This is a genomic window from Vibrio sp. EA2 (genome assembly GCF_033042495.1).
Taxonomy (GTDB): domain Bacteria; phylum Pseudomonadota; class Gammaproteobacteria; order Enterobacterales; family Vibrionaceae; genus Vibrio.
The window spans coordinates 735742-792764 of the sequence record NZ_JAWLID010000002.1 but is presented as its reverse complement, the minus strand read 5'-3'; the positions used below and the strand labels follow the sequence as shown (position 1 = coordinate 792764).

The following is a 57023-nucleotide window of genomic DNA, read 5'->3' as shown; positions in this document are numbered from 1 at the left end:
ACAATTGCTCCTTCTTTCATCAAGCAGATCGCATCAATTAATGAGCTATCGTTGCTTTGTAAATGATTGGCAATGATGTCTCGGACTTCTTTTTTATGCTGCCCACAAAAGCGGGCGACTTCGCTATTTAAATCACTAAACTCGGCAGAAGTGTTGATAAAAAAACAGCCTCTGAATTTACCTAACGCTGGTTCTTGACTGCTGAACCAACTCGCCAGCGCAGAAAATAACTTATCTATCACTTCTTTGTCTGATTTGGCCCCAGACAGTTTTTGATCCAGCCAGAAGGAAAACGTCTCGTGTCTTTGTTGCAAAGCGGCTAACACCAACGCTTCTTTACTTGCAAAGTGGCTGTAAAGTGTACGTTTGGCGACACCGGATACATTCACTATTTCATTGATTCCAATCGAGTTAATCCCGTTGGTATAAAAAAGGGCTAACGCGGTATCGATAAGTAACTGACGTTTTTTGCTCATAAGAGGCTCCTCCGTGAAAAGTAGTTTGACAAAAGTAGACCGATTTGTCTATTTTATGTTGGTAGACAGATTGGTCTACTTTTTGGGAGGTTAGAATGAAAAATATTGGATTGTCTATTATCGCGGGAATGGGAGCATCTCTTGCGATTGGCATGTTGTCTTTTTTTGATGCAACGATGAGTGATGTCGCATTGCTTATGGCTCCGTTTGGTGCCACAACCGTTCTTGTCTTTGGTGTGCCAGATAGCCCTTTGGCTCAGCCTAAAAACGTTATTCTCGGACACTTGATTACGGCTTCTGTTGGGGTGCTGTTCACGCAGTATATTGGTGTTTCACCGCTGACACTGGCGCTCGCGACGGGTCTAGCCGTGAGTCTAATGCTTATTACCAAAACGACGCATCCACCAGCTGGCGCAAATCCGTTGTTGATTATGCTGTCAGGGCAGGGGTGGGCTTTCCTTATCACACCAGTTTTGGTCGGTGCGGTTCTCATTGTTGTAGTGGGGAAAAGTATGCAAGGGTTGCTCAGGCAGTGGGTAAAAAGCTAAAGTTCTAATAATAGGTTATGTGCATGGAGGCATAAATGAATATTGGAATATATATCTATGATGACGCCGAGGTATTGGATTTTTCCGGACCCTTCGAAGTTTTTAGCACAGCTAAGCGGCTAGAAACAATCGACTGGAACGTGTTCTTTGTAGCAGAAACTAAAAACGCCGTTTCCGCGAGAGGTGGATTCAATGTCTTGCCTCACTATTCCATTGACGACCACCCCGGTATTGATTTGTTGGTCGTTGTGGGAGGTGTGCACACTGAGGAAATGACCAAAGCAACGGTATTGAACTGGATAAAATCGGTCGATCAAAGTGCCAGTCAGGTGGTATCGATATGTACTGGGGCCTTTTTACTAGCCAGTGCCGGGGTGCTCAAGGGCTTAGCGGTGACGACACACTGGGAGGACATCCCCGATTTGAGACATCGATTTCCAGATCTAATGGTGATTGATGATCAACGCTGGGTTACGTCAGGGAAATACACAACTTCTGGAGGCATCTCAGCAGGTATCGACATGAGTTTATATCTTGTCTCACACTTACATAGTCGTGATCTTGCTAAAATGGTCGCGCGTCAAATGGAGTATAACTGGCAGGAATGTCCATAACTGAGCGCTCTATCGCTAAAATAAGGGAAGGTAAATGAAGACGATTGGATTGTTAGGTGGGATGAGTTGGGAGTCAACCGCCAGTTATTATAAGGCACTGAATAAAGGCGTTAAGTCTCAGCTTGGCGGCTTACATTCCGCGAAGATCTGTCTATACAGTGTCGACTTTGACGAAATAGAAAAACTCCAGCATCAAGATAAATGGTCGGAAACCGCTTTGATCCTTGCGGAAGCAGCCAAGTCGGTAGAACGTGGTGGCGCAGATTTCTTAATGATTTGCACAAACACCATGCATAAAGTTGTGCCAGAGATTGAGTCACACATATCGATTCCAATTTTGCATATTGCAGATGCAACGGCAGAAAGTCTGGTTCGAGACGGAGTTACGAAAGTTGGTCTGCTGGGTACGCGATTTACAATGGAGCAAGACTTTTATAAGGGCAGGATCTCAGAGAAATTTGGAATAGAGGTGGTTGTTCCTACTGCTGATGAACAAACCGTCGTTCACGATATTATTTATCAAGAGCTTTGCCTGGGTGAAATAAAAAGCGAATCCCGAGACAGGTACTTGAAAATCATTGCCAATTTGCATGCTCAGGGTGCCCAAGCGGTGATTCTGGGATGTACTGAAATCGCATTATTAGTGAAGCAAAGTGACACGACGGTCCCTTTGTATGACACCACGGAAATTCATGCAGCGCATGGCGTTGAATGGGCATTAGGAAATTAAGGGTCTTTGGCATGGAAATTATTACGGGGAACAGCCCAGAGATCATTCAAGAAGTTCAAGCTATTCGTTATCAGGTGTTCACCGTTGAGCAGCAGATACCGAGAGAATTAGATCTGGATGGATTAGATGGCTGCTCTGTTCATGCGCTAGTTACGGAAAAGGATTCTTCCGTCGCGACAGCCCGATTAACAATAAATGACGACGGTTCTTCCGTTATGGCCAGAGTTGCAGTTACCGAACCTTATCGAGGAATGGGAATCGCGTCGAAAGTTGTCCAGGCTTTAATGGATTACGCTCGGAATGATGGGGTAAGCTCTATCGAAATTCATGCTCATGGATACTTACAACGTTACTATGAGAAGTTTGGTTTTGAGTTTATTCGAGAAGTTGAAATCGTCGGAGAACATCAGTTAATCGAAATGCAGTATCACATCGAAGCGAAAGAGTAGCAGCCTAAACATGATTTTCCACTCATGGCGTGTTGTGGCATCGATTTGAACTGTGATTAGTCGTGAGCGTTCAACTTCACTTAAGGCGGTTTCAACGCTGGGAGGGTATGTTGTCTGATTTGATTAAAAAAGTGGTGCTCATCAATATGGTTGCCGCTTTAACTGTTTTTGTTTTATCGAAGTTAGTGCCTTTCTTTGCCACAACACAGCTCGTCGATTTTTTATTTTTTGTTGTCATCGTTATTTGGGTTTTGGCAAAGCTTATGTGGGAAGGTGGTGTACATAGTAAAGTATCCAGACTCGACAACCCTAGAACAAACAAAGTCTACAAAATGGTAAAAGGCCATGATTTTGACAAAGAGCAACAGGAACAACGTCGGCTTAATTATCAAACTGGGTTAGTGTTCTTTATCGCGGGCATACCAGCATTTGTGGCTTGCCTGGTGCTACAGTTTTTTGAGAGTGGAACGTGTATTTAGCTTTAGCTGAACAAAAGCTCGGTAAAAAACGAGTAATTTCTGCTCTGTTTAAATATACATTACAAAAAATAATTGCGTAAGTTGTTATGAACGCGGTTCTGTTTGAAACTGCGATGCAGTGTGAGGCGGATTTGAAGAGGTTTGGGTTAACGTTTTAAGTGACGGGGAGTTAAATTGAGTCTTTGAGATACGTTAAAATACACATGGACACATAAGACTAAATCACAAGGAACTCTAGTGATCGATCATTTTGAAATTAAAGTCGTTGATTTTGAAAACTGCCGCGACTTCTACCAACATGCACTGTCTCCACTTGGCATTGAATTAAAGTGGACAGATGACGCTGCAGCAGGCTTTGGCTCAACAACGGAGCCTAACGTCAGGTTCCTGATCGAAAAGAGTGATAGTAGTACTAAAAGCCATATCGCGTTTTCGGCTGCTAACAAAATTCAAGTCTCTAAATTTCATCAAGCAGGGTTAAGTTGTGGCGCAATCTGCAATGGGAAACCAGGTTTGAGAGAAGAATATGCCCCTAACTATTATGCTGCTTTCTTGTTCGATCCAGATGGTAATAATGTTGAAGCGTTGGTTTACCTTTAGTCACTGGTTTTAGTCACCAAAGCGTGTTTTTGTATTCGAAGTTGAAAGTGTTTAGTATGGCGTTATTTGCTATCTAAGGAGATAATATGTCAGGAGAAATTATTAAATCGTCCGCTGCTACGATACAAGTTGGTGTGGCAAGAGCGGATGGAAAGCTGTCTCTGACAGACACAGAATTCATTTTTGAACCGTATAACCAGAAACTTGCACTTGGCCCATATATATTGAAACGCAAGGAAATCATTTCGGTCGAGAAGTGCATAGGCAAAGGGGCAGGCCTGATGCCTGTTACGAGTGAAGCAATACGGATTACGCTATCAGACAAACGCGCATACGAGTTTATTATTGCAGAGCCCAATCAGTGGGTACAAGCGTTTGGAGTGTAAATGGGTGTGAGTGCTAACGCTAAGGGAGCGTTGTGTCTGTAGAATTGTTTTTAGGGTTCATTTCGATGATCACCTCCGCCATTGCCGGTATGATTGGTTTTGGTGGAGGGATGCTACTGATCGCAATTTTACCCAACTTCGTTAGCCCTAGCTTAATCATCCCAGTACATGGTGTGACACAGTTAGCTAGTAACTCATCGCGAATGTTTTTCTCGCTTGATCATGTGAAATGGTCGTTACTACCCAAGTTTTTGATTGGTTCACTAATCGGCATGCTGCTGTTTGGTTTCTTCCTCTCGAATATTTCTTTTGACTATGTTCCTGCTGCAATCGGCACCTATATCTTATTGAACCTTTGGAGCAAGCGATTTGCGCATTTTATACGCCGCTATGAAAGCTATTATCTAATTGGATTCCTACAAACTGGATTGGGGCTTATCGTCGGGGCAGTCGGGCCGCTGTCACTATCGGTTCTTACTAAACAGTTGAAATCGAATAATGAAGTCATTGCGACCAGCTCAATGTTTTTGACCATCAGTCACCTGGCTAAGATCCCTGTTTACGCCGCAGTGACGAGTGACCTGCTTTCAAACTTAAATCTCATTATCTATATGGTTATTGGATCTATCCTGGGCTCATTTATTGGTACTAAGGCTAGGTTTAAGGCGGGTAATGACAAAGTCATATGGATAATCAAAGTATTACTGACTTTGTTAGCAATCAGAATGCTCATAACGGTTTTGGGATAACATTTAGGTATTACGTGCAATTTCAGCGTTAGGTATTAACATATGTGGCAAATTTCAATTAATAAGAGTTAGCTATGTCTTTCCCTCCTTGCCCAAACTGTCAATCCGAATATGTTTACCAAGATCAGAATAACCTAATCTGCCCTGAGTGCGGTCATGAATGGAACCCTTCAGAAGTTGAAGAAACTTTTAGCGTTAGTGATGCAAATGGCACGCTATTAGCGGAGGGGGATAAAGTAACTCTAGCCAAAGATCTTAAAGTGAAAGGCAGTTCCCTTGTTTTAAAAATTGGCACTAAAGCCGTCATCAGACGCATCGTCGAAGGTAAAGATCATCAACTGGATTGCAAAGTGGATGGTGCTGGTGAAATGATGGTCACCGCTAAATTCGTCAAGAAGGCGTAAACCTCTCCACTTCTTAAATATTACACCTTTGTAAACAATGAGAATGTGCCCTACAACCGAAGTACACCGTAGGGCACATGTTGTGGAGCTGGAGTTCTAGGAAATATATCTGCGCAGTTCGTGCGGGTACACTCTCACGCCGTTTAGGGTGTTTTCATAAACGGACTGCTCTTGGATGTATGACCAGATGTTGGCGTCGGTGCCTGTTTGTGCTGCGAGTTGGGAGATCACCGTATCGACATCGTGACCGACATAATCTTTCGGATGAATCAACATTTCCTTGATAGCTGATAACATGACAATTCCCTTTAATGTAATTAAATTACCAAACGGTACTATTTAAACGTAGTTTGGTTTTCCAATGTGATCAAGGTTAAATAAATTTTATAAGTTAAAATTCATTTGTGTAAATTATTAACATTTATGGACGCAGAGCTATTTGAGGCAGTTATAAGCAATTGATTTAGTACGGGGAGCATCTGTTTCTGTGTGGAGGAGGATAATTGTTTCATAAAAGAAAAACGGCACCTATCTAGCGCCGTTTTGAGGAAAGAGCTCGTTGAGTTCTTTTTAGTCTAATCGATATTGAGTTTAGACGAGTTGGCCTGCTTTGTATGTTTTTAACACTCTTATCGTGTTGATTTTTTATTGCTCAACAATCAGTTGATGTAGCCACTGCCAATAGCACGAAAAGGCATGTCTAAGTTAAGTTCGGGGATTTGCTGACCCACCCAAGCAGGGAAGGTGTTGCTGTTTGGCCCCGGAAATAGCGTGTATTCATTCGCATAAGGGTACTGGTCTACAATGCGCTGAATTTTCGGAATCAGGTTCTGGGCTTTTTCACCTTGTATAGAAAGTACTTTCTCTGGACGAGCACCATACCAATATCGATCCGGCGTTGCGGTTTGATACGCATAAAGTGCAGGCTGGCCACGGCCGACTCGCCATCCTACAACTTCATAGACGGTATACTCATTGGCATTTTCTGGTTTTACGGCCACCCAGGTGTGTACAGCAAACCAGCCACGCCAACCAAAAGCATCGGCTGCATAAAATTCAATAACGGCCTGTTTAACATTAGAAGGATCAGGAGCAATACCTGCAGGCTCACGGCTGGCTGTACGCCAGTCACCTTGAGTGCAGGCACTTACCAGTACACAGAAAGTTAAGAGAATAGGCTTAAGCAACCGCTTTAAACTCAATCTATATGTCATGCTTTACTCCTAAAGTTCTTCTCATGTCGACTAATCGTTATAAATACTAATGACTACTTAGAGCCGTATCTTCAACATGTGGTCAACTATAAAACTATAACGGTCTGTACGTATTTGTCACTACCAGAGACCACATCGTTGTGCGTTGCTTGTGAGATTGTTTAGGTGCTGACGTAGTAATCAACCGGCATTTTTGGTTGTTTGGATCAAGAGGATAATAGGGGGGCGCAGGAATGAGAGCAGAATAAAGCCCTGCCATTAAAAGCAGGGCTTCTGATTTTCACAGTCAGCGATTATCCAATCATAAGGAAGAAAATGGCTGTCGCAATAATACCGATCAATGCGTAAGGGAACTGGGTTGTTGCGTGTTGCATTGAAGTACAGCCAGAACCTTGAGCAGAAAGTACGGTTGAGTCACTGAAGAAGCACGAGTGGCTACCAGCAGCAGAGGCAGAAAGCAAAGCCGCAACCGTTAGATGTAGTGGTACGCCAAGTTGCTCACCTAGTGGCAGAACGATTGGCATTGCTACTGCAAAGGTACCCCAAGAAGATGCTGTCGCGAACACAAGGCCACCCGTAATCAGGAAGATGATTGCAGGGAAGTAAGAAGCGCTCAGGTATGGGCTTACCGTCTCGATAACGTATTGTGTGACACCTAACGAGTCGTTGACATTTTTCAGCATGAAGCCGCCAATAACCGTTGCAAGTGGCAGTAGCATAACTTTAATGCCATCATAAACAGCTTCAAACATATCATTCATCGAGATAAGTCGTTGGAAGCCGTAGAAGCATACTGTGAAAATGATCGCGACAAATACACCCGCCAATAGATCGATACCGAAGTACCAGCTTGCCGCTACCAGGACAATCATCGGAAGTAGGAAGTTAACGAGACCCATTGTTGGATTAGTATGAGCCGCAACATCAGAACCAAAATCTACATCGGTTGCGCCGTCAGGGCGAACTTGGCCATTTTTCGCGCGTTGTTCTGCTTTTTTCATCGCACCGAGATCTGGGATCTTTTCCATCGCAACCAACAGAACGATGGCTAACGTTACCCAACCGTATGCCATGTATGGGATCGCCTCAATGTAGGTTTGAATCCCTTTGCCTGCCTCAGCAACGCCATTTGACTCAAGCAGTGAGCTAAAGAAGATAGCCCAAGTTGAAATTGGCACAAGAATACAGATTGGTGCCGCAGTTGAGTCAACCAGGTACGACAGTTTTTCACGAGAGATTTGGTAGCCGTCAGTCACCTTCTTCATTGATGACGAAATCGCTATGGCGTTTAAGTAATCGTCGATAAAGATAAGAATACCCAAGGCGAAAGTCATCACCATTGATTGTTTGCGGCTCTTAACTTTTGTTACCAGCATATCTGAGAAGCTTAAGATACTGCCGCCTTTCTCAAGAATCGCGATCAGGCCACCCATCAAGCCACAGACCAGAATGATCCAAGCAATGGTTTCATCCATCATGACCGTCATCGAGATATCAACGATTTGTTCTACCGCCTCAGTTGGGTTGAGGAGTAAAACCCCGGCAATCGCGCCGCTAAAAAGCGCTTCTACTGTACGGTGCGTTGTTAAAGCGAAGACCAAAACCAACGCGGTTGGCAGCAGACTCATCCATCCGTATGCTTGCCCTTCTTCGTGATTTAATCCGATCGTTGTAAAAAGTACGAATGTCGCAACACAAATTAACGAGATAATCATATGTTGCATATTGAATTTTAGCGGCGCTTCCATCGCCTTTGTTTGCGTAGTCATAAATTACATTTCCTTTGTTTATGCCGAGTGCAACATCCAGTCAATTTCCAGTGGCGTGATAGCGCGCTCAAATTCAGCGAGTTCACTGCGTTTGCAAGCTAAATACATATCGATAAAGTCCCTTGAAATGTACTGAGCCAGCTCACTGTGGTCCAACTGCTCTAGAGCTTCTGACATACGCACAGGTAAGTCAATCGCGTCGTCGCTTAAGGTTGATGGACATTGGTCTTTGCTATAGTTTTCGCTCGCTAATACCGCGGAAAGTACTACTGCAGCGAGAATGTAAGGGTTAACGTCAGCGCCTGCGATACGATGTTCTATGCGACGGTTTTTGCTATCGCTGATAGGAACACGTAACGCAACACCACGATGGTTTTCGCCCCAGTCCGCTTTTGTCGGAACGTAAGCACCAGGAACAAATCGGCGGAAAGAGTTTACATTAGGACAAATTAATCCCATGGCATCTGATGTTTGTTCAAGCATCGCCGCCATAGTTTGATAAAAGAGGGGACTTGCTTCGCCATCTTGTTGGCTAAAGTGGTTGTTGCCAGCGCTATCCATCAAACTTAAGTGGATGTGCATACCGTTACCAGCTTGATCGCCGAAAGGCTTAGCCATAAACGTTGCATCGAATCCGTGCTGGTGGGCCACCTGACGAATCAGACGCTTAGCGATAATGATCTCGTCACACGCACGAAGGACATCTTTTGAGTGGTTAAAGTTGATTTCAAATTGGCCCGGAGCAGATTCGGAAAGAGCGCCTGAGGTATTTAAGCCCTGTTCCAAGGCGATTTTGTTGAGATCAGATAAGAAGTCTGCATAGTCATCAAGCCCATCTAAGTCGTACACCTCGGTATCTTTTTCGCGTGTTTTCTTAGTAGGGTTGATGGCAGTTAAAGGTGTGCCATTCTCGCCGCGCTGTTTATCAATTAAGTAAAACTCCAGTTCCAGAGCAACACAAGGGTACTGATCTTTAGCCTTTAACTTTTCAAGCATCGAAGCGAGGATATTGCGAATGAACAAAGGATTTGGTCGTTTTCCTGAATCATCCATCATGCTCAGTAGTAATTGGCCGACTTGTTCTTTCGCGGTTGGCATCAATGTACCGCTAATAGGGAAACAAAGATTGTCAGGTTCGCCCAAGTCTTCGCCTAATCCTGCCGTTTCTACCACATTACCTTTCGTATCGAGAGTAATGGTTGAAAGAGGTAATGCGACACCTTTGTTAAGCTTTTCCAGAGCCTCTACCGGGATACGTTTGCCTCTTGGTGTTGCATTGATGTCGGTAAAGATCAGGTCGACGAACTCGATGTTGGGCCACTGTTGTTTAAAATTTTGAACTTCCTGTAGATACGATTCCATTTTTTCTCCAATAGCCAGATGAGTAGAAATTAGAGATAGCTAAATTAACAATTAAATTACAAAGCGTTAATTAATGTGCGTGTTAATTCAGTTATATTTAATTTAAACAACCACTTATCTTGTGTTCTGACTTTTTAATGGGTTATTTTTGCGCTTTGTTGTTAACTATTTTGTAACAGTCGTTTTTGTTTTGTTCAATATAATGAGCATAAATATTCAATTTAATGACCTAAAAAGTGCTCTGTGTCACATTGTGGCGATAATATCGAACGTCGATGTTGATAATTTTGTACACGGTTTGTAGTGTTGATGTTAAATAAATTGAACGCGGATATGTTATGACAACGACACGCAAACCCATCATTGGCGTTGTTAGCTGCACCAAGGAGTTAGGTGGTTACCAAATTCAGGCAGTCAATGATTTTTACCTACGCGCAGTGAAAGACTTTGGTGGTCTACCTGTTATGTTAGCGCCGGATATGTCGAGTGATGAAGTCGACTCAATCCTGGAGCTTTGTGACGGTTTCTTGTTCCCGGGCAGCCACTCAAATGTTGCGCCACATCGCTACAACGCTAGCCATACTGAGAATAAGAAAGATGAAGCACGCGATGAATTGGCACTGAACCTGATTCGACACGCAGTAGATAAAGACATCCCTTGTCTTGGTATTTGTCGCGGTTTCCAGGAGATGAACGTTGCATTAGGTGGCACCCTTAACCCTGCGGTTCACGATTCTGGTTTTAATGATCACCGCGAAGCACCTGTTGATGATTTCGAACAGAAATACGCACCTGCTCATGCAGTATTGGTTCAAAAAGAGAGCTTATTTGAACAATGGTTAGTTGAAAATCATTGGGAAAATACGACCTTCTTTGAAGTCAATACGCTGCACAATCAAGGTGTTGATCAGCTAGCGCCACAGCTTAAAGTTGAAGCGAAAGCACCCGATGGTTTGATAGAAGCTTTTAGCCTGGCTGGGCAAAAATATTTCGTTGGCGTGCAGTGGCACCCAGAATGGAAAGCAAAAACCAATCATTTCTCACAAATTTTATTCAAAGAATTTATTATGGCGGCTTCTCTTTAATTTTTGGAGCCACATGAATGGACAATCAAGAGATTGGTAGAAATATTGTTCAGTTAAGAAAAAAACATGGATTGTCACAACGAGAATTAGCCGAGCGAGCGGGCATTACTCACAGTGCTATTTCATCGATTGAAAATGGCAAAGTGAGCCCTTCGGTTAGCTCGTTGCAAAAAATAGTGAACGTATTTTCTTTATCTCTGTCGGAGTTTTTCATTTTTGAACAAACTCAGAATGATGAAGTGAAAGTTGTCGTTACGCCAGAAGAACTGGTCGAAATGGGCAGTGAAACCGTTTCGATGAAACTGGTGACTAACGGCACGAAAGAGCAGGTAATTGGATTCCTGATCGAAGAATATGCACCACACGGAACAACTGGTTCAGCTGAAATAAAACACGAAGGCGAAGAAATTGGCACGGTACTAGAGGGTGAAATCACTCTGGAATACAAAGGCCGTTCGTTCGTCATCAAAGAAGGTGAGTCGTACGTGATTGATACGACGCAGCCACACAGATTTACGAATCACACAGACAAGGCTTGTCGAATGATAAGCGCGCATACGCCAACCACATTCTAAGTGGTGCTTGCCTTGTGTGATAACAAGGAGAGCGTATGAAAACTCAAGAACAATGGATTGAACTTAAGAACAATCTAAACATCGAAAACAGGGCGTACATCAACGGTGAATACAGCGCAGCATTAAGTGGAAAAACGATCCCTGTCGTTAATCCAGCAACAGACGAAATATTTACCGAAATTGCTCGTTGTGAAAGTGAAGATGTCGATCTTGCGGTGTCATACGCTCGTAAAGCATTTCAATCAGGTCAGTGGAGTGAAAGCAGCCCTGCACATCGTAAAGCGATTCTAAAACAGTTCGCTGATCTGATAGACAAAAACCGTGAAGAGTTGGCTCTGCTTGAAACTCTGGATACCGGTAAACCTATTTCTCACAGCTTCTCTACAGATATCCCAGGCGCAGCTTCATCATTACGCTGGTACGCAGAAGCGATCGATAAAGTCTATGGCAAAGTCGCGCCAACAGAAAAAGATGTTCACGCGTTTATTTCTCACCAAGCGATTGGTGTTGTCGCGGCAGTTGTTCCATGGAACTTCCCACTTTGGCTAGCTTGCTGGAAGCTTGGTCCAGCTCTTGCGGCAGGCAACAGCGTGATCCTTAAGCCGTCAGAAAAGTCCTCACTCACTGCTATCTTCTTAGGTCAACTTGCAGAACAAGCTGGTTTGCCAAAGGGAGTGTTCCAGGTCATCACAGGTTTTGGTCATGAAGCGGGTGACGCGCTGGCAACACACGACGACGTGGATTGTATCGCTTTCACTGGTTCTACGCGCATCGCTGGCCAGCTGATGGTTCGTTCTGGCGAAAGCAACCTGAAACGTGTCTTTGCAGAAGCAGGTGGTAAGAACGCCAACATCGTATTCGAAGATTGTGACGATTTAGACCGCGCGGCGGCTGAAACGGCAGCGGGTTGTTTCTATAACCAGGGTGAAGTGTGTGTGGCAGCAACGCGTCTGCTGATTCATGAAAGCATTAAAGAGCAGTTCATTGAAAAAGTGATCGAAGCGGCTAAAGCTTTTGCACCAAAAGATCCAATGGATCCTAGTTCTTCTATGGGTGCGCTTATCGACCAGGACCACAAATCAAAAGTGTTGGAATACATTACTTTAGGCCAGTCTGAAGGCGCCGTTTTGCGCTGTGGTGGCAATGTTGAAGGTCAAGGTGCGTTCGTCGAGCCAACTATTTTGGATAACGTGGATAATCAATACCGCGTTGCTCAAGAGGAAATCTTCGGACCAGTACTCTGTGTAATTCCATTCAAGGATGAAGCACAAGCTATCGAAATTGCCAACGACTCTAAGTACGGCCTGGGCGCGGCACTTTGGAGCAGCAACATCAACCGTGTTCACCGAGTCGCTAAACGACTGCAAGCCGGCTCGGTATGGGTGAACAACTACAACGAAGGTGACATGACGGTTCCATTCGGTGGGTTCAAAATGAGCGGAAATGGGCGAGATAAATCGCTGCACGCTATTGAGAAATTCACGGAGACCAAGACCACTTGGATTCGCCTTCACGCCTAAAAAGGCACACGTTCTAACCCAGCTGACGATTAATAAAGGAATATCACTATGAACAAGCATACGGATTCGTTCTACGCGCACTCTGTGCCAAATATGCCGGACTACCCACAACTTCAAGACAACATCGAGTGTGATGTGTGTGTGGTTGGCGCCGGCTTCTCTGGTCTTTCTTCTGCACTGCATCTTGCAGAAAAGGGTTTCAAAGTCGTTGTGCTGGAAAGTGCAAAAGTAGGTTTTGGAGCAACTGGTCGTAACGGTGGCCAGATCGTCAACAGTTACAGCCGAGATGTTGACGTCATTGAAAGCCGTTACGACCAACGCCAGGCAAAAGCATTGTGCGACATGATCTTTGAAGGTGGCGACATCATCCGTGGTCTGGTTGATAAATACGACATTGAATGTGATTTAAAACAAGGTGGCTTGTTCACGGCATTGAATAAGAAGCAGCTTAAAGGTCTTGAAGAGCATAAGAAAAACTGGGAACGCTACGGCAACGATCAGCTCACTTTGCTGGATGCAGGTGAAGTTGAAAAGGCCGTAGGTACTAAAGTTTATACTGGCGGTCTGCTGGACATGCGTGGTGGCCACATCCACCCGCTTAAACTGGCGTTAGGCGAAGCGGCGGCATTTGTTTCTCTGGGTGGCCAAATTTTTGAACAGTCTGCTGTGCTATCGATTGATAAAGGTATTAATCCAGTAGTGAAAACGGCGCAAGGCAGCGTTAAGAGCAAATACGTTGTACTGGCAGGTAACGCGTACCTGGGCGGCCTGGCACCGAATATAAGTAATAAAGCGATTCCTTGTGGAACACAGGTTATTGCTACGGAACCACTGAATGAAGAGCAGCTAAAGCAAGTACTGACCAGTGACTACTGTGTTGAAGACTGTAACTACCTGCTGGACTACTTCCGCTTAACAGCAGACAAGCGAATGCTTTTCGGAGGCGGCGTCGTTTACGGTGCGCGTGACCCAGAAAACGTAGAGTCGTTGATTCGTCCAAAACTAGAAAAAGTCTTCCCACAGTTGAAGGGCATTAAGATTGATTATGCGTGGACAGGAAACTTCCTGCTGACTTATTCACGCATGCCTCAGTTCGGCTCATTTGCAGACAACATTTACTACCTACAAGGCTACAGTGGCCACGGCGTTACGTGTACACACCTTGCAGGTAAGCTTCTAGCTGAAGCTTTAACCGGACACGCGGAACGCTTTGATGCGTTTGCAGCACTAAAACACTACTCCTTCCCGGGTGGCCGTCACTTCCAAATTCCATTTACAGCAATGGGTGCGGCTTACTACAACTTACGTGACAAACTAGCGATTTAAGAGATAAGGAATATCCAATGAGCAAAGTCGTTAAATTTGCAGCTCTTCAACTGACTAAGAGCTGGGATCTGGAAGATAACCTAGAAAAAGCAAAAAAGGCGATTCGTGAAGCGGCACAAAATGGTGCGAATGTGATTCTTCCTCAGGAACTATTCGCAGCGCCTTACTTCTGCAAAAAACAAGAAGCGAAATACTTTGAATTAGCGGAAGAAACAGAGAATTGTCGCCTTATCAAAGAGATGAGTGCTTTGGCTAAAGAGCTGGGTGTGGTTATTCCTGTTAGCTATTTTGAAAAAGCGGGTAATACCTTTTTTAACTCGCTAGTGATGATCGATGCTGACGGCACGGTACTGGAAAACTACCGTAAATCTCACATCCCTGACGGCCCTGGCTACAGCGAAAAGTACTACTTTAGCCCTGGTGACACTGGCTTCAAAGTATGGCAAACCAAGTTTGGTAAATTTGGTGCGGGCATTTGCTGGGATCAATGGTTCCCAGAGCTAGCACGTAGTCTGGCTTTGCATGGTGCAGAAGCGATTTTCTACCCAACGGCAATCGGCTCTGAACCACAAGATCCAACTTTGGACTCTCGTGACCACTGGCAGCGTACGATGCAAGGTCACTCTGCGGCAAACTTAGTGCCGGTAATCGCTTCAAACCGAGTCGGTACAGAAGTGGATGACGGCATTGAAACCACGTTTTACGGCTCTTCTTTCATTACTGACCACACGGGTGCAAAAATTGCGGAAGCGCCACGTGAAGGCGAGACGATCATTTACGCAGAGATCGATCTAGAAGCAACAGCAAAAGCTCGTCACGCTTGGGGTCTGTTCCGCGACCGTCGTCCAGAGCTATACACAAGCGTTGGAAAACTGGCTGTTTAAAGAGGCGTTACTATGAAGTTATCTACAACACCAGCACAAGATGGCTTCTATTTTCCGGCTGAATTTCAGCCGGTAAGTGAAGTCTGGCTAGCTTGGCCCGAAAGACGTGATAACTGGCGTGACGGTGCGGTTCCTGCACAGGAGACGTTTGCCAGAATTGCCAACGCAATTGTCGACGTGACCAAAGTCAGTGTTGCAGTGTGTTCTCACAACTTTGACCGTGCGCGAAAGTTGCTTCATCCCGACGTTCGTTTGGTAGAAATTCCATTTAACGATGCGTGGATGCGAGATATTGGCCCAACGGTTGTTGTGAATCAAACGGGTGATCGCCGTGGTATTAGCTGGAAGTTCAATGCTTGGGGCGGAGAATACAACGGCTTGTATGAAAACTGGCAGCAAGATGATTTAGTTGCAGGCTCAGTGTGCGACATCATCGGTATTGATTACTACCGTGCCCCGTTTGTACTTGAAGGTGGCTCGATTCATACCGATGGAGAAGGGACGCTTTACACGACAGAAGAGTGCCTGCTTAGTCCGGGTCGTAACCCTCACTTGAGCAAAACGGAAATTGAAGAGCAGTTAAAAGTTTACCTAGGCATCGAAAAAGTCATTTGGGTTCCAAATGGTTTATTCAATGACGAAACGGATGGTCACGTGGATAACCTGCTGCATGTGATTGCACCGGGTAAAGTCGTGTTGAGTTGGACTGACGATCCTAGCGATCCGCAGTACGAGCTTTCCAGACAAGCTGAAAAAGCGCTGAAGTCACAGCAAGACGCAAAGGGACGCGATATCGAGATTGTCCGTCTACCAATACCAGGGCCACTGCACTACAGTGAAGCTGAAGCCAATGGCATTGATGCGAGTGCAGGAATGAGCAGACAAGCAGGTGAGCGCCTCAGTGCGTCATACGCGAACTTCCTCATTGTGAACGAACATGTATTTTTGCCGATGCTCGACGAAGAAACGGATGCGATCGCAATCGAAATTTTGCAAAACGCGATGCCAGAGCATCAAATCATTGCTATACCGTCAAGAGAAGTGCTGCTTGGCGGTGGAAATATTCACTGCATTACACAGCAGATCCCAGCTTAAAAAGCGAAATACATCGCCACGATTTGCTTCGTTAGTGTGGCGCTGTTGAAAAGCGGTTAAAAGGAATAACCATGGAACAGATTAAAAACAAAAGCCTTCTTTCGTTCATGGTGGCGAGTGAAGTGCAAGGTACAGCGGTAACCAACCCAGCCACGGGCGAAGTGCTTGGCTACGCGCCAGTGACGACTGAATCCGACATTCTGGACGGTATTGAACGCGCTAGCGTTGCACAAAAAGAATGGGCGGCGCTGCCAGCGAAAACTCGCTCTGGCTTGCTGAATCGTTGGTACCAACTTCTGTTAGAAAATAAAGAAGATCTTGGCCGCCTGATGACACTAGAGCAAGGCAAGCCGTTGGCTGAAGCTCAAGGCGAAGTTCTTTACGGTGCAAGCTTTATCGAATGGTTTGCAGAAGAAGCGAAACGTACTTACGGTGACACCATTCCAGCACCAAGTGCAGACAAGCGTTTGGTGACCATTAAACAGCCAATTGGTGTAGCGTGTGCCATTACGCCGTGGAACTTCCCAATTGCAATGATCACCCGTAAAGCGGGTCCGGCATTAGCGGCAGGTTGTACTTTTATCGTGAAACCGTCAGAAGCCACACCATTTTCTGCATTTGCAGTGGCTGAACTCGCTTATCAAGCGGGTATTCCAAGAGACGTACTTCAAGTTGTTCTTGGGGAAAGCTCTCGTCAGATTGGTGCAATTTTCACGTCACACCCACTAATTCGTAAGCTTTCGTTTACCGGTTCTACTCAAGTCGGCAGTGTGCTGATGCAGCAATGTGCGGGTGACGTAAAACGCACGTCCATGGAGCTGGGTGGCAATGCACCATTCATCGTATTTGATGATGCAGATATCGATGCCGCAGTAACTGGTGCGATGGCGTCTAAATTCCGCAATACTGGCCAAACGTGTGTTTGTGCGAACCGTTTCTACGTACACAGCAAAGTGTATGACGAGTTTGTCACTAAGTTTGATGCCGCCGTTCAGCAGCTTAAAGTTGGCAATGGCCTGGAAGAGGGCGTGAATATCGGCCCGGTGATCAGCGAGTCAGCGAAGCAGGGCATCCAAGCGTTAATTGATGGTGCTATCGAGCAAGGTGCGAAGCCAGTCACTGAGCTTAAAGAGCTTGATGGCTTGTTCATGCAGCCAGTGGTGCTAAAAGATGTGACTCACGACATGAAGATTGTCTCTGAAGAAATCTTCGGCCCTGTCGCGCCAGTGATTCGCTTTGATACTGATGAACAGCTTATCGAAATGGCGAACGATACGATTTACGGCTTAGCATCATACTTCTATAGCCAGAACATTCACCGTGTTTGGAAGATCGCAGAAGCGCTTGAATACGGCATGGTGGGTATTAACGAAGGCATGATCTCTACTGAAGTGGCTCCTTTCGGTGGTGTTAAACAGTCCGGCATCGGACGTGAAGGAGCAAAACAAGGTATCGATGAATACATGGACGTGAAATATCTCTGCTTTGGCGGTAACTAAGGATAAAAACAATGACTAACCAACAACTACACGAAAGAAGAAACCAGGTAATTGCTCAAGGTATGGGTGCGTTATACCCGCTTTACGTAGAGAAAGCAGAAAACGCGCATGTTTGGGATATTGAAGGTAACAAGTACATCGATTTCGCGGCGGGCATTGCGGTGACTAATACTGGTCATTCTCATAAGCGCATCAGCGAAGCGGTAAAAGCTCAGCTCGATAACTTCTCACACACTTGTGCAATGGTGACGCCTTACGCATCATTCGTCGAGCTGGCGGAAAAATTAACTGAACTTGCTCCGGGTGAGACTAAGAAGAAAGCCATCTTCCTGACAACAGGTGCAGAAGCGGTTGAAAACGCCGTGAAAGTAGCACGTGCTCACACTGGCCGTAGCGGCGTGATTGCGTTTAAAGGTGGCTTCCATGGTCGTACTAACATGACAATGGGTCTAACGGGTAAAGTCGCGCCATACAAAGCAGGCTTTGGTCCTTTCCCAAATGAAATCTACCACGCACCATACCCAAATGCGTTCCACGGCATCAGTGTTGAGCAAAGCCTACAAGCGATCGATGATCTGTTTGCTTGTGATATCGAGCCTTCACGCGTTGCAGCGATCATTTTTGAACCTGTACAAGGCGAGGGTGGTTTCTACAAAGCGCCTGAAGCGTTTGCACAAGGCTTGCGTGAGTTGTGTGACAAGCACGGTATTATGCTGATTGCCGATGAAATCCAGACAGGCTTCGCCCGTACGGGTAAGATGTTTGCGACCGAATACCTAGGTATTGAACCAGATCTAATGACGATGGCGAAAGGCATTGCGGGTGGTTTCCCTATCTCAGCTGTGGTTGGTAAAGCAGATGTCATGGACTCTGCACTTCCAGGTGGCTTAGGCGGCACGTATGCTGGCTCTCCACTAGGTTGTGTTGCTGGTCTGGAAGTACTGAAAATCATCGAAGAAGAAGACTTGTGTGCGAAAGCGATGGGCATTGGCGAAGTGGTTAATGCACGTATGACTGAGCTACAAAAATCTGTACCTGCGATTGGTGAAATCCGTACCACTGGTGCAATGATGGCGATTGAATTTACTGATCCAGAAACTGGCAAGCCTCTGCAAGACATGACCAAAGCGGTCATTGCTAAAGCGCAAGAGAACGGTCTCATTTTGCTTTCTTGTGGGGTAAAAGCGAACGTTATTCGTCTGCTTCCACCGCTAACTATCGAGTCAGAAGTACTGAACGAAGGTTTAGACAAACTGGAAAAAATCATTCTTGAGCTGGCGTAGTACCCAGTAAACAAATCGAGCCTTAATTCAAAGAGGAAGTCAGCTGACTTCCTCTTTTTGATCAATCTGCTCCGTCCTAAAGAAGGTTGGTCATGCCTACTTGAAAAATTTCATCACCAGTTGTGGTAGTAGCGATACCAGGATCATACCCAACATCAAGCTATATTGAACAGGCGTGAAGCTTTCTCCAAGCAGTAACAAGCCAGATAAAATACCAGCAATCGGATTAATGATGTTGCCAAAGGTAAAATCAACCACAGACATTCTTTGCAGAAGCCAGACATACATGGTGTAGCTTAATGCGGTATTAAGAATAATCACCCAGAGCAGCCCCAGGATGTTAGTAAGCGACGTATGTCGTACCGCACTGAGATATGGCTCCGGATCGAGGCTAGCCATAACAGCGGAAACAATCGTCAGAATCACGCCACCAATGATCAACTGCCAAGTCAGGACCGTCCACCAATGCATTCTTGTACCGAGTGCTTTAGTAACGCTGCTGCCGATCACAATACACATAATGGCAGAAAGCATGGCAATCAAACCAACCGGATTCAGTGTGATGGTTGCCGGATTAAATAGCAGCCACGCGAGGGCAACCAAAGCAAGGCCTCGGCATACCTGTAACGCGTTAGGTCGGCGTTTATAGACCACCCAACTGTACAGCATCGCAAATACGGGTAATGAAACCATACCCACGCCTGAAATCGCCGCAGGCAGTGTGAGTGCCATGACAAAGACAAGGCAGAAGAACAGCGCGATGTTGATCGTGCCTAATACAAGCAGGGCTTTCCACTCGTGCTTTTTCGGCAATGTCGGCTTTATCGCGAGCAGCAGTAAGCCCGCAGGCAGCGCGCGCAAGACACCCAGCAGAATAGGAGGCCAATCTGGCACCGTATACTGCGTAACCGCGTAAGTCGTGCCCCAGAAAAACGCCGGGATCATGGCGAGTAAAATGTTCATGTCAAATATCTTTACGTTAAGATAATTAAGTGCAAAGATACGCCTTAGGTTACTTTTTGTAAAGTATCTTCATGTTAAAGTAATTAGACAAGCCGCGTTGCTTTGGAGAGAAGTAAGAAATGGACGCAATTGATAGACTGGTAGAGCAGTGGTTTAAAGAAAAGCCTGAGCTCGACACACAGCCGATGGCCATCATGGGGCGATTAATGAGAATTGCCAAACACATGGAGACTCGAGTCGCAGAGCTTCATAAACAGTATGACCTTAAAATGGGCGAATTTGATGTACTGGCGACGTTGCGTCGAGCAGGAGCGCCATACTGTTTGACGCCATCAGCCTTGATCGAGTCAATGATGCTCACGTCCGGAGCGATGACCAACCGATTAGATAAGTTGGAAACGAAAGGTTTAATTGTCAGAGAACATAGTAAGGAAGATAGACGCAGTGTCACGGTTGAATTGACGGCTAAGGGTTTGATGCTTATCGATAAGTTGATTGTTGAACATGTTGAGGTTCAACGAGGCTTTATGCATGGCTTGTCTGATGAAGAAAAGTTAAAGCTTAATGAGGCGTTAAAGAACTTGTTGCCACAGTTTGAATAAAATCAATTGCGGGGTGTGGGATGCAAATCAAAGTGTTAGAAACGTACCTTAATACGTTTATGTGCGCGGAAAGCGACTTTCCGTTTGGACCTGAAGCATTAGTCTTTAAGATCAAAGGGAAAATGTTCGCAATACTTGCCCAAAGAGAGGGTCGAGACTACGTCAGTGTAAAAGTAAAACCCGAGGATGGTGAAGTGCTGACTTCTCAGTTCACTGATATCACCCCCGGTTACCATTTGAATAAAAAACACTGGGTCACGGTGTATTTCAATGGAGATGTCGAGGATGGACTTATTCAGGATTTATGTGAACGTTCATACGAGCTTGTCATTGCTAAGTTGACAAAAGCACAGCGAGCTTCGTTAGGTTTCGCGTAGTTAGAGCACAGATAAATCAGAGTATTGGCAGGAGAAAGCGACGGATATCTCGCTCTTATCACCATGACCGAATTGAATTATTAGCTCGTGTTTCAGAAAAACTCGCGCCTTTATTAAGTACAGGCTATATAAAAAGTATAAGGGCAAAGAGGGAAATGCTATGCGAGCACTATCTGACTGGCTTAAAGCCTATGGGGAAAGTCATCAAAACCCAATCAATCGAAAAATTCACGCGATAGCCGTGCCCGGCATTTATCTTTCTGTCGTTGGGTTAATTTGGTCGATTCCTCAATTGTCTATCGTCGGTTATCAAATAAATTGGGTATGGTTAGCCGTCATTCCTGTTTGGATATTTTATTACCGGTTGTCTCTCAGTGTCTTCATGATGATGCTGGGCTATACATTGGCGTGTATTGGCTTAATCTGGTCATTGGAAGTGCTCCAACTTCCGGTTCTATATATCTCTTTACTTATTTTTGGTGTTCTCTGGATGTTGCAATTCATCGGGCACAAAATAGAAGGAACCAAGCCTTCATTTTACGAAGACTTACAATTTCTTCTCATTGGCCCTGTCTGGGTGTTTAGAAAGCAATAACCACATCGCATCTGGTTAACCCTGTATGAGCAAAGGCTTGGGTTACAACTTGTTTATTCACTAGCCTGCATCGCTTCATGCTCTCCATAACGCTGTCCAAAATATTTAGGCTGATCGGCTGGTTTGGACAGCAATGCCTTGTTATTCACACTATGCTTAAAGTGCTGTGGCGCACTGAAACCAAGTGGTTATGTGCTGAGTGACAATGTCACGTATGGAGGGGAGATGTATAACCGCGAGCACAAATATAGTTACTGGAAAGAGGAACGTAAAAAAGGCAAATGGCACTACATCTTAAAGTCGTTTTTTATGATTTGTTGTGCGTTGCTGGTCGGTAAAGTAATTGGTTTATTCATTTTTGGCGACTTGCACTCCTTTATGGATATCATTGAACAGTTGCCAGCGGATTTATTTATCATGATGCTGGTGGGATTCCCTATTAGCGTATTAGGTTGGTATCACGAAGAGTCGAAATTTTTTAGAGCGTTAAGGCGCAAAGATAAGCAACTCAAAATGAAGCAGAAAAGTGCAGATCAACATAAAAACTAGCAACAATGTAAATGAAGTCGTACCTCGTCTAACTCAATAGTTAAATACTTTGACTGAACAGCAAAAGAGGTGTGATATTACTCCAAGTCTCCATCCATACAGAAATCATGGATTTCTAATCCGGTTCAGTTAATCGATGACATTTGCTCGAGTTGTGTTCTGTACCTTTGTTCTAGAGCCTCATTTCCAGCTAGACGTTCAAGTTCTACCATGAGTTGTAATGATGGTTTCTTTACGCCATACATTTGATTGAAGCGCATTAACCTGATTCTTGCGTCGGTAAACTCACCGGCATCAATTTCCAGTTTTGCGAGTTGCAGTATGGATTTTGGTCGGTGAGGATCGTGGTCGATAGCACGAGTAAAGTAATATTTCGCTTTGTCTCTGTCTTGTGATTTAAGCGCACAGAAAGCCGCGTTTTCGTAACTTGCGGGGATTAAATAGTAGTAGGGTTGCTCAATGGCTCGTGTAAACATGAGATCGGCCTTTTTATGTTCGCCGCGTTTACACAAAAATGTTCCGTAGTTATTGAGCACGTTACCGTTTTTGGGATGTTGACGAAGGGCTCGTTGATACATCTCTTTCGCTTTTGATTCTTCACCAACGATCTCATAATAGTGTGCCAGGGAAAGCTGTGCGCGGTAGTAGTTGGGGGCATGGGTAAGAGCTTGCTGCAAATTGTCATGAGCACGAATAGTGCTGCTACTTTTCAGATAACCCAAACCGAGAGCGATACGCGACTCTGCCATCGCTAACGGATCAGGTTTAACGATCGGAGAGCCGTCTTGTTTGACGGTAACGCATCCCAGTAGTGAAAATTGAGTCACCAGCAAAAGTACACCCAGCTTAATCGTTTTCATTTCCCGTCCCTACATCCCTAAATCTCAAAGCATGATAAGAACTGCGAGATAAAAACCTATTAGCGAAAAATTACTATGCGATCGGGTTTGCAAACTGATATGAAAAAGCCGCCATAAGGCGGCTTGGTTCTCAAAGTTAACCCTTTGATTTAATCGTCTTTAGTGAAAGCAGACTCACTGAAATGATCAAGATCGTACGGTGTCTGTTGGTAAACACAGTAGTTAAGCCAGTTTGCGAACAGTAAATGTCCATGGCTTCGCCAGCTTGCTGTCGGCGGGTTGTCCGGGTTGTTGTTCGGGTAGTAATTGACCGGAATGGCGGGCTCCATTCCTTCACCCAAATCACGAATGTACTCATTGTGGAGAGTATGAGAGTCATACTCAGGGTGACCGGTTACAAATACATTTCGTTTATCTTTTGTGGTCGCTAGGTAAACGCCAGCCACGTCAGATGTCGCTAATATCTCCAGGTCGGTATGTTCCTCAAGGAAGTGAGGTGAAAAGTCTGCATAGCGAGAGTGTGGCGCCAAAAACGTGTCATCAAAGCCGCGCAAAATTGGGTGGAATTGATTATGAATTTGGTGGTGATAAACACCTGAAAGCTTCTCTTTACGCGTTTTTTTCGGCAAGTCGTAAAGCAATTTCAACCCGGCTTGTGCTGCCCAACAAACATAAAGGGTAGAAGTCACATGATCTTTCGCCCACTCCATGATCGTTTTTAAATGGTCCCAGTAAAGTACATCTTCAAATTGGACTAGGCCGAGTGGGGCTCCCGTAATAATTAAGCCATCAAAATTTTTATTTTTGACCATCTCGAATTGACGATAAAAATTATCGAGGTGTTCGGTTGGCGTGTTTTTACTCGGACGGTCATCAATTCGTAGTAACTCGACATTGACTTGAAGAGGACTGTTCGAGAGCAAACGTAAAAACTGTGTTTCCGTTTCGATCTTCTTAGGCATCAAATTCAGAATCAGTACTCGCAACGGACGAATCTCCTGACTTGCCGCTCGAGTCTCGCTCATCACGAAGATGTTTTCTGTCCTTAGTATGTCAGTTGCAGGTAATTGATCTGGAATTCTAATTGGCACGACTATCTCTCCCTAATTCTAGTCATCTAGACGTCTATACATCTAAAGCTAACTCAAATCGATTTAGATGTCGATACGAAATGTGACTTTAAACAAGTTTAATGCCTGCTCAAGGATATGGACAATAAATACCTTCTCGCGTTTTAGCGCCTGAAATATGCTCATTGCTGGCTAATTGTGACTGAATCAGAATTTTTGATGAGACATCGTTGCAACACATCTAACTTCATTTGAAGGTCATTATGTGATCACGCTAATATGGCTTTAATGACAGAGTAGAAAAATTCGAGTCATGTAAAACTTATCCATCTCCAAACGACACGGTGATATGCCGTTTGAGATGAATCGTCATTGGAGGACACTATGTTCGGTATTTTTAAGCGAAAAACGAAAATTCAGAGCATCGCTCAAGAAGTTCCCAGTATATTGCTTAGTAAGTTTGGCGATAAAAGCACGTACGCTCCCGATGAAATTGATTTTGCATTACTACAACTTGGTTACGATAAACAAAAAGATCTTAACGATCACCAGTATGCTTACGGCATGTTTAGCAGTGAATCGAGCTATCAGCAATTAGGTTTAACCGACGCGCTTGGTGATTATAGACACTTTCAACGTGAAGTTGGGAAGATGCTACTTAACACGCCAGAGCCTATTGATATGCATATCTACTTTGTTATTTCTGAAGAGCACCATAAGGCGGATAAAACGCTGCATTAAACACCTAACTTTGACGTTGCCGTCGCCCCTTCTGTGAGCGCGGCATCGTTTCCTACTATTGTTCCAACCCTTCATTTCCAGACTTCAATTCTATTGACCTTGTCCCAAGGGGAGGGTCTACAGTTGTCCTATATCAGTCGTTGAATCCAAAGGAGATTGCCGTGGGATGTTGTAATAATGCGCCTAATGGAGGCTCTGGAAAAATATCTTATTTGTTGAAACTGATAGCGATAATGTTTGTTGCGATTTTCCTGCTTGCCGCATTTTTGGGGTAGGAAAGTTCTGTTTGTGCAAAAGTTCTGAAAAGTCAGTAGATTAATTGCTCTATTCAATGTTAACGTGCCTTATCGCCATTAGCGCGTTCACATACCCTTCCTAATTCTGTAATGGTTTTACTGTGTAGTGTGTCGAAGAACCATAAAATACGCGTGCTGGAATTTTGTAGTACGCGTAATCAATGATAAATGTACATGCAATTATCTTCGAATTTTTAATCACTTATAGATGGATACATCTGATGATATTCTCATGATCAAACAACAAAAGCCTAAATTTGAGGCTAAATTTCTTCTGCCTCGCTATTGGGGAACCTTACTTACCATCGGGCTAATGTATTTACTGAGCCTTCTTCCATTTAAACTTCAACTGGTTTTAGGGCGTAATATAGGTCGCTTAGCGATGCGAATCATGAAAAAGCGCCAAATCACCATTAAACGAAATCTTGAACTCTGCTTTCCATCCATGCAGGAAAGTGAACGCGAGGCAATTTTTAACGCAAATATCGATAACTCTGGTATCGCCCTGTTTGAGACAGCAATGGCTTGGTTTTGGTCAGACAAGAGAGTTAATAAGCATGTCACAATACAAGGAATGGAACACCTAGAAGCGTTAGAACAGGAGGGGAAAGGGGTATTAATGCTTGCTGTCCACTCTATGAATTTAGAGCTAGGTGCACGTGCGTTTGGTATTAAAAAATCAGGCACAGGTGTTTATCGGCCGAATAACAATCCATGTTTTGACTATTTTCAATACAAAGGACGCTCTCGCTCTAACCGTACTTTGATTGGTCGTAAAAACGTCAGGGGTATGCTGGAAGCTCTGAACTCAGGGCATCGAGTGTGGTATGCACCAGACCATGATTATGGAACCAGAAGATCGACCTTTGCACCTTTGTTTGCGGTAAAAAACGCGTGTACAACAACAGGGACAAGTTTGCTGGTGGATGCAACAGATTGTGCCATCGTACCGTTTACTATGGTAAGAGGGGATGATGGACACTACACGTTAACCATCAGAGAGCCAGTTGACGGATTCCCCAAAGGCGACACTAACAATGCGGCGATTTTTATCAATAAAATTGTTGAAGAGTCTATAATGGCCAGCCCTAGTCAATACATGTGGTTGCATCGTCGTTTTAAAACCAGGCCACAAGGTGAAGCGTGTTTGTATAACCCTCAATTAATCCCGGCAATGAGCTAGTGAGTTACTTCGAGCGTTGAAATCTACCTTGGTTGTTATTTCTGAGTCGTGGATTACCATTATGCACGTTTGGTAGCCTTTGCATCTGAGCTGATTTTTGCATCTGTGCTGATTGTAGTTGGTGAAATTGCGGGTCGCATTGGTTTCTACGACCTTTGGGCCATTGGCATTTAATAGAGTCGAGTTTCATCGACGGCTATTGTCTAAAACGGTGCTGCGAGCATTCTCAGCACCACCCCTACCAACAAAAAGGCGAGCTAGCTGAACCCTCTTATTTTTGACTGTCTAGGTTTACGGTACAGGCTACAGATGTGGTCTGAACTACTCTTATTAACCGGGTTTTAAGCTTTCCACACTAATAAAAAGTTATTCGCTGGCATTGGGACTTTTTCTATCAACGTTAGGTTGTCAGCCCAGCTAGCTAAGTCATTGATATCCTGAATTCCTCCGAAACCATTCTGCTTTAATTGGCGATCAAATTCCTGATTACTGCTGCTGGTAAATTTGCCGTCTACTTTCATCGGCCCATATTGGCAAAAAATGCCATTTTCTGGAAGATTAAAAGAAATGAGCTTCATCATTTGTTTTGCTTCTTCAGGCTGCATAATGTGCGTGGTATTCGCGGTAAATACGGCATCAATAGTGAGTTTTGGCCAGGGATCTTCGCCAATAGTGAATTCCAATGGCGGGACGATATTGGGCAGGGATGTATGATGAAGCCAGTTGTGTATACCTGCATGGTTTTCCGGCATTTCACTGGTGTACCAGGTAAGGTGTGGGAGGTGTTCTGCAAAAAATACCGCATGCTGGCCGTTTCCTGATCCAATTTCCAGTACATGTTGTGATGACTTAAAGTGCACCAAAAGCTGTTCAAGAATAGGGTGCTTATTTCTTTCACAGTGTGGAAGTGTAAGTTGAGTCATTTAGCATCCTTTGTTAGTTTATTTAACTATCCCGGCGTCAGTTCCAGTTTCACCAGAGCGAACCCGATCATAGCACCTATGATCACGACGGCGACAGAAAGTTCGTTGTTAAAGCCAGTGATCGCTAACCTGTTTAATTAGTTATGTTTTTCACTTTCATTGGCTTGTATAGTAAATAGACTAAACTTTTCTAACAAACTGTTTTAATCAAGCCAACACCAAAAAGTTGAGAACCATGCCCTATGTTTGACGAGTTATCTTTCGCCGGGCTTCTGTTTAGCCCGTTGGTGGTTTTTATGCCTCTTGCTTTTTTACTGTCATGGAGTACGCGTTTTGTGCTGCATAAATCAGGTTTATACGCAAAGTTGTGGAAGGCACCTTGGTTTGAAGTCAGCTTGTATGTCTGTTATCTCGCGTTAGTTATTTATCTATTTGGGAGCTAATCATCTATGGGAAAATTCTTTCGTATCTCCCTCACACTGGCGACTTTGGCTGTTGCCGTTGTTCTTGGCCATTGGATTTGGCAACACTATTTATATTCTCCGTGGACCCGCGATGGACGAATAAGGGCGCATGTAATAACGATTGCTCCGGATGTTTCTGGTTGGGTCAATGACATTGAGGTCAGTGATAATCAGGAGGTCAAAAAAGGCGATGTTATTTTTACTGTCGACGATACTCGTTATAAAGCGACGATTGCGGAACTCGAAGCGCAAGTTGAAAATAAGAAATTTGCCTGGGAATTAGCAAAGCATCAGTACGCTCGCCGTAAGACGTTAACCAATCAACAGATGGTGAGTGAGGAAACGGCGGAAAGTGCACGAATCACGACAGAGTTGGCTAAATCGAACTACAAACTGGCTCAGGCCCAGCTTGCCAGTGCACAGATCAACCTGGATCGTACCATTATAAAAGCCCCTGCAGATGGCAACATCATCAATTTGAGTCTTCGGGAGGGTAACTATGTCAGTCAGGGTAAATCCGTACTTTCCTTAGTGAAAGCCAACTCGTTTTACGTTACCGGTTACTTTGAAGAAACTAAAATCCCACTGATTAAGCTTGGCCAAAAGGCAAGAGTTACCTTAATGAGCGGTGGTAAAGCACTAACCGGAACCGTGACGAGTATTGGTGAAGCGATTGCTGATAGTAACACGAGTAGTAACAGCCAACTTCTACCTCAGATTCAGCAAACCTTTAACTGGGTTCGCTTAGCGCAACGAATCCCGGTAGATATCCAATTGGATGATTATCCTGACGATCTTAATCTGAGTGCCGGGATGACCGTGTCTATTCATTTAGATGAGAACGCTCAGTAACCATGCAAGCACTGTTTAATAGTCTATTTTTCCCTGATAAACAGGCGATAAAGTTTGCTATCAAAGGCGTGATTGCGATGGCTTTGTCTCTGTACATCGCCATGTTCCTCAATCTAGACCGACCGTATTGGGCATTAATTGGTGCGATATTTCTGCAAATTCGTCCTCAAGGCGGTCTGGTTGTCGAGAAAGGCATGTACCAGATTATTGGTACTCTGGTCGGCGGCATTGTTGGTATCACCATTCTTCAATGGTTTGCCCCTTACCCTGAAATAGCACTCGGCTTGTTGGCGCTTTGGTTAGGCATTAACTCAGGGCTATCAGCCATGGTGCGCCGGCAAAACCTAGTATATGCCTTTGCGATGGCAGGAATGACAGCATGCTTAGTCTGCTTATTAGTGATGATACAGCCGGAGTTGGCCAGCAGTCAGCGTGTTTTTGCTATTGCACAGGCCCGAATCAGTGAAATTGTTATTGGTGTTATCTGTGCCACTCTGGTCAGTAAGTTGATCTGGCCCGTGAAAGTGAAAGATGGCTTAGTGGTAAATGCCAAGAACGTGATTAACCAGACGTTAGGTTATTTAACCATTGAGCTGGATAAAAATGGTTCGCATGAGGAACGCCATAAAAAGATTGATAGCATACTTGAATCCGTCACCGCTCTTAGCGATGACTCAAGCGCTGTGAGTTTTGAAGGGCCGGAAGGTTTAGGCCAAAGCAAGGCAGCCAATGCTATAGCTAACAGTGTGCTATCCCTGTTGGCTTTGGTGCAAATTTTTGGCCGTTTGCAACGTCGACATCCGGAGCTTGTCGGAGAGGTTCTAGAGCCAGTGCTGGATAAGATGCGCGAGAGTTTTACCAAAATGGCAACCTCGCGAGATTACGACGAGTGCTATGTGATTGCCCAGTCATTACGCCGGGAGCAGATGGAATATGCGAATCAGGTGAGTGAAAAAACACCGTTGCAAAAACGTCTACTCAAGATCTCTCTCGAGTTAAGCGCTGAGTTAATACTGGTTCTCAAAGGCTATGCCAAGCTCTCCAGCAAAGAGACGACCAATTTGAATGCGCCTAGTTTTCAAAGCCATCGTGATCCTTTGGTCGGCATTACTACCGGGCTTCGTAGCGTGTTGCTCTTTTTGGTTGGCGCTGGGCTTTGGGTGGGGACGGGGTCATCCTCCGTCATTATGATCATGATACTGCCTGTCGTGTTTTCTATCATGATGGCTCGCTTACCTATGGCTATTCTTACCACAGTGTTGAAGCGGCTATTGGTGGGTATCGTTATCGCCTTACCTTTGGCAATTTTTTATGCGTTACCTTTAGTAGCGGCAAGCAGTAAAGATTTTGAATTGCTCGTGCTCATTTTGGCTGGCCCTTATTTCTTAGGTCTTCTGGCGTTAGCGAGTCGGGCGACCTTGCCATATGGCCTTGGGATCTGTATCCCGTTTACAATTTTCGTTATGCCCAGTACAGATATGACTCGCTCATTAACCGTCAGCACGACGATCAGTAATGGAATGGCTATCTTTGTTGGTGTAACGGTGCTGTACTGGATTTTCAAGTTAGTCACAGGCCCAAGCTTGCCACTTATGTTGACGCGACTAATGCGAACGACTCAGCGTGATCTTGTTGATATGGACAAACACTCCGCACCAGAGCAGTGGTTTAATGCGCGTATGGGGGATCGGTTATTAAGGATTTCGACTTACGATAAAGCACTATATTCAGAGCGAAACATTACCGATCTGGCATTAACGGGATTAAACCTTGGTCATGTATCCATGCGTTTGCATCGTATTGTACGAAGAGTGGCTGACCGGGATTTGGATTCACATCTGACCTATTGGCAGGAGTCGCTGGCTAACGCGTACCTCAACGCTTTTCATGGCAAAGAAGACCCAGTATTCCAGCTTGCGAATGCGTCACTGTTATCGAGATTAGATGAATTTGATTTTTTACCGGAACAGAAAGACATCTTGGCGGGTATGTGTGAACGCATTCAACTGACGCTTGATCGAAGTGCGAAAGCCATTGCTGAACAAAGAGCCTAAACGGATAAGAGAAAAGGACATCATCTAATGTCCTTTTCTAACTAGTGGGAGTTCTGGCCGCGCATGTGTTTTCAATATGAGGCCGAATGTTAGCGACAGAGTTGTATGGGCTTTATTGCTAGTTCATCGGCGTTGATCAGTAACCTGTAAATCAGTTCCGTCGTTTCTGCGGGCTGACTGATTTTTCGGCAATATTCAATCACAGGGCCACAAATTTCGTTGACTTCCAAACTACGGCCACGTTCCATGTCGACTTGCATGGACGTTTTGATGTCTCCAAAATTGCTGATCAAGTCAAACATTTCTTCTACATCACGGGCAGATATTTTTACGCCAGCCACATTTGCCGCTCTGGCTGTCTCTTCCATCATCGCACGAACTGTACGACTTAAAATCGGATCGGTGGTGATTAGGCCGGTTTTTTGCGCGGTCAATGCGGTCAGAGGATTGACACCATTATTCAAAACGAGTTTGCGCCATAGCGCATAACGAACATCATCGTAAAGACGAGTCTGTATACCGGCATCAATAAAAACAGTCTCTAATGTATGACAAAACTCAGCCATTGTCGGATTACTTTCCATATTCGGCCAGGCGCCAAATTCAATTTGTCCTGCTCCTTGCACTTTAATATGGCCCGGGCTTTCGATATGACCACTGATATAATTTCCCAGCCCACCAATTGTTCGTTCCCGGCCAATCTGTCGTTCAATGAATTCCTCATTGGTGACACCATTTTGAATCGACAAAACTGGCGTATTTCCTTGTGCTAACCAAGCTTTCATTTCATCGAGCATTGAGGCTGTTGCACCACTTTTTGCTCCTAGGATTAATAAATCAAAACTGTCACAAGCATATTCCTGACATAACCCCGCAACGTCGGTGCTTTCAACTGAGCCATGATACTGAAAATCAGGATGCTCAAGGCTCAACCCATTGCTTTGTAATGCATCTAAGTGCTCACCCCTCGCGACTAATACACATTCATGGCCGGCAGCAATCAGTCGGGCTGCAAAATAACAACCGATGCCTCCCGCACCTAACATTGCAAATTTCATGGGATTCCTTATTTTACTGACGCTTTTGTAATCATAATTTCAATTTGAATAAACGACACTTTGTTATTGTTTCTAGGTTAGGTGCCCAGTAGGACACCTAATTATTTATTTTTTATAGATAGCGATGGATAAGATGCTGTTTGAAATGGGCTGGATTTAGCGCTTCACCTGTCGCTTGCTTCACTAACTCTTCAGTGGTCAAGAGACTACCTTTACTCCAAATATTATCTGACAGCCAGTTGAAGATAGGCGTAAGATCGCCACTCTGTATCGCGCCATCAACGTCTACTGTTTTCTTCATCGCCGCCATATACTGAGCCGCATACATAGCGCCCAATGTGTAACTCGGGAAGTAACCAAATGCGCCGTCTGTCCAATGGATGTCCTGCATACAACCGTTTTTAAAGTTGTCTTTGGTCGACAAGCCCAGGTAGGTTTGCATTTTCTGATCCCATAACTCCGGTACATCAGTATGCTTGATGGCACCATTCATTAAGTCTCGTTCTATCTCATAGCGCAGAATCACATGAGCAGGGTAGGTAAGCTCATCGGCATCCACGCGGATAAAGTCTTTCTTTACACGCGTATAGAGCTTTTGGAAATTTTCTTGTGAGAATAGCTTAGGGTCGTGACCAGCGAAGTGTTGACCAGCCAGAAGAGACAAGTGTTCAATAAATGCATTACTGCGACCAATCTGCATCTCAAAGAATAGAGATTGAGATTCGTGGATGCCCATTGAGCGCGCCTGACCAGACGGTAAACCCGCGAGAGATTTCGGTAAGCCTTGCTCATAGCGAGCATGACCTGTCTCGTGAACAATACCCATCAGAGATTGAACAAATTCGCTTTCATCATAGCGTGTGGTGATACGAACATCCGTGGGAACCCCACCACAAAATGGGTGGACACTTTCGTCGAGTCGGCCATGTTCAAAATCGAATTGAAGCAGCTTCATGATATCCAAACCAAGCGCTTTTTGTGTCTCGCTCGAGAAGGTACCTTTTGGCTCAATGAATTTTTCCGCAGATTGATTCTCAATCGCTTGATTGATCGTTTCTGGTAACCAAGTTTTGACGTCGCTGAACAACACATCTAATGATGCAGTGGTTGTGCCCGGTTCATAGATATCAAGCATCGCATCATAGGCAGACAGCCCAGTGACTTCAGCACGAATTTGAGCTTCTTCCTGAGACAGTTTTACGACTTCGGCCCAGTTCCTTTCAAATCCTTGCCAATCGTTTTCACCTCGCTGTGTACGCCAGGCATGTTCACATTTTGAACCCGCAAGCGATTTTGCCTGAACCAGATCTTCGGGCAGAACATTTGCTTGCTGCCAGTTACGTTTTAGCTCTCGCAGTGTCGCGCTATCCTGCGTGTTTAGTGACTCTTGCTCAGCCTGCGCAAACCAGTCGCTGAGTTGCGGTTGAGTTTGTAAGTTGTGCATGTGTACATACAACTCTGCCATGGCTTCTGAGCGAGCCTGGCTACCACCATTAGGCATGACCGCCGCTTGGTCCCAGCCGCAAATTGCCGCGAGATGTTGAAAGTGTGAGATTTTTAGTGAGTGTTTTTTGAGTTTTTCGAATGCGCTCATGTGTCGCCTTCCATGACTATAGAGAAAACAAAAGTTTACCAACCCTATACGGGCTTACCAAGTTATTCGCGCAGAAAGTTAGATTCATTCCAATCTGTTTTATAAACAATTGTGATAGGAATTTTCGGGTGAGTCATCAAAATTCATTGAAATAACAGCGCAAATATGACAATAAGGGAGAAGTTTTTCTCTTTGCTTGGTGGATGTAAGCTTGATACACAATTTTGAAGCGTTTTTAATCGCTATAACTATACTGACGCTCACTCCGGGATTGGATACTGCGTTAGTTATTCGTAACTCATCGCGTAGTGGTTTTACTGATGGGGCCGTAACGAGTCTCGGCATTTGCCTGGGGCTGTTTGTTCACGCAACATTTTCCGCGATCGGTATTTCTGCGATCCTTGCTCAGTCAGCAGAGCTATTCCATCTGGTTAAGATGGTCGGTGCGGCTTACCTTATCTACTTAGGCTTTACGACGCTTAAAGGCTTATGGAACAACACGGCAGCACCACAAGATGCTTCTAGGGGGATTACCCGTCACGAGTTCAGTTTCACTCGTTCCTTGAGGGAGGGCTTCTTGTCAAATGTGTTAAACCCGAAAACCGCCGTTTTTTATCTCGCGTTTTTACCGCAATTTATCAACCCAGAAGGCTCGGCATTTTTACAGTCGACCTTTATGGCGGCAGTCCATTTCGTTATCGCAATGGTTTGGCAATGTGGTTTAGCGGGGGCGTTAACCTCAGCGAAGAACTTACTTAAGAGTGCGCGCTTTATGAACTGGATGGAAGGCACGACCGGTGTTGTGCTGGTGGGTCTTGGCGTGAAGCTGATGTTAGAAGACAAATAGTTTCTACATAGGTAAGTAAAAGAGCGGCTGGATAGCCGCTCTTTTTGATTCTGGCTACTGTATTTTTTCGGCTCTAAGTTCAGCGAGCAATTCATAAGATCGTAGCTTCTTCTCATGATCAAAGATAATCGAATGGGCTATGATTTCATCCGCTTGAGTACGTTCTAGCAGTGAGTTTATCTTGTCTGATACGAGCGCTTTATCGCCGTGAATTGATTCTCTTAGCTGATGAGTCACTTGGTGCTTTTCATGAGGTTGCCAGAGCTGCTCCATGTCGGCAACAGGAGCAGGAATTTTACCTTGACCACCGCGAATGAGTTGCAAGAATTTTTGATATTCCGTTGTCGCTAAATAATTTGCCTCTTCAGTGCTCTCGGCAACGACCACGTTAACGCCAATCATGACGTAAGGTTTATCAAGTTGCTCGGATGGTTGGAAATTCGTTCGATAAATCTCCAGTGCGCGCATCATAGCGTCAGGCGCGAAGTGAGCAGCAAAGGCAAAAGGCAACCCTTTTACAGCGGCAAGATGTGCACTGTAGGTACTTGAGCCCAGCAACCAAATTGGAACCGAAGAATTTGCGCCAGGGCAGGCTTTTACTGGCTGTGCTTTAGAAACTGGCCCCATAAAGAACTGCAGTTCCTCGAGCAATTCAGTAAAGTCCGGGTCCATTCTTTCTGGATCTCGACGCAGCGCATGCATAGTCGGGTAGTCGGTACCCGGTGCTCGCCCGAGTCCGAGATCAATTCGCCCCGGGTACAGGGCTTCTAATGTGCCAAACTGTTCTGCAATAACCAGAGGAGCATGGTTTGGAAGCATAACACCACCAGAACCGAGGCGGATGGATTGAGTATGAGCGCCAATGTGACTAATCAGCACAGAAGTCGCTGCGCTGGCTATGTCTGGCATGTTGTGATGCTCTGCAAGCCAAAAGCGGTGGTACCCCAGTTTTTCTGCATGTTGGGCAAGGGAAACCGACTTTTGATAGGTTTCTGAATAGTTGGAGCCTTCTGCTACGGGGGCTAGATCTAAGATGGAGATTCGTGGGAACGGCATATGACCTCAGAGTTTCTGTCTTCGTTCATATAAAGTGGAGCCTATGTGGTACGAAATAAACCCCTTATTCATCAATGAAACGAATCCAAGTTATCAATAAGGGATATGCTTAAAAGAAAAACGCAGCGCAATCAAACCGATCCGATTAGGAAGAATTTGTAACGAGTTCAACTTTCGCTAGCCAATGGAGAAGGTGGTGTGCAAGTGCGTGTGGTTTTTCCAATGGTAAGTCGTGCGCATCACAATCAAAACGTACTATTTCGATTTGCCAGGCTTTAGCGATTGCCTCACCACAACGGCTATCAACGAGTTTGTCTGCTGTACTGACGATAATTTGGGATGGGCAAGCTGGTGGAGAACGTTGGCCTTTAAATTGCGCTGCCGCACAAAGCTGGCGAATGGCATTACAGACACTGACCGGATGTTGTCGAGCGAGATTGATATGATGTTCCAACACTTCGGGTTGATGAAGACTTGTTGGGCTGGTCCATCGAATAATCGACTCTTGAAAGGCATCGTTCCCTCTTAAGCGAGAAACCCCAATGCTTAACAGCGCATAAATGTTGATTCTGTGCCAAAACGGACTGTAACGAGAAAAACTCGGATTGATCAGGGTTAAGCTGGCAACTTGATCGGGTAGGGTATGTGCCCAGTGGCTGGCAAGCATTGATCCCATTGAAATGGCCACCAGGTGATAGCGATGACAATTTTTAGGGAGTTGCTCGAGCATAGATGGGAGCATCTGTTCAATATTAAGCGGACTTAATTCACGATATTTTTCTCCATTACCCGGTACGTTAGGCGTGATCAGAACAAGCTCTGGCGATGTTTGTGTCAGTGCATCGATCATACTCTGCCAATGACCGCTCTCTCTTAATAACCCTCTCAGTAACACTATCGGTACCATAGCTTTTTTGCCTTATCGGTATATTTCTTTTCGACACTCGAATCCATGTTGGCGATCAAGTCATTATTAAGCACTTGAATTAAATAGCTTAAAAAAGTGCTGTGGCGGCGTTGGACTCGTTTAATTCGATGGGACTTTGTTGGGTGAAACAATTGACTAAATCGCAGCATTTGAATCGGATTTTTCTTCACCCATAGCCATGATCCTAATTCTAGGGTGAGCGGCAAGAAATGATGTTCTGATTGTGCTTGATGTTGGATCAGCATCCAATCCCAGAAATCACCGTGCGTCGTGTATTGATGCCACTGCGGCTCAAACTGATAGAGCTCATAATGCGGATAGCTTTTGCGAAATAGCCTGTACAGTAAATAATATTGAGCGAGATTACTGGGTGGGTTGATTTGATGAGCATAAGGAAACCACAGCCGATCGCGAGTACCAAACCCGCTATGCAGATCCAAAACAATGGTGGTGCGAGATTGCTTAGCGTAATTGAGAACGTAGCGCGACAATACCTGTAGCTCTTGCTCCATCTGGTTTGGGTTTCCTCGATACCAAGGTAAGCATGAGCTAAAACTTTGTCCGGCATAAACGTGGTAGATTGGGTTGTCACTATTGATAGGTGAATTGCGCATTAAATCCACGCCATTGTGATTTGCACGTTTTTTTAGAGCGACTCCCCAGGGGTTAACCAACGGCACCGCGATGATACGCAAGTTATCGAGAGACTGTTTCAGTTGTCGATCCCATTCCAGTTGTCTTAGCAAACTCTTTAGAAAGGCGAGAATTATCTGACTACCGATACGTTCAACACCATGAATCGCACCAGTAAAAATCAGACATGGCGCATCGCTCTCCGTTGAGCCTAATTCAAGCGCATAAATAGGTAGCGATTTACCTTTGTGATAAATGTCATCAAGAAGGTGTCGGCGTATGTTTTGAGGGTAATGCTCCGCGAGTTGATCTATGTGTTGTATTTCACGAGGAATGTGTCCAGTCATCTTGATACTCAGGTAGGGGTTGAGATTGTCTCATTCAAAATAAGAACTTACTCTTATTGATCTCTAAACCATCTATTTATCCAGGCTGACCTAAGTTTAGAACGGATTGAATGGTAGTAAGGTGAAGTATTTGTTTCAGTTTGAAGCAAAAAAATGCGAAGCTGAGACGCTTCGCATTGAATGGTTAATGTTTCTCGAATAAAGAATTATGCCGTCACTTTATCGCCCTGAGACGATGTTACTTGCGCAAAGAATCTTTTGGTTTCCTCTACCACAACATGGCGCAGAGCAATTAAACCAATCAGGTTCGGAATTGCCATCAGGCCATTTACGATGTCAGCCAGAATCCAGATCATATCCAGATGCAGGAACGCGCCTGAAGCGACTAAACCAACGAAAATCAGCTTGTATGGCAGTACTGCTTTAGTGCCGAACAAGAATACAACACAACGTTCACCGTAGTAGTTCCAACCAAGAATGGTGGTAAAGGCGAAGAACATCAGGCCGATCGATACCAGCATTGGACCAAATGTTTCTGCATTCAGACCAACGGCAAACGCATGAGTCGTCATTGCTGCACCTGAGAAGTCACTTTGCCATGCACCTGTTAGGATAAGAGCCAGGCCTGTCATGGTACAGATGATGATGGTATCGAAGAAGGTACCCGTCATGGAAATCAGACCTTGTTTTACACAAGAATCCGTTTTCGCTGCCGCAGCCGCCATTGGTGCACTACCCAAACCAGATTCGTTTGAGAATACGCCACGTGCGATACCAGATTGGATAGCCAACATGATGCTTGCACCTAAGAAACCACCTGTTGCCGCCGTCGAAGTGAAGGCAGATACCAACACTAACTCAATGGCACTCAACAATTGGTCTCCATTCATGATGATGACACTCAGACACGCTAACACATAGAATACCGCCATGGTTGGTACGACTTTACCCGCGACTTTAGCGATCGATTTGATACCACCTAAAGTAACAAAAGCGACTAATAGAGTCAGGACAAAAGCAGACAGCTCACGGTCGGCCCCGAAAGAAATTTCTGTTGCGTCCAGAATCGCATTCACTTGAGGAAAAGTACCGATACCAAAACAAGCCACACCTAATGCAAAGACCGCGAACATGATCGCCAGTGCTTTAGAGCCAACGCCATATTGTAGGTAATACATCGGGCCGCCAATCATTTGGCCTTTATCGTCAACTTGGCGGTATTTAACAGCAAGCAAGCACTCAGCGTATTTGGTTGCCATTCCGAATAGGGCAGCAAGCCACATCCAGAACAAGGCACCCGGGCCACCAAGTTTGATTGCTGTTGCAACACCAACGATGTTACCTGTACCGATAGTTGCAGAAAGAGCAGTACATAATGCTGCAAAGCTAGAAACGTCACCCTGTTTATCAGAGGACTTATCTTTACGGAACACCATCATTAACGCTGTCGGTAGATGTTTAAACTGGATCAAGCCTAAGCTAAAAGTGAAGTAAACACCGGTACCCACGAGCAAAAGCAAAAGTGGTGGGCCCCAGACAAAGTTATCAATGGTTTGCAGTAAAGATTGTAGGTCGTTCATGATTTCCCCTTAAAAAAACAACTAATAAGGAGAAGAGGGAAAGGACGAGATATAAGATCTCTTATAGAACTAAGCTATTTAAAAGACGGGAACGTCAAATAGTCAGGTTACAACTTTCCACTCCTCTGTCCTTTTGCCTGAGAGTTTCACCCTGTGTATGACACAGAACTTGCTCCTTCGGCGACCGATCAAACGGTTCTCTCCAGAGGTTCCTCCAACTACAGTCCCCGCTACCTAAGTAGCACCTGAAATAGTTAATTCTTCGGCAGGTTATGCTAATCAAATGTTAAAGTTTGATTGATAACCACTCTCCTGCAGTCTTCATTGGAACAATTACTCAATAATGTGAGTAAAGGTTAGTCAATGATGCTGGCCATCATTAACGTGTGAACTCTATCATGTTTTTTGACCATTTCAACACCCAATGCAGATTTATTTTTCAAATGATTATTAGCCAAGAGCGCTTCTAATCATCAGTAGCCAATCGTTTTGCTCTATTCATCGTATAAATTGCACTATTTTTTAAAGTAATGTCGGGAAGGTTTGTCATAGCGTTAGGGAATGAGTATTTTGTGTCATGAGTTAAGTCATTCAATTAAGACCACAAAATTGATCAAAACACCCGCACTCACTTTAAAATCTACGTTATGTTGACGTTGAGGAATAAATAAATAGGTTACAATAAACTTTTGTGGTTTTAGCCGTAGAGATAGACAAAACCACAATCGGACAAGGAGGCTGTATGACCAGATTGTTAGCCATAGCGGTTTTGATTGCGTTAGCGTTTGTGCTATTTCGTTATCGGACCAATGAAAAAGTCCAAAAAGCGACCATCATTATTCTGATAGGCGCATTCCTGATTTATACCGCATCGATAATGGTCGCGGAACTGATTCGCTAGCAAAATAACAAGATTCCTTGGAGTAATATACGGTGAGTTCTCAAAATAATAGTGAAGAACATGAAGACGTGGTTGTGATAGAACAGCGTGACAAGCGCACTCAGGTTTATATTGCCATTGCGGCGGTCTTAGGATTAGCTGTGGGTGGTTTAGTTGGCTCAATTTTAACCGCAGGCAAATGGGAATCGGCATACCAGGTTTTAGAAGATAAATATCAGGCACTGGCTCAGGATAAAACACAGCTGGTCTCGCAAGTGAAAGTCCGTGAAGAAGGCTTGGATAAAGAAGTCGAGGACAAAGTAACAGCACTTCTTGCAAAACAAGAAGCCGAGCATCAAAAAGAGTTGCAAGCGCTTCAATCGCAATTAACCGAAGTAGAGAAGGTTAACTTGTCACTTGAGTCACAGGTGCAGCAGCAGAGCGACAAGATCAACACGGCTAAATCTGAGAACGAAAAACTGACACGCCAGAGTGGCATGCAGGCGACAATGCTGGAGCGTTCGCGCGAAGTCTTTCAAAAAGAGCTTAAGGTTTCACAAGAGTTAGAATCTTTAGAGAAAGAACGTGAAACATTACTGCCTAAAATTAATAAGTTGAAAAAAGAGTGCGATGTGTACTTAGAAGGCAAATCTTGGGACGTAAAATCTGATGCGTGTAATAAACATGATGAGGCCACATCAAGATTAAGCCAGGTTGATCAGCTTATCGAAGTTCATAAAATGGACTTAAAGCAGATTAAAGAAATAAGTGAAGATATGGGATTATAAGCCAGTCTGACAACTCTATATCACTGAGAAAGGAGCACAAAGTGCTCCTTTTTTGATCCGGCTAAAATGTTAATTAAATACGTGACGCGTCGTAGCCTGAAGCAAGTAGTAGCTCTCTTTCACGTTTAATTAACTGCGCACGATCTTCAATTAATTCGTTTAGCGCCAGGGATGGTTTACTCGCAAAATTTTTGAACTCAGAGAAAGTTGTAGCCTTTTCAATCTCATCGATCATACTGCTGATGACGTTACGAGCCTCACAAGGATTATCGTCAGTTTTGAAGTATTCAACTTGTTGTGCGGCAGTTTTCATTTCTGTAAGCAGTTCAAGAGGGCTACTATCCTTCGCCACTGCCATGTAGTTATCAAGCACGCGTTTTGCGTACAGGAGTTCTGTTAGTGGGATATCTCGTCCGCTTTCGATTAGGGACTCGCTAAGGATCATACTTGAGCTCATTGCCATTCCTTTTTTGTCTTCTACACAGCTGTTGGTTTCACTTGAGTCTAATTTATTGAAGTCTCAATGGGAATGGCTGAATGGAAATTTAAATAATATTTTTAGTCTTTTATAGTGAATAATAATGCACTTTAGGTCTCGTACGTAAAAAATGTTGTTTTTCTGTACGCACTTTATTCGTCATGTCGAAAAACTTACTACATTTTAGATGCAAAAAGAGGAGCTACAACCGCTCCTCTTGAAACAATGTGCACAAGATACATCTATTATTGGGAAGCATACCAACCGTATTTATACGCTTTGGATGCAAATAGTGCATTGGCCTTTGCTCGTTCAACAATAGACGCTTCAATATCCATTGGCTTCATGGTTTGACTTTCAAAGTTATATGATAATGTGGTCACTTTTTCTCCAGGAGAGAACACGACGAGATTATCTCGTGTTAGGTACCCGAAGTTTTTATCGTACTGCATCATTGCTCGCTCATCCTCTCGTGCTAACGGCTTAGTCAGATCGCGCCCTATCATCGGGCTTTTTGCATCAACACCAATCAATGACAGCAGAGTGGGTGGCATGTCAATATTGTTGGATACACGGTCATCTTTGCGAGGCTCAATGCCTTTACCGATGATCAATGCGGGGATATGGAAGTGTTTTACAGGTACCAAGTTTGCGCCAGATACACGAGCATCATGATCGGCGATCACGATAAATACGGTATCGTCCCAATAAGTGGATTTCTTTGCCTTTTCAAAGAAGGTCCCCAGTGCGTAGTCTGAATACTTCACGGCATTGTTACGCGTCATGTAGTTCTCATCATACTGCTCAATTTTACCTTGAGGGTATTCGTACGGGCTATGGTTACTTGATGTGAACACTAAGCTGAAAAACGGTTTGTCGCCCTTAGATAAGCGTTCAAACTCTTCATCGGCTTTGTTGTATAGGTCTTCATCACTCACACCCCATGACCCCACGAAGCTTGGGTTTTGATAATCTTTTTCCTCGACTATTTGTTCAAAACCGTTACCAAAGAAAAAGGTTTTCATATTGTCGAAGTTTGCCTCACCACCGTAAATAAACTGGGTGTGGTAACCCTGATTTTTCAACAAATCAGCAATGGTAAAGAAGCCGGTTTGGCTTTTACTCAGTTTCACTACCGAACGAGAAGGGGAAGGAGGGAACCCCGTAGTTACCGCTTCAATGCCGCGCACTGATCGTGTACCCGTGGCGTACATTTGGGTAAATAACCAGCCTTCCTCTGTTAATTTGTCCAGATTTGGTGTCAATGGGAGGCCACCTAAAGCGCCCACAAACTGCGTACCCAAGCTTTCTTGCAACAGGATAACTAAATTTTTAGGTTTTCCTTTGTAAGTCGCAGAATTGTGATTCATTGTTGGCAATAGTTCAGGGTTAAAATCCGACTTTTTCGACGATCCACGAACAATCTCCAGCATTTTTTGGCTATCCATCTTGCCGTAAAACTGCTCAGCACTCTTTTCCGATTTCATGTTATTAACGGCAAACAACAGAGAGTATGAAGAGTTGAGGGTCAAGTCGTTTAATAAAGGGTCGCTAGAGAAGGCGACCATCGCTGGGTTAAGAGGACGGTGACCAAGAGAAGAGCGCGCGCCTGCGACACCAATCAGTACAACCAAAATAGCCAACAAAGGACGCCACTTCCAGTGGATCTGCTGTGCGGAATCTGTCAGTTTTTTACTCCATTTCCAACCCAAAATGAGCGTTAGCGCCGTACCAACAGCGCCAATGAACAGTTCTAGCTTATACCCTGTCCAGAGCATGCTCATGACTTCTTTAGGATAAATTAAGTACTCGATGAACAGGCGGTTAGGGCGTAAATCATACTCTTGAATGAACGGTGCCGTGGCCAACTCCATGTAGACCAAAACCCAAAGGCCTGCGACCATCCACAGGCGCAATATCCATTTCCAGCCGTGGCCTATTTTTCCGCTCAAAGGGAGCAGTGCAGAGAGCAGGGCGGGGAGAATAAATAACCAGCACAATGTGGCGACATCAACTCGTACGCCCTGGCCAAGAATATAGATTAAATCCTGAAACGATTCGACTCGGGCAGATTGCCAAAAAAGCAATAACACTCGTGAAATAGATAAAAAAGCGAGTGAAAACAAAGAAAAAACAGTAATTGGCTGTAGTGGCCCAAAAACGGGCCGATTAAATGTACTTCTCATATTTACTTATTTGATAGATTTAATAATTGTGCATTGCAGTTTTATCACGCGGGGCGTGAAATAAACGTGAAACATAATCTCTATCTATAGGTTTTGGGAGAAGTGTTTTAGCTTTTGCTAGGTTATGCGACGGGCCTCACTGATAGTAAGGTCAATAACCGCGCAATCTATACGCGGTTGATAACGGTTAAGTAATAAGGAAAGAGATCACAAACGTATTCATTCCATTTTTCCGGGGCGTAATCTCAATCGTGGCATTGTGTAAAGAGGCAATGTCTTTACAAATTGACATCCCGAGACCAGCTCCATCGCCTGTTTCAGAATGACCACGATAAAATTGCTCGAAAATCCTTTCACGAGTTTCTTGTGGGATCTCTGGACCTGTATCGGATACTGATACTTTAATGGCATTCCGGTTCTGAGAAACTTGCACCTGGATTTCACTCGTCGCGCCAGAATATCGAATAGCGTTGTCGACCAGGTTACGGAATAGGACACCGAGTAACATCGGATCGCCTGACACCTGAACATCTAAAGAGGACAGGCTGATGTCTTGCTCTTGTCTTAACGCCAACGGAGCCAGGTCGGCGACCACCATCTGTAGCAAAGGCGTCAACTCAACGGTGTTAAAGACACGCTCAGAGAGACTGTCTACTTTGGCTAAAGTGAGCAGTTGATGAATCAGTCGATCCGTGCGTTCTATACCTTTAAGGATATTCTCTAGATCACCACGCAGTTGGTCTGGGTCATTGCTTTGAAGAGCATTCTCCGCGTTGAGGCGCAGTATCGTGAGCGGTGTTTTTAATTCGTGGGCTGCGGCGCGGGTAAATCGTTTTTCACGTTGCCATGCCTGTTCCAGTTCTGAAAGTAATGAGTTTAGCGCTTCAACCAGGGGATCCAGTTCGACGGTGTGATCTTTGACGTGAATGCGGTCCAGACGATGTACATTTCTCTGTGTAATCGCACTACGTAGTTCATTGATGGGGCGAAAGTAGCGCTGAATCAACCAAATCAGTAACAGTACTAACGTTGGCAACAGTAATAGCTGTTCAATGAGCGTCGACAGCGCAATTTCACGAATGATCTCTTGTCTTATTTTTTGCTTCTCGGCAACCACGACATATTCATTGTTATGTGTGGTTTGAGGGAAAGATAGCTGAAACGTTCGCCAAGCAGTGCTGTTTACTTCGATGTCAAAATAGCCGTTGTTATTTGATGACGATGACAATGGAGGCAAACTAGGAGAGGAGCTCCAAATGAGTTCATCGTCACGAAAAAACTGGAAAACGAGGTTTTGTTCGTAGGGATGGCCGAATTTTGTGGCTTCATCGTCATCTCCATTAGCTAATTGCTTGATGTTCTGCATCCACTGCTGGAATAGCTCGCTATGGTTGCTGAGCGTGCTTTCTTCCTTCGAAACCGAAAGGGTAAGGAACATCAGTTTTGCCGATTGCCCAAGCCTGGCGTCATAGACTTCTTCTACTTCATGTTTGGCAGATTGAAAGCTGAAAAATAACGATATCAGCAGCAACGTCGAGACTAGGACAGAAACGGAGATGGTAAGCTGACGCTTGAGAGAGTAAGGCTTACTATTTTTCAAGAATGTACCCCACACCACGAATATTTTTAATTGCTACGTTCGGCGCTTTTTTACGCAAGTTGTGTATGTGTACTTCTATCGCATTGTCACTCGCTCCTTCATCCCAGCCGTGCAGAGATTGTTGCAGCTGCTCTTTACTTTGTACCCGACCAGCGTTGGTGATCAAACTGGTAAGAATTTTAAACTCATTGCGGGTGAGTTTGAGTGGCACGCCATCATAGCGAATATTCTGCTCAGATAGAGATAGGGATAGTAATCCAACTTGAATGAGCTCATCGGCACTACCAGATTGGCGTCGAATCACGACACGCAATCTCGCGAGTAACTCTTCAAGAGCAAATGGTTTACCCAGGTAATCATCCGCACCGCTGTCCAGGCCCTGAACACGATCGCGGATATCATCTCTTGCTGTGAGTATCATTACTGGTAGCTTATAGCCATTTTTTCGAATGTTACGTAGAACTTCTAATCCATCAATATCGGGGAGGGTGAGATCTAAAATCACGGCGGTAAATGCTTCTGTTTTTAGAGCGCTTGTCACACCAGCCCCTTTTTCTAACCAGTCTACGGTATATCCATGGCGACTGAGAGAAGTCACCATGGATTGCCCGAGTAGCTTGTCATCTTCTACCAGCAATAAGCGCATAAATTATTTTAGTCTCCCTAGCGTAGCTTCGATTTCCTGTTTTCTGCCTTTATCAGCTAAAGGACGGTCAGGTCGAGGAGAGGCTTGCATCGCTTGAGTGAGATACACTTTCGCTTCTTGCTCTCGTCCTTCCTCGGCAAGGAAATCACCATAAAAATAGTTCGGATCGATGCCGTTTGGGTTGATCTCTAAAGCTTTTTTCAACATTTGTTCTGCTTTATCGTCATCACCAAAGCCAATTGGCCATCCCGGAACCTTATAATACAGTGAACCCAGGCTGGTGTAAGCTGAACCATCAAGCGTTTGTGGTGAGGTTTTGATGACTTGCTCAAGCAGAGACTTGGCTTCTTTTGCTAAAGACAGGGCACCTAATCCACCTTTAGCCCCAGCAAGAGAGGCTTTATTAATCGCCAGCCATACGGTCAGCTCTGGGTTTCCCGGTTCTCTGTCCAAGTAGATACTGGTTTTGGCAATGGCGCGATTAAAGCAATTTTCCTTTTCATCACCGCTAGGCGTGCTGTACTGGCATTCTGCCCATTTCTTTTGTACATTTTGAAGCGGAGTAACTCCTGCTAACGAAGCGGTAGAAGCCAACGCTGAACATACAGTCAAAGTGCATAGTAGTTTTTTCGTATTCATCGTTTCTGTCCTTCTTAATGGCTGGCACGGTTTACGTATTGGTGGATGGTTTCTTGCTGTTTTCTAATCGCCGACGAAACGACGTTTGGCAGCAGTTGATTAATGCGAGCAAACAGCTTTTCTGGCCAGCCGATCCATTTGGCTGAAATCTCTTTTTCCAGCATGGTGACTACATGCTCGGCCACCACCTGTGGTGAGTCGGTTTTGTTCCCTAGTTTCTGGTTCAGTTCATTAACGGTGTCGCTGTTTAATGATGTCTCGGTGGCTCTAGGCGCTAGGTACAAAGCCCGAATTCCAGTCGCAAACAATTCACGATCCAGCGCTTCAGTGAAACGGTGCAGTCCCGATTTTGCTGCACAGTAAGAGGTATAACCTGGATAACCAATAGAGCCGAATGTTGAGCCAATGTTTAGGATAACGCCTGGTTGTTTTAGCCAGGAGAGCGCAGACTGGCAAAGCAGCATTGGTGCCACCAAGTTGAGTTGAATATCCGCTTCAATCTGTGTCGGACGTTTTTGACTTAATAAAGAGAAGTCGTTACATCCGGCGTTATTGATTAATGCGTCCACCTTTTGTTTTTGACGGGCTAGCTCTCGGATGGCGTTTTGACCCTCTGTAGTCGTAATGTCTGCGACTAACACGTCGTGGGAATCGGGATTGACTAGGGAAACCTGCAGTGCGATTAGCTTTTCTTCATTTCTTGCAACTAAAATCAATGTCGCACCGCGATTGGCTAATTCGGTTGCAATAGACTGACCAATCCCGCCTGTTGCGCCAGTGAGGAGAATTTTACTGTCTTTGATGTTCATTCTTTACCTCACGCCGCTTCCTGATTCGAATAAGACGGCAATGTTCGTAACATCTGACCATAAAGAGAAAACACCATATTGGCTGAGTCGATGATGACTTGTTTATCTTCCTCTTTGGTGATTTTGTTCATCAGTGACTCGAAAAACTGCAGGTGATCCTGATCCAACACGCTATGGGAAACGAGATAGGTCATTGCAGAAGGAGGAAGGCCCAGCACCGACTGGATTTTTTCTGCCATTTGCCCGCCGATGCCAACACTTGTACCCTCAAGAACCCAAACCATGCCAAAGATGGCTAACGGGTTATTTCGATCGATGTTGTGGTAAAGGTAAGACACCATCAACTCGATTGCTTGTCCGACTCGGCCTTCTTCCTGATTGTTACGCACAGCGTCGGCGTTACCACCACAAGCTTGGATGTCATTGAGTATCCATTCTTGGTGGCCTTTCTCTTCCTCAATATATTCGGCTATGGCTTCACGAACCCATTCATATTCAGAAGATAGTCTGCCTCCACAAGCCATCAGCAGTGGCACAGTGTGCTTAACGTGATGATAAGCCTGAGTCAGGAAAGCAATATACATCTGCTTAGAAATTTGACCTTGTTGCACGTCTCCAATTACTTGTGCGCTAAGCATAGCTTGTTGAGCCGCTGAAGTTTGTTGTTTTAGTTGTTCAAAAAAAAGGGTCATAACCTTCTCCTTAAGAAGCGATAGATTGCTGTAAAGGCAGATTGATCTTTTGTACCTTTTGACCTTGCAGCATGAATTCTGGATTCGTATTGGTGATTAGTTGATTAACACTGTGCTCGATTTCACTGCGTCTGAGTTTGCCGTTTTCGGTGTACCAACTTTCAACGGCTCTTGGGTTATCAATCACTAATAATGTTTGAATCTTGGCGTAATCGGGAAGTGTGCTATTTAGCGCAGATATTTTAGCTGCCAAGTTGTCGCTACTCGCGACGATGGCGCATAAAGCCTGTTGTCCGTCACCTGTAACAATAAGCGGAACATTAGGTAGAAATGCCTGGGCTTCAGACTCAATCCACTCAGGTGATACATTTCTTCCGTATGCGGTGACAATAAGATTTTTCTTACGTCCGGATAAAGTGACAAACCCTTGTTCATCAAGCTGTGCTAAGTCGCCCGTTGCTAACCACTCCTGACTAAAAGGTTCATTCAAATAGCCCAGTGCGATGTTGCCCTTAACATGCAGTTCGCCATCTTCTGAGATACGGATTTGTGTGTGAGGCAGTGGTTTTCCACACGTGCCCGCTTTGATAGACAAAGGCGTGTTTAAACAAACGACCGAGCCACGTTCCGATAAGCCGTAGCCTTCAAATGCGGGAATGTTCAGCGCGTGAGCTGCGTTAATCAGAGATGACGACACTCTTGCGCCCCCAACGGCGACAAATTTCAGCGAAGCAGCAAGGCCTGGCTGCTGTTTAACAATATGGATAAGCGCGAGCAACAGGGCAGGCGTTAACACCAAGCTGTCTGGTTTAATCTCGGCGAGTACTTTGGCAAATAATGCACTGTCAAACTGACTGGAGCCAATCAAGCCGGTTTTTTTGCCGGGGAGAATATAGGAAGTCGCACCCAACAAAAGTGGTACGTAAATCCCAGTAATGTTTTCCAGCAATGTGGATAGCGGAAGCAAGACCAAATGTGATTTTGCTAAACCATCAACACTTTGTGCCAGCGAGCTGGCAACTTCGCATAGGTGTTCATTACTCAAACAGACGCCTTTGGGCTGACCTGTTGAACCTGAGGTAAAGGTTATTTTTCCTGTTCCTGTCAGATAAGAAGCAGGACCTTGGTCTTTTGTGAGTAAGACAGACAAGCCAGCGATTTCGGTGCTTGTATTCTGGCTCGCTTGAGGCTCTATAGATGCTGGAAGTGAAACTTCTTGCCAGTCGCCAATCAGCGCGTCTACGCGAGACTCTTTTAATGTGTGCGCCACTTGGGCATTAGAAAAAAAGGTTGGAATTGGTACGACGACGATATTCGCAGCCATTGCCGCCAAATCGATAATCGCCCAGTTCACGCTGTTTTCAGCACGCAGCGCTAATGCTTCGATATTGAGCGAGTTTAACGCTTCAGAGGTGTGCTCTATTTTACGCAGCAGGTCAGAGTAGGTAATTTGAACCGTTTGTCCCAGTTTATCGTTACCAACAAGGGCAACGTGATCGGGTTGAGTAATAGCCCATTTGTTAAGCGCATCGAAGAGAATATTCATATTTTACCTAGGCTTGTTTGCATTTTCTTTCGTGGACTAGACGAAGACGCTCTAACCCTTTGACCAAATTTCCAGCGAGCACACGCGGTTGATGATCGTAGTAAGATCCCCAAGTCGATAGTGAATCCGGAACCTTGTTTGGATCGGCTTGAGCAAGGGTTTGTGGTTCTAATCCAAGACGAGCCATCATGGCGTGAAGAGGGTCTGTTGCGGTGAAAATGCACCACTCAAAGCCAAGATCGACCAGCATTTGAGCGATCAGGTAAAAGTGCAGGGCAGACATACCTTTCGCAAATGAAGCTAGGTGTCCAAACTCAACCAGATTGGAGCGTTTTACGTCACACTGAAAAACGGTTGAGACAAGGTTTTGCGCTTCGTCCTCTAAATATTGTTCGAGAAACAGAGGCTCTTGCTCCGCAATACGAAACCCACAAACTGAAATAATTTTGTCGTTATCGATGAGCGTTAAATACGCAGGCATGAAAACTTTAAGTTCGGCAAAAAATGCTTCTTGATAACGAAGAGAAACATGCTCGATCACATCATGCCAAAGAGGATGAGTAGGGATTACGATGTCTAAAGTAAAACCCTGAATAGAAGTCTGTTCATGTTTTTTCATTAGCGCTTCCATTTGTTGTTTAGTCACCAACAAAATAAAACGCGAAACTTAAGAAACTCTTAAGAGATGAAATTTAAATAAGTTTTAGGGTTTGGAAATACGTCGCCATTCGTGTCGAAGATATGGCGTTTGGCTGGAGTCCGGTGTGGAACAGGCAAAAAATAAGAGCCCATTGTATCAACAAAAGGCTCTTATCCGTGTTTTATGTTGTGCAGTTACATAGCACGATAAGCGTGGTCAGCGAATAGATTACATCGCTGCTTTCTTCGCTTCGGCTACCCAGCCATCGAACATTTCCTGGTGCGCTTTGATCCAGCCATTCACATGAGATTCGATATCGGCATTACTGTTTTTGCCTTGGCTCATCATCATGTTTTGTGCACTCACATCGTTAATGTTGAGCTTCATGATTTCAAACAGCTTAGCCGCCGCAGGGTTGTTCTCAGTAAACTCTTTGTTTGCCACGATTCGCATTGAGTTCATTTCGAAACCGTAGTTCTTACCATTTGGAAGAGTAGTATCGATATCATCACGCTCACCAGGAAGTGAAGAGAATGGTACTTCTAACCAAACGACGTCTTTACCCGGAACCAATACGCCACTTACCCAGTATGGAGTCCAAGTGTAGTAAAGAATTGGATCGCCTTTTTTGTAGCGAGAGATGGTATCCGCGATGATCGCTGCGTAGTTCCCTTGGTTGTGTGTGATGGTATCACGAAGCTCGAAAGCATCCAGTTGGTGCTCAACCACCATTTCACAGCCCCAACCTGGGTTACAACCGGTTAGGTCCGCTTTGCCGTCATCGTTGGCATCAAACAGTTTTGCCAATTTTGGATCTTTTAACTGGCCGATATTGGTAATGTTATATTTTTCGGCGGTTTTCTTGTCGATCAAGTAACCTTGAGCCGCACCGCTGACGTACTGGCCTTTACGGTAGAACTTGTCGTCACCGCCAGACATGGTGTATTTGTCTGCATGAAGAGGGAACCAACCTACAGCTAGGAACGTTGCATCGCCTTTAGCAATCGAAGTATAACCAACGTTGTAGTCTACTTCTTTGGTTGGTTTGACGTCGTAGCCAAGCTCTTCCAACGCACGATTCACGATTAGCGTTTGAAATGTTTCTTCTGCTACGGTTGATTGCACAGGTTGAACCGTTACACCTTCACCTGGCAAATCCGCAGCGATACCATTGGTAGAAAAAGCAATGGTACTTAGTGCCCCAACAGAAAGGACTGTCTTCCATGAACTATTCATTCGTTTTACTCCTAAGTTTTTTATCGTCTTGGTTCGTTTTCAGTTTTAACAGGTATGAAACAGGACCTGTGTGATACCAGCGCAGTTTGGTATTACCTGCATTTACGCCTAAAACCTGAGTGATTCGATCTAACAGAATCGCAAGGATTACGATCCCGATACCACCAACGGCTGCGAGGCCCATATCGAGTCGTCCGATACCACGTAATACCATTTGGCCCAAGCCACCGACGGCAATCATGGAGGCAATAACCACCATAGAGAGCGAAAGCATCAGTGTTTGGTTTACACCCGCCATGATAGTTGGGAGTGCCAAAGGTAGTTGGATGCGATAAAGCATCTGTTTTTTGCTTGCCCCGAAAGAGTGACCAGCTTCGATCAGTTCTTCCGGTACTTGTTGAATGCCCAGAATCGTCAAGCGAACCACGGGTGGTAACGCAAAAATAATCGTCACTACAACGCCAGGCACATTACCGATACCAAACAACATTACGATAGGCACCAGGTAAACAAACGCGGGTGTTGTTTGCATGGCGTCTAAAATCGGTCGGACAAATTTTGCTGCGGTGTTACTTCTTGCCAGCCATATCCCTAAGGGTAGCCCGATTAACAAACAGAAGAATACTGCCGTTAATACCAGAGCTAGGGTTGTCATCGCTTGTGACCATGCGCCAATCAATCCGATGAGTATGAGAGATAAAGCGGTCGAGACACCCAGTTTGAAGTTAGAGAACTGCCACGCCAACAGAAACAGAATCAGTACCATGATCGGCGCAGGCGTTGACACTAGTGTGGTTTCAAACGAGGTCAAAATAAAGTCGATAGGAACTCGAATGGCCTGGAAAACCGGGCGACCGTGATCCACTAACCAATTTAGCCCTGTCTCTACCCAATCATCGAGAGGCAGCACCGCTTCCTCAAACGGGTTCATGATATCGAAAGGTGCGTGTTCAACCGTTTCTGAACTGAGCCAGTCGTTACTCGTCGCTGAGTCTGAACTTTGACCCCATGGATCATCTTGCGCGGGAGCAGGCTGTGCCCATGGATCATTATTTGTTTCTTCTGATGACATTGCCTTACTCCTTGTCTAGTGTTTGCAGAAGACGTGATTTAGTCACGACGCCAAAGTAGGTACCTTGTTCATCTACAACGGGTACGGCATAAGGAACGTCTGCAACCACGCCCAAAATATCGTTGATTGATAGGTCTGGTTGGAGCGTGACATCATTCTCTAGCTGTGCACTGGCCAAAGAGCGGTTCTCTTTGTGTGCTGAACGCAATGACTCAAGTGAAACAATGCCGGAGTAGCGGCTGGATTTGTCAATGACGATACCGTATTCACGATCATGGTCCATGAGTATCTGCATTGCAGAGCCCGGACCGTCGTTATCCGATTTTTTAAACACTGCCGCCGGTTTTTTACGCGCGATATCTTTAACCGTCAAAACACTGGCTATGTTTACGCCGCGGAAGAAGGCCTCGACATAATCATTGGCAGGATTGTGAAGGATTTCATCTGGTGTACCTACTTGAACAACCGCACCGTTTTGCATGATTGCTATTCGGTCACCGATTCGCATCGCTTCGTCAAGATCGTGAGAAATGAACACAATCGTTCGTTTATCATCGTTTTGTAAACGGATAAGTTCATCTTGCATTTCAGTTCGAATTAATGGGTCAAGGGCTGAGAATGCCTCGTCCATTAGGAGAATATCAGGGTCACAGGCAAGGGCTCTAGCTAGGCCAACTCGTTGCTTCATACCACCTGATAATTCATCCGGAAAAGACTCTGCGTAAGGGTCAAGTCCCACTCGTTCAAGAGCGGAGAGTGCACTGGCATGTCGCTCTTCCACACCAACGCCCGCGAGCTCAAGGCCAAACGCTGCGTTTTCAATGACCGTCATGTGCGGCATCAGTGCAAAACTTTGGAAAACCATTGAGATATTGTTTCTGCGAACCTTTCTCAGTGCATCTTCAGAGATGTGGGCGATATCTTCCCCTTTAAGGTAGACACTCCCTTTGGTTGGTTCAATCAGTCTGTTTAGGAGACGGACAAGAGTGGATTTACCTGAGCCAGAAAGGCCCATAATTACAAAAATTTCACCTTCGTTAATGGTAAGAGAAACATCGTTTACACCGACAGTTAAACCAGTTTGCTCAAAAATGTTGTCTTTATCGACACCTTTGTCGATAAGTGAGAAAGCACGTTCTGGGTTTTCACCAAACACTTTATAAAGTCCCTTAACTTCCAGTATGGGGTCCATGTAATCGTCCTTTTTTGTGTCTAACGTTTTGTACTCTAATTAATTTTTGAAAAAATATCAACGAACTAGGTGTCAATGTGACTTTGGTTCCACCTGTATTGAGGTGATTGATAGTAATGTGCCTTATTTCAATTTTTCCTTTAAAAACATAGGTTTATTGTTTATTTTTCACGGTTAATTTCGTCATTAACGCGAGCGTAAATTAATTTTGAAGTTTATTAGACATTTTTGTGTAGATAATGTGTCTACATCATAACCAGTTTTTGAGCTTTTTGGCTCAGGTCTTAAATTTAGAGGTCAAATGTTTAGATGCCGAATGGCTGGTATGAAGATCAGAGTTGAGGTGCTTTCGTAAGGAAAATGGCGACAAAAATTGTTTGAAAACTTAGATTAATTGATCAGCTAGAAACTAATTTGATTGCTTTCATATGTTTAATGGGTCAAAAAGCGTCCCTTTATTCTTTGATAGACTTTATGTTCGACCAAAAAATAGAGTATGCACAAAATTATATTTTCTAATTTAGGATTCCCCGCGCTATTAACAGCTTCTGGAGAAGATTAGAACTCAAATATTTTAATAAATGGTTAAACGGCTATGAAGTGTGATCTTTATCACATAAATGCGGTTATAATCCGCGAATATTTGATTTTTGGTAGCGAGAGATGCCCATAATAATAGCGAAATTAATTAGACCTCAAAGGATATGAATTTTCACATGATCACATCAGCACCTTGGGTCCTCTATCCAGAGATTGAAGAGGAAACAAGAAACAAATGGATTTTTCGTGAACCTAAGATCTCTGATGGTGACGACATTTATAGCTTAATTGCAGATTGTCCACCTTTAGATATGAATTCTTCTTATTGCAATTTCCTTCAGTCAACACATTTTAGCAAAACCAGTATTCTGGTTGAATGCAATAAAGATATCGCCGGCTTCATATCGGGGTATCAGAAACCAGACGAACCAGAAGTGTTATTTGTCTGGCAGGTTGCAGTCTCACCTCGTTACAGAGGTCATGGTTTAGCGTTTCGCATGCTAAAAGAACTTCTTACCAGAGAAGGTCTGAGCGTGAAAATGGTAGAAACGACTATCACGGAAGACAACAAAGCCTCTTGGGCGTTATTCAAAAAGTTAGATGCGATGAACGGCAATTCTGGCCAAGTAAGCACATTTTTGGATGAAGAAGCCCACTTTAAAGGCAAACACGATACAGAGTATTTGTATCGAATTCCCCTAAAATAATCCTCTAACTATAGGAATTAAAAAACGGTCTCATCATGGATATTTTCAAAAAGCAGGAATCCAACGTACGCTCATATTCAAACAACTTTCCAGTGGTATTTCGCAAAGCGAAAGGCTGCTGGCTGGAAACAGAACAGGGCGAACGCTATTTAGACTTCCTTGCTGGAGCGGGATCTCTAAATTACGGCCATAACAACCCTGTACTTAAGCAAGCATTACTTGAGTACATTGAAATGGACGGTATTACACATGGTCTAGATATGCACTCAGAAGCGAAAGCAACGTTTCTTGAAGCACTAGACAACTACATTCTTAAGCCAAGAAAACTGGATTACAAAGTTCAGTTCACTGGGCCTACTGGTACTAACGCAGTGGAAGCTGCACTTAAACTAGCGAAAAAAGTGACTGGCCGTAGCAGCATTGTCGCTTTCACCAATGGCTTCCACGGCTGTACAGCTGGCGCATTGGCAGCAACAGGTAACCAGCACCATAGACAGGGTAATGGTTCTAGCCTTCACAACGTATCTCGTATTCCTTTCGAAGGTTACGCAGGCGTTGATGGTTTGGCTCTGTTTGAAACCATGCTTAACGATAACTCTGCTGGTATGGACAAGCCTGCCGCAGTGCTTCTTGAAACAGTACAGGGTGAGGGTGGTTTGAATGTCGCTTCAAACGAGTGGCTACAACGCCTAAGCAAAATTTGTAAAGCAAACGACATTCTTATGATTGTCGATGATATTCAGGCTGGTTGTGGACGTACGGGTACGTTCTTTAGCTTTGAGCCGTCAGGTATTCAGCCTGATATCGTAACCTTGTCGAAATCTATCGGTGGTTACGGTTTACCGATGGCGGTTGTACTGCTTAAACCTGAGCTTGACCAATGGAAACCAGGCGAGCACAACGGTACATTCCGTGGTAACAACCATGCATTTATTACTGCCGCTAAAGCGCTGGAAATTTACTGGGCGAACGACGACTTTGAAACACACATTAAGCAGTGTTCAGAAAGTGTAAGTAACGTCATTGAGCGTTGTGTACGTCGATTCCCACAAATGTTCGTACAGAAAAAAGGTCGCGGCATGATGGTTGGTATCGAGTGTAACAGCGGTGACCTGGCATCAGAAATTGCTAAATCGTGTTTTGAAAGTGGCATGGTTATCGAAACAGCTGGCCCTGACGACGAAGTGGTTAAATTCTTCTGTCCACTAACGATTAGTGAGTCAGAGCTAGATCAAGGACTAAGCATTTTTGAAAATGCAGTAGAAACCATTGCTGCAAAACACTTCAAACAAGCATCTTAATAAGGAAAATTAATAATGATCGTTAGAACACTCGAAGAGTGTCGCAACAGTGAGCGACGTGTAGTTTCAGATACTTGGGAAAGTGTCCGTATGTTGTTGAAAGATGACAAAATGGGTTTTTCTTTCCATATCACAACTATCTATGAAGGCACGGAAACGCACATCCACTACAAAAACCACTTAGAATCTGTTTTTTGTATGAGTGGTGAAGGTGAAATTGAAGTGGTCGGTGGTGAAACTTACCCAATTAAACCAGGTACACTGTACATTCTGGATAAAAACGACGAGCACTACCTAAGAGCATATAAAAACAAAGAAATGGTAATGGCGTGCGTATTTAACCCACCTATCACAGGTGCTGAAGTACACGATGAGAACGGCGTGTACCCTCTTGTTGACTAAATAAGTCAGTGTGAGGTGGGTTTCCCACCTCACATTTCAATTCTCTCTTCTCTATATTTTTAAGTTACCAATCAAAAAAGGCTTATCATGACTTTTACCGTAGAAAAAATCGGCGGTACTTCAATGACAGCATTTGATGCTGTTTTAGACAATATTATTCTTCGTCCCAAGACACCATACAATCGAGTTTTCGTTGTATCGGCTTATGGTGGTATGACTGACGCGCTTTTAGAATGTAAAAAAACCAGCAAAGCGGGCGTATACCAACTGGTTGCTAAGCGCGACGACAAATGGGAAGAAGCATTGGCATACGTAGAAAACCGTATGTTACTGACCAACGAAAATATTTTTGCCGATCCAATGAATCGAATGCGAGCGGACAAGTTTATTCGATCTCGCATCTCAGAAGCGAAAAACTGTATCGCTAATATCTTAGAGACTTGTCAGTACGGCCAGTTTTCACTGCGTCACTACTTGCCTCAAATCCGTGAGTTTCTGTCTTCAATTGGTGAAGCGCACAGTGCTTACAACACCGCATTGAAACTAAAAAATATGGGTATTAACGCGAAGTTCGTTGATCTATCCGGCTGGGATACGACAGAGCCACAAACTCTCGATGAATCGATTAGTGAAGCGTTTGCGGACATCGATGTATCAAAAGAGCTGCCTATTGTTACTGGTTATGCATATTGTAAAGAAGGCTTAATGCATACCTATGACCGCGGCTACAGTGAGATGACATTCAGTCGTGTTGCGTCGATCACTAAAGCAGATCTAGCGATCATCCATAAAGAATACCACTTGAGTTCTGCTGACCCACGCGTCGTTGGACCTGAGAAAGTACTGCCAATTGGCAGCACTAACTACGACGTGGCTGACCAGTTGGCTAACCTTGGAATGGAAGCTATCCACCCTAATGCGGCTGCAGGTCTGCGTGAGAGTGGTATCGAACTGCAGATTAAAAATACATTTGAGCCTGAACATGAAGGCACTTTGATTTCTTCTGGTTACCGTCCAGAGGAAGACAAAGTGGAGATCATCGCGGGTAAG

At 44.6% G+C, this 57023-nt stretch carries 60 protein-coding genes and 1 riboswitch (2 of these 61 only partly in view); of the genes, 33 read left to right on the top strand and 27 right to left on the bottom strand.

Translation table 11 applies throughout. The annotated features are described in order from the left end of the window. On the bottom strand, positions 1–476 hold the 5' portion of the coding sequence (locus RXX31_RS07940; protein ID WP_317588567.1) for a TetR/AcrR family transcriptional regulator. 85 nt of this gene lie to the left of the window's left edge; only the first 476 of its 561 coding nucleotides appear in the window; its start codon is at positions 474–476; its stop codon lies beyond the left edge, outside the window. Between the two features lie 95 nt (positions 477–571). Between RXX31_RS07940 and RXX31_RS07935 the strand changes: the two genes are divergently transcribed. From RXX31_RS07935 to RXX31_RS07895, 9 genes are all read left to right on the top strand, one after another. Further along, on the top strand, positions 572–1024 hold the full coding sequence (locus RXX31_RS07935) for an HPP family protein (protein ID WP_317588566.1): 453 nt from the start codon (positions 572–574) through the stop codon (positions 1022–1024). Between the two features lie 35 nt (positions 1025–1059). Further along, the gene (locus RXX31_RS07930; protein ID WP_317588564.1) at positions 1060–1638 is read left to right on the top strand and encodes a DJ-1/PfpI family protein; all 579 of its coding nucleotides are present in this window, start codon (positions 1060–1062) and stop codon (positions 1636–1638) included. 34 nt (positions 1639–1672) lie between these two features. After that, positions 1673–2368: an aspartate/glutamate racemase family protein gene (locus RXX31_RS07925; RefSeq protein ID WP_317588562.1), complete on the top strand. Its 696-nt coding sequence runs from the start codon at positions 1673–1675 to the stop codon at positions 2366–2368. 11 nt (positions 2369–2379) lie between these two features. Beyond that, positions 2380–2817 carry a GNAT family N-acetyltransferase gene (locus RXX31_RS07920; protein ID WP_317588560.1) on the top strand — a complete coding sequence of 146 codons (438 nt, stop codon included), beginning with the start codon at positions 2380–2382 and terminating at the stop codon, positions 2815–2817. 110 nt (positions 2818–2927) lie between these two features. Then, positions 2928–3296: a hypothetical protein gene (locus RXX31_RS07915; RefSeq protein ID WP_317588558.1), complete on the top strand. Its 369-nt coding sequence runs from the start codon at positions 2928–2930 to the stop codon at positions 3294–3296. Between the two features lie 237 nt (positions 3297–3533). Continuing rightward, positions 3534–3896 (top strand): VOC family protein, encoded by a 363-nt coding sequence (locus tag RXX31_RS07910; RefSeq protein WP_317588557.1) that lies wholly within the window; start codon positions 3534–3536, stop codon positions 3894–3896. A gap of 86 nt (positions 3897–3982) precedes the next feature. Next, positions 3983–4282: a hypothetical protein gene (locus RXX31_RS07905; protein WP_317588556.1), complete on the top strand. Its 300-nt coding sequence runs from the start codon at positions 3983–3985 to the stop codon at positions 4280–4282. Positions 4283–4314: 32 nt separating this feature from the next. Continuing rightward, positions 4315–5031: a sulfite exporter TauE/SafE family protein gene (locus RXX31_RS07900; RefSeq protein ID WP_317588555.1), complete on the top strand. Its 717-nt coding sequence runs from the start codon at positions 4315–4317 to the stop codon at positions 5029–5031. Positions 5032–5105: 74 nt separating this feature from the next. Continuing rightward, complete coding sequence (locus RXX31_RS07895) at positions 5106–5435, top strand: zinc ribbon domain-containing protein YjdM (protein WP_317588554.1); 330 nt, start codon at positions 5106–5108, stop codon at positions 5433–5435. A gap of 96 nt (positions 5436–5531) precedes the next feature. Here the strand turns inward: RXX31_RS07895 and RXX31_RS07890 are convergent, their stop codons facing one another. The 4 genes from RXX31_RS07890 to RXX31_RS07875 form a co-directional block, all read right to left on the bottom strand. Continuing rightward, positions 5532–5732 (bottom strand): hypothetical protein, encoded by a 201-nt coding sequence (locus RXX31_RS07890; RefSeq protein ID WP_317588552.1) that lies wholly within the window; start codon positions 5730–5732, stop codon positions 5532–5534. A gap of 362 nt (positions 5733–6094) precedes the next feature. After that, positions 6095–6649, bottom strand: coding sequence for a DUF3750 domain-containing protein (locus RXX31_RS07885; protein ID WP_317588550.1), 555 nt, complete (start codon positions 6647–6649; stop codon positions 6095–6097). A gap of 293 nt (positions 6650–6942) precedes the next feature. Further along, the gene (locus RXX31_RS07880) at positions 6943–8418 is read right to left on the bottom strand and encodes a Na+/H+ antiporter NhaC family protein (RefSeq protein WP_317588548.1); all 1476 of its coding nucleotides are present in this window, start codon (positions 8416–8418) and stop codon (positions 6943–6945) included. An 18-nt stretch (positions 8419–8436) separates the two neighbouring features. Beyond that, positions 8437–9780 carry a glutamine synthetase family protein gene (locus RXX31_RS07875; RefSeq protein ID WP_317588546.1) on the bottom strand — a complete coding sequence of 448 codons (1344 nt, stop codon included), beginning with the start codon at positions 9778–9780 and terminating at the stop codon, positions 8437–8439. A 338-nt stretch (positions 9781–10118) separates the two neighbouring features. On the opposite strand from RXX31_RS07875, the gene RXX31_RS07870 reads away from it, so the two are divergent. From RXX31_RS07870 to gabT, 8 genes are all read left to right on the top strand, one after another. Next, positions 10119–10865 carry a gamma-glutamyl-gamma-aminobutyrate hydrolase family protein gene (locus RXX31_RS07870; RefSeq protein WP_014232025.1) on the top strand — a complete coding sequence of 249 codons (747 nt, stop codon included), beginning with the start codon at positions 10119–10121 and terminating at the stop codon, positions 10863–10865. 17 nt (positions 10866–10882) lie between these two features. Further along, a complete protein-coding gene (gene puuR / locus RXX31_RS07865) occupies positions 10883–11440 on the top strand; it encodes an HTH-type transcriptional regulator PuuR (protein WP_014232024.1) in 558 nt (185 codons plus the stop codon). Between the two features lie 35 nt (positions 11441–11475). After that, positions 11476–12960, top strand: a complete 1485-nt coding sequence (locus tag RXX31_RS07860) for an aldehyde dehydrogenase (protein ID WP_317588545.1) — start codon at positions 11476–11478, stop codon at positions 12958–12960. Positions 12961–13008: 48 nt separating this feature from the next. After that, positions 13009–14286: an NAD(P)/FAD-dependent oxidoreductase gene (locus RXX31_RS07855; RefSeq protein WP_014232022.1), complete on the top strand. Its 1278-nt coding sequence runs from the start codon at positions 13009–13011 to the stop codon at positions 14284–14286. Positions 14287–14303: 17 nt separating this feature from the next. Continuing rightward, the gene (aguB, locus tag RXX31_RS07850; RefSeq protein ID WP_014232021.1) at positions 14304–15170 is read left to right on the top strand and encodes an N-carbamoylputrescine amidase; all 867 of its coding nucleotides are present in this window, start codon (positions 14304–14306) and stop codon (positions 15168–15170) included. Between the two features lie 12 nt (positions 15171–15182). Next, positions 15183–16265, top strand: coding sequence for an agmatine deiminase (gene aguA / locus RXX31_RS07845; protein ID WP_317588544.1), 1083 nt, complete (start codon positions 15183–15185; stop codon positions 16263–16265). Positions 16266–16336: 71 nt separating this feature from the next. After that, positions 16337–17764 (top strand): NAD-dependent succinate-semialdehyde dehydrogenase, encoded by a 1428-nt coding sequence (locus RXX31_RS07840; protein WP_317588543.1) that lies wholly within the window; start codon positions 16337–16339, stop codon positions 17762–17764. Positions 17765–17775: 11 nt separating this feature from the next. Continuing rightward, positions 17776–19047 (top strand): 4-aminobutyrate--2-oxoglutarate transaminase, encoded by a 1272-nt coding sequence (gene gabT, locus RXX31_RS07835; protein WP_065296923.1) that lies wholly within the window; start codon positions 17776–17778, stop codon positions 19045–19047. Between the two features lie 96 nt (positions 19048–19143). On the opposite strand, the gene RXX31_RS07830 is transcribed toward gabT, so the two are convergent. Beyond that, positions 19144–20010: a DMT family transporter gene (locus tag RXX31_RS07830; RefSeq protein WP_317588541.1), complete on the bottom strand. Its 867-nt coding sequence runs from the start codon at positions 20008–20010 to the stop codon at positions 19144–19146. Between the two features lie 119 nt (positions 20011–20129). Between RXX31_RS07830 and RXX31_RS07825 the strand changes: the two genes are divergently transcribed. The 4 genes from RXX31_RS07825 (at position 20130) to RXX31_RS07810 (ending at position 22133) form a co-directional block, all read left to right on the top strand. Then, positions 20130–20612: a MarR family transcriptional regulator gene (locus tag RXX31_RS07825; protein WP_317588539.1), complete on the top strand. Its 483-nt coding sequence runs from the start codon at positions 20130–20132 to the stop codon at positions 20610–20612. 20 nt (positions 20613–20632) lie between these two features. Then, complete coding sequence (locus RXX31_RS07820) at positions 20633–20989, top strand: MmcQ/YjbR family DNA-binding protein (RefSeq protein ID WP_317588538.1); 357 nt, start codon at positions 20633–20635, stop codon at positions 20987–20989. A gap of 160 nt (positions 20990–21149) precedes the next feature. Beyond that, positions 21150–21584, top strand: a complete 435-nt coding sequence (locus RXX31_RS07815; protein ID WP_243974059.1) for a DUF962 domain-containing protein — start codon at positions 21150–21152, stop codon at positions 21582–21584. A 225-nt stretch (positions 21585–21809) separates the two neighbouring features. Beyond that, entirely contained in the window at positions 21810–22133 is a 324-nt protein-coding gene (locus RXX31_RS07810) for a hypothetical protein (RefSeq protein ID WP_317588536.1), read from the top strand. Between the two features lie 125 nt (positions 22134–22258). Here the strand turns inward: RXX31_RS07810 and pilW are convergent, their stop codons facing one another. Then, positions 22259–22993, bottom strand: coding sequence for a type IV pilus biogenesis/stability protein PilW (gene pilW, locus RXX31_RS07805; RefSeq protein WP_317588535.1), 735 nt, complete (start codon positions 22991–22993; stop codon positions 22259–22261). Positions 22994–23142: 149 nt separating this feature from the next. Continuing rightward, positions 23143–24084, bottom strand: a complete 942-nt coding sequence (gene metA / locus RXX31_RS07800) for a homoserine O-succinyltransferase MetA (RefSeq protein WP_317588534.1) — start codon at positions 24082–24084, stop codon at positions 23143–23145. A 363-nt stretch (positions 24085–24447) separates the two neighbouring features. Here metA and RXX31_RS07795 point away from each other — a divergent pair, with 363 nt between their 5' ends. Continuing rightward, positions 24448–24804, top strand: coding sequence for a hypothetical protein (locus RXX31_RS07795; RefSeq protein ID WP_317588533.1), 357 nt, complete (start codon positions 24448–24450; stop codon positions 24802–24804). 528 nt (positions 24805–25332) lie between these two features. Then, positions 25333–26283 (top strand): LpxL/LpxP family Kdo(2)-lipid IV(A) lauroyl/palmitoleoyl acyltransferase, encoded by a 951-nt coding sequence (locus RXX31_RS07790; protein WP_317588532.1) that lies wholly within the window; start codon positions 25333–25335, stop codon positions 26281–26283. 341 nt (positions 26284–26624) lie between these two features. On the opposite strand, the gene RXX31_RS07785 is transcribed toward RXX31_RS07790, so the two are convergent. Continuing rightward, a complete protein-coding gene (locus RXX31_RS07785; RefSeq protein WP_317588531.1) occupies positions 26625–27206 on the bottom strand; it encodes a DUF938 domain-containing protein in 582 nt (193 codons plus the stop codon). A 242-nt stretch (positions 27207–27448) separates the two neighbouring features. Between RXX31_RS07785 and RXX31_RS07780 the strand changes: the two genes are divergently transcribed. From RXX31_RS07780 to RXX31_RS07770, 3 genes are read left to right on the top strand one after another with little or no spacing between them, the layout of a single operon-like run. Then, on the top strand, positions 27449–27649 hold the full coding sequence (locus RXX31_RS07780; RefSeq protein ID WP_317588530.1) for a DUF1656 domain-containing protein: 201 nt from the start codon (positions 27449–27451) through the stop codon (positions 27647–27649). A gap of 6 nt (positions 27650–27655) precedes the next feature. Continuing rightward, positions 27656–28522: an HlyD family secretion protein gene (locus tag RXX31_RS07775; protein ID WP_317588529.1), complete on the top strand. Its 867-nt coding sequence runs from the start codon at positions 27656–27658 to the stop codon at positions 28520–28522. Positions 28523–28524: 2 nt separating this feature from the next. Beyond that, positions 28525–30576 (top strand): FUSC family protein, encoded by a 2052-nt coding sequence (locus RXX31_RS07770; RefSeq protein WP_317588526.1) that lies wholly within the window; start codon positions 28525–28527, stop codon positions 30574–30576. An 89-nt stretch (positions 30577–30665) separates the two neighbouring features. On the opposite strand, the gene RXX31_RS07765 is transcribed toward RXX31_RS07770, so the two are convergent. Together RXX31_RS07765 and RXX31_RS07760 are read right to left on the bottom strand one after the other, a co-directional pair. Beyond that, positions 30666–31634 carry a 2-dehydropantoate 2-reductase gene (locus RXX31_RS07765; RefSeq protein WP_317588525.1) on the bottom strand — a complete coding sequence of 323 codons (969 nt, stop codon included), beginning with the start codon at positions 31632–31634 and terminating at the stop codon, positions 30666–30668. Positions 31635–31746: 112 nt separating this feature from the next. Then, a complete protein-coding gene (locus RXX31_RS07760) occupies positions 31747–33228 on the bottom strand; it encodes a carboxypeptidase M32 (protein WP_317588524.1) in 1482 nt (493 codons plus the stop codon). A gap of 211 nt (positions 33229–33439) precedes the next feature. On the opposite strand from RXX31_RS07760, the gene RXX31_RS07755 reads away from it, so the two are divergent. Beyond that, entirely contained in the window at positions 33440–34075 is a 636-nt protein-coding gene (locus RXX31_RS07755; protein WP_317588523.1) for a LysE family translocator, read from the top strand. 54 nt (positions 34076–34129) lie between these two features. Here the strand turns inward: RXX31_RS07755 and RXX31_RS07750 are convergent, their stop codons facing one another. The 4 genes from RXX31_RS07750 to RXX31_RS07735 all read right to left on the bottom strand — a co-directional run bounded on the left by RXX31_RS07750 (position 34130) and on the right by RXX31_RS07735 (position 38619). Then, the gene (locus RXX31_RS07750) at positions 34130–35131 is read right to left on the bottom strand and encodes an LLM class flavin-dependent oxidoreductase (RefSeq protein WP_317588522.1); all 1002 of its coding nucleotides are present in this window, start codon (positions 35129–35131) and stop codon (positions 34130–34132) included. Between the two features lie 145 nt (positions 35132–35276). After that, entirely contained in the window at positions 35277–36038 is a 762-nt protein-coding gene (locus tag RXX31_RS07745) for an alpha/beta hydrolase (RefSeq protein WP_317588521.1), read from the bottom strand. Then, positions 36026–37039 (bottom strand): DUF2817 domain-containing protein, encoded by a 1014-nt coding sequence (locus RXX31_RS07740; protein ID WP_317588520.1) that lies wholly within the window; start codon positions 37037–37039, stop codon positions 36026–36028. The genes RXX31_RS07745 and RXX31_RS07740 overlap by 13 nt, the downstream gene beginning before the upstream one ends. 206 nt (positions 37040–37245) lie before the next feature. Then, entirely contained in the window at positions 37246–38619 is a 1374-nt protein-coding gene (locus RXX31_RS07735; RefSeq protein ID WP_317588518.1) for a sodium:alanine symporter family protein, read from the bottom strand. A 115-nt stretch (positions 38620–38734) separates the two neighbouring features. Then, positions 38735–38835, bottom strand: a riboswitch (glycine riboswitch). 526 nt (positions 38836–39361) lie between these two features. Between RXX31_RS07735 and RXX31_RS07730 the strand changes: the two genes are divergently transcribed. Beyond that, positions 39362–39520 carry a hypothetical protein gene (locus RXX31_RS07730; protein WP_264901706.1) on the top strand — a complete coding sequence of 53 codons (159 nt, stop codon included), beginning with the start codon at positions 39362–39364 and terminating at the stop codon, positions 39518–39520. A 32-nt stretch (positions 39521–39552) separates the two neighbouring features. Then, on the top strand, positions 39553–40287 hold the full coding sequence (locus RXX31_RS07725) for a chromosome partitioning protein ParA (RefSeq protein ID WP_317588517.1): 735 nt from the start codon (positions 39553–39555) through the stop codon (positions 40285–40287). A gap of 73 nt (positions 40288–40360) precedes the next feature. On the opposite strand, the gene RXX31_RS07720 is transcribed toward RXX31_RS07725, so the two are convergent. The 12 genes from RXX31_RS07720 to proV all read right to left on the bottom strand — a co-directional run bounded on the left by RXX31_RS07720 (position 40361) and on the right by proV (position 53023). Continuing rightward, positions 40361–40744 carry a hypothetical protein gene (locus RXX31_RS07720; protein ID WP_317588516.1) on the bottom strand — a complete coding sequence of 128 codons (384 nt, stop codon included), beginning with the start codon at positions 40742–40744 and terminating at the stop codon, positions 40361–40363. A gap of 266 nt (positions 40745–41010) precedes the next feature. Next, a complete protein-coding gene (locus RXX31_RS07715; protein WP_317588515.1) occupies positions 41011–42951 on the bottom strand; it encodes an LTA synthase family protein in 1941 nt (646 codons plus the stop codon). A gap of 187 nt (positions 42952–43138) precedes the next feature. Beyond that, the gene (locus RXX31_RS07710) at positions 43139–44551 is read right to left on the bottom strand and encodes an ATP-binding protein (protein ID WP_317588513.1); all 1413 of its coding nucleotides are present in this window, start codon (positions 44549–44551) and stop codon (positions 43139–43141) included. After that, positions 44541–45197, bottom strand: coding sequence for a response regulator (locus RXX31_RS07705; protein WP_317588512.1), 657 nt, complete (start codon positions 45195–45197; stop codon positions 44541–44543). The genes RXX31_RS07710 and RXX31_RS07705 overlap by 11 nt, the downstream gene beginning before the upstream one ends. A 3-nt stretch (positions 45198–45200) precedes the next feature. After that, positions 45201–45836, bottom strand: a complete 636-nt coding sequence (locus tag RXX31_RS07700) for a hypothetical protein (protein ID WP_317588510.1) — start codon at positions 45834–45836, stop codon at positions 45201–45203. A 14-nt stretch (positions 45837–45850) separates the two neighbouring features. Further along, complete coding sequence (locus RXX31_RS07695) at positions 45851–46645, bottom strand: SDR family oxidoreductase (RefSeq protein WP_317588508.1); 795 nt, start codon at positions 46643–46645, stop codon at positions 45851–45853. A gap of 8 nt (positions 46646–46653) precedes the next feature. Then, entirely contained in the window at positions 46654–47337 is a 684-nt protein-coding gene (locus tag RXX31_RS07690; protein WP_317588507.1) for an iron-containing redox enzyme family protein, read from the bottom strand. 10 nt (positions 47338–47347) lie between these two features. Continuing rightward, positions 47348–48883, bottom strand: a complete 1536-nt coding sequence (locus tag RXX31_RS07685; RefSeq protein ID WP_317588506.1) for an AMP-binding protein — start codon at positions 48881–48883, stop codon at positions 47348–47350. Between the two features lie 7 nt (positions 48884–48890). After that, positions 48891–49502, bottom strand: coding sequence for a thermostable hemolysin (locus tag RXX31_RS07680; protein WP_317588504.1), 612 nt, complete (start codon positions 49500–49502; stop codon positions 48891–48893). 249 nt (positions 49503–49751) lie between these two features. Beyond that, positions 49752–50759, bottom strand: coding sequence for a glycine betaine/L-proline ABC transporter substrate-binding protein ProX (gene proX / locus RXX31_RS07675; RefSeq protein WP_317588502.1), 1008 nt, complete (start codon positions 50757–50759; stop codon positions 49752–49754). Then, a complete protein-coding gene (proW, locus tag RXX31_RS07670) occupies positions 50752–51831 on the bottom strand; it encodes a glycine betaine/L-proline ABC transporter permease ProW (RefSeq protein WP_317588501.1) in 1080 nt (359 codons plus the stop codon). The genes proX and proW overlap by 8 nt, the downstream gene beginning before the upstream one ends. Positions 51832–51835: 4 nt before the next feature. Further along, positions 51836–53023 carry a glycine betaine/L-proline ABC transporter ATP-binding protein ProV gene (gene proV, locus RXX31_RS07665; RefSeq protein ID WP_317588500.1) on the bottom strand — a complete coding sequence of 396 codons (1188 nt, stop codon included), beginning with the start codon at positions 53021–53023 and terminating at the stop codon, positions 51836–51838. Positions 53024–53739: 716 nt separating this feature from the next. Between proV and ectA the strand changes: the two genes are divergently transcribed. The 4 genes from ectA to RXX31_RS07645 all read left to right on the top strand — a co-directional run. Then, complete coding sequence (ectA, locus tag RXX31_RS07660; RefSeq protein WP_317588499.1) at positions 53740–54270, top strand: diaminobutyrate acetyltransferase; 531 nt, start codon at positions 53740–53742, stop codon at positions 54268–54270. Positions 54271–54305: 35 nt separating this feature from the next. After that, complete coding sequence (gene ectB, locus RXX31_RS07655) at positions 54306–55571, top strand: diaminobutyrate--2-oxoglutarate transaminase (protein ID WP_317588497.1); 1266 nt, start codon at positions 54306–54308, stop codon at positions 55569–55571. A gap of 15 nt (positions 55572–55586) precedes the next feature. Next, entirely contained in the window at positions 55587–55973 is a 387-nt protein-coding gene (locus RXX31_RS07650; RefSeq protein ID WP_020336355.1) for an ectoine synthase, read from the top strand. Positions 55974–56060: 87 nt separating this feature from the next. After that, a protein-coding gene (locus RXX31_RS07645) for an aspartate kinase (RefSeq protein WP_317588495.1) crosses the window boundary here: on the top strand, positions 56061–57023 show its 5' portion. Its footprint extends 462 nt past the window's final position; the window shows 963 of its 1425 coding nt (coding positions 1–963); the start codon lies at positions 56061–56063; its stop codon lies beyond the right edge, outside the window.

Excerpts from the sequence above, each read along its gene's own strand:
- pilW (WP_317588535.1), bottom strand. The coding sequence starts at position 22,993 with ATGAAAACGATTAAGCTGGGTGTACTTTTGCTGGTGACTCAATTTTCA.
- RXX31_RS07735 (WP_317588518.1), bottom strand. The coding sequence starts at position 38,619 with ATGAACGACCTACAATCTTTACTGCAAACCATTGATAACTTTGTCTGG.
- aguB (WP_014232021.1), top strand. The coding sequence starts at position 14,304 with ATGAGCAAAGTCGTTAAATTTGCAGCTCTTCAACTGACTAAGAGCTGG.
- RXX31_RS07720 (WP_317588516.1), bottom strand. The coding sequence starts at position 40,744 with ATGAGCTCAAGTATGATCCTTAGCGAGTCCCTAATCGAAAGCGGACGA.
- RXX31_RS07760 (WP_317588524.1), bottom strand. The coding sequence starts at position 33,228 with ATGAGCGCATTCGAAAAACTCAAAAAACACTCACTAAAAATCTCACAC.
- RXX31_RS07700 (WP_317588510.1), bottom strand. The coding sequence starts at position 45,836 with ATGAATACGAAAAAACTACTATGCACTTTGACTGTATGTTCAGCGTTG.
- RXX31_RS07870 (WP_014232025.1), top strand. The coding sequence starts at position 10,119 with ATGACAACGACACGCAAACCCATCATTGGCGTTGTTAGCTGCACCAAG.
- RXX31_RS07935 (WP_317588566.1), top strand. The coding sequence starts at position 572 with ATGAAAAATATTGGATTGTCTATTATCGCGGGAATGGGAGCATCTCTT.
- RXX31_RS07680 (WP_317588504.1), bottom strand. The coding sequence starts at position 49,502 with ATGAAAAAACATGAACAGACTTCTATTCAGGGTTTTACTTTAGACATC.
- RXX31_RS07695 (WP_317588508.1), bottom strand. The coding sequence starts at position 46,645 with ATGAACATCAAAGACAGTAAAATTCTCCTCACTGGCGCAACAGGCGGG.
- RXX31_RS07890 (WP_317588552.1), bottom strand. The coding sequence starts at position 5,732 with ATGTTATCAGCTATCAAGGAAATGTTGATTCATCCGAAAGATTATGTC.
- RXX31_RS07925 (WP_317588562.1), top strand. The coding sequence starts at position 1,673 with ATGAAGACGATTGGATTGTTAGGTGGGATGAGTTGGGAGTCAACCGCC.
- RXX31_RS07705 (WP_317588512.1), bottom strand. The coding sequence starts at position 45,197 with ATGCGCTTATTGCTGGTAGAAGATGACAAGCTACTCGGGCAATCCATG.
- puuR (WP_014232024.1), top strand. The coding sequence starts at position 10,883 with ATGGACAATCAAGAGATTGGTAGAAATATTGTTCAGTTAAGAAAAAAA.
- RXX31_RS07825 (WP_317588539.1), top strand. The coding sequence starts at position 20,130 with ATGGACGCAATTGATAGACTGGTAGAGCAGTGGTTTAAAGAAAAGCCT.
- RXX31_RS07715 (WP_317588515.1), bottom strand. The coding sequence starts at position 42,951 with ATGAGAAGTACATTTAATCGGCCCGTTTTTGGGCCACTACAGCCAATT.
- RXX31_RS07765 (WP_317588525.1), bottom strand. The coding sequence starts at position 31,634 with ATGAAATTTGCAATGTTAGGTGCGGGAGGCATCGGTTGTTATTTTGCA.
- aguA (WP_317588544.1), top strand. The coding sequence starts at position 15,183 with ATGAAGTTATCTACAACACCAGCACAAGATGGCTTCTATTTTCCGGCT.
- RXX31_RS07885 (WP_317588550.1), bottom strand. The coding sequence starts at position 6,649 with ATGACATATAGATTGAGTTTAAAGCGGTTGCTTAAGCCTATTCTCTTA.
- RXX31_RS07740 (WP_317588520.1), bottom strand. The coding sequence starts at position 37,039 with ATGACTGGACACATTCCTCGTGAAATACAACACATAGATCAACTCGCG.
- ectA (WP_317588499.1), top strand. The coding sequence starts at position 53,740 with ATGATCACATCAGCACCTTGGGTCCTCTATCCAGAGATTGAAGAGGAA.
- RXX31_RS07785 (WP_317588531.1), bottom strand. The coding sequence starts at position 27,206 with ATGACTCAACTTACACTTCCACACTGTGAAAGAAATAAGCACCCTATT.
- RXX31_RS07685 (WP_317588506.1), bottom strand. The coding sequence starts at position 48,883 with ATGAATATTCTCTTCGATGCGCTTAACAAATGGGCTATTACTCAACCC.
- RXX31_RS07920 (WP_317588560.1), top strand. The coding sequence starts at position 2,380 with ATGGAAATTATTACGGGGAACAGCCCAGAGATCATTCAAGAAGTTCAA.
- RXX31_RS07750 (WP_317588522.1), bottom strand. The coding sequence starts at position 35,131 with ATGCCGTTCCCACGAATCTCCATCTTAGATCTAGCCCCCGTAGCAGAA.
- proX (WP_317588502.1), bottom strand. The coding sequence starts at position 50,759 with ATGAATAGTTCATGGAAGACAGTCCTTTCTGTTGGGGCACTAAGTACC.
- RXX31_RS07775 (WP_317588529.1), top strand. The coding sequence starts at position 27,656 with ATGGGAAAATTCTTTCGTATCTCCCTCACACTGGCGACTTTGGCTGTT.
- RXX31_RS07830 (WP_317588541.1), bottom strand. The coding sequence starts at position 20,010 with ATGAACATTTTACTCGCCATGATCCCGGCGTTTTTCTGGGGCACGACT.
- RXX31_RS07730 (WP_264901706.1), top strand. The coding sequence starts at position 39,362 with ATGACCAGATTGTTAGCCATAGCGGTTTTGATTGCGTTAGCGTTTGTG.
- RXX31_RS07780 (WP_317588530.1), top strand. The coding sequence starts at position 27,449 with ATGTTTGACGAGTTATCTTTCGCCGGGCTTCTGTTTAGCCCGTTGGTG.
- RXX31_RS07815 (WP_243974059.1), top strand. The coding sequence starts at position 21,150 with ATGCGAGCACTATCTGACTGGCTTAAAGCCTATGGGGAAAGTCATCAA.
- RXX31_RS07650 (WP_020336355.1), top strand. The coding sequence starts at position 55,587 with ATGATCGTTAGAACACTCGAAGAGTGTCGCAACAGTGAGCGACGTGTA.
- RXX31_RS07875 (WP_317588546.1), bottom strand. The coding sequence starts at position 9,780 with ATGGAATCGTATCTACAGGAAGTTCAAAATTTTAAACAACAGTGGCCC.
- RXX31_RS07895 (WP_317588554.1), top strand. The coding sequence starts at position 5,106 with ATGTCTTTCCCTCCTTGCCCAAACTGTCAATCCGAATATGTTTACCAA.
- RXX31_RS07770 (WP_317588526.1), top strand. The coding sequence starts at position 28,525 with ATGCAAGCACTGTTTAATAGTCTATTTTTCCCTGATAAACAGGCGATA.
- proW (WP_317588501.1), bottom strand. The coding sequence starts at position 51,831 with ATGTCATCAGAAGAAACAAATAATGATCCATGGGCACAGCCTGCTCCC.
- RXX31_RS07930 (WP_317588564.1), top strand. The coding sequence starts at position 1,060 with ATGAATATTGGAATATATATCTATGATGACGCCGAGGTATTGGATTTT.
- RXX31_RS07810 (WP_317588536.1), top strand. The coding sequence starts at position 21,810 with ATGTATAACCGCGAGCACAAATATAGTTACTGGAAAGAGGAACGTAAA.
- RXX31_RS07880 (WP_317588548.1), bottom strand. The coding sequence starts at position 8,418 with ATGACTACGCAAACAAAGGCGATGGAAGCGCCGCTAAAATTCAATATG.
- RXX31_RS07855 (WP_014232022.1), top strand. The coding sequence starts at position 13,009 with ATGAACAAGCATACGGATTCGTTCTACGCGCACTCTGTGCCAAATATG.
- gabT (WP_065296923.1), top strand. The coding sequence starts at position 17,776 with ATGACTAACCAACAACTACACGAAAGAAGAAACCAGGTAATTGCTCAA.
- RXX31_RS07745 (WP_317588521.1), bottom strand. The coding sequence starts at position 36,038 with ATGGTACCGATAGTGTTACTGAGAGGGTTATTAAGAGAGAGCGGTCAT.
- RXX31_RS07795 (WP_317588533.1), top strand. The coding sequence starts at position 24,448 with ATGTTCGGTATTTTTAAGCGAAAAACGAAAATTCAGAGCATCGCTCAA.
- RXX31_RS07790 (WP_317588532.1), top strand. The coding sequence starts at position 25,333 with ATGATCAAACAACAAAAGCCTAAATTTGAGGCTAAATTTCTTCTGCCT.
- RXX31_RS07690 (WP_317588507.1), bottom strand. The coding sequence starts at position 47,337 with ATGACCCTTTTTTTTGAACAACTAAAACAACAAACTTCAGCGGCTCAA.
- RXX31_RS07860 (WP_317588545.1), top strand. The coding sequence starts at position 11,476 with ATGAAAACTCAAGAACAATGGATTGAACTTAAGAACAATCTAAACATC.
- RXX31_RS07820 (WP_317588538.1), top strand. The coding sequence starts at position 20,633 with ATGCAAATCAAAGTGTTAGAAACGTACCTTAATACGTTTATGTGCGCG.
- proV (WP_317588500.1), bottom strand. The coding sequence starts at position 53,023 with ATGGACCCCATACTGGAAGTTAAGGGACTTTATAAAGTGTTTGGTGAA.
- ectB (WP_317588497.1), top strand. The coding sequence starts at position 54,306 with ATGGATATTTTCAAAAAGCAGGAATCCAACGTACGCTCATATTCAAAC.
- RXX31_RS07840 (WP_317588543.1), top strand. The coding sequence starts at position 16,337 with ATGGAACAGATTAAAAACAAAAGCCTTCTTTCGTTCATGGTGGCGAGT.
- RXX31_RS07905 (WP_317588556.1), top strand. The coding sequence starts at position 3,983 with ATGTCAGGAGAAATTATTAAATCGTCCGCTGCTACGATACAAGTTGGT.